46 protein-coding genes and 2 pseudogenes (2 of these 48 running past the window's edge) are annotated in these 57,414 nt (G+C 66.1%); 32 read left to right on the plus strand and 16 right to left on the minus strand.

Features of this window, described 5'->3' with window-relative positions; genetic code table 11:
* Positions 1–860 carry the final stretch of an AAA family ATPase gene (locus PXJ20_RS15600; RefSeq protein ID WP_421030921.1) on the plus strand. 1,237 nt of this gene lie to the left of the window's left edge, so 860 of the gene's 2,097 nt are visible here — the last part of the coding sequence; the start codon falls outside the window, past its left edge; the stop codon is at positions 858–860.
* Complete coding sequence (gene arfB, locus PXJ20_RS15605) at positions 857–1,264, plus strand: alternative ribosome rescue aminoacyl-tRNA hydrolase ArfB (protein WP_017776532.1); 408 nt, start codon at positions 857–859, stop codon at positions 1,262–1,264. The genes PXJ20_RS15600 and arfB overlap by 4 nt, the downstream gene beginning before the upstream one ends.
* A gap of 18 nt (positions 1,265–1,282) precedes the next feature.
* Here the strand turns inward: arfB and PXJ20_RS15610 are convergent, their stop codons facing one another.
* The 4 genes from PXJ20_RS15610 to PXJ20_RS15625 all read right to left on the minus strand — a co-directional run bounded on the left by PXJ20_RS15610 (position 1,283) and on the right by PXJ20_RS15625 (position 4,923).
* The gene (locus tag PXJ20_RS15610; protein WP_017776533.1) at positions 1,283–2,554 is read right to left on the minus strand and encodes an EAL domain-containing protein; all 1,272 of its coding nucleotides are present in this window, start codon (positions 2,552–2,554) and stop codon (positions 1,283–1,285) included.
* A 542-nt stretch (positions 2,555–3,096) separates the two neighbouring features.
* The gene (locus tag PXJ20_RS15615) at positions 3,097–3,354 is read right to left on the minus strand and encodes a hypothetical protein (protein ID WP_017776534.1); all 258 of its coding nucleotides are present in this window, start codon (positions 3,352–3,354) and stop codon (positions 3,097–3,099) included.
* 323 nt (positions 3,355–3,677) lie between these two features.
* Positions 3,678–3,929 carry a hypothetical protein gene (locus tag PXJ20_RS15620; RefSeq protein ID WP_017776535.1) on the minus strand — a complete coding sequence of 84 codons (252 nt, stop codon included), beginning with the start codon at positions 3,927–3,929 and terminating at the stop codon, positions 3,678–3,680.
* A gap of 289 nt (positions 3,930–4,218) precedes the next feature.
* A complete protein-coding gene (locus PXJ20_RS15625) occupies positions 4,219–4,923 on the minus strand; it encodes a YdcF family protein (protein ID WP_126876343.1) in 705 nt (234 codons plus the stop codon).
* A gap of 357 nt (positions 4,924–5,280) precedes the next feature.
* On the opposite strand from PXJ20_RS15625, the gene PXJ20_RS15630 reads away from it, so the two are divergent.
* The gene (locus PXJ20_RS15630; RefSeq protein WP_126876252.1) at positions 5,281–5,595 is read left to right on the plus strand and encodes a hypothetical protein; all 315 of its coding nucleotides are present in this window, start codon (positions 5,281–5,283) and stop codon (positions 5,593–5,595) included.
* A gap of 197 nt (positions 5,596–5,792) precedes the next feature.
* Here PXJ20_RS15630 and PXJ20_RS15635 read toward each other — a convergent pair whose 3' ends face one another.
* Both PXJ20_RS15635 and PXJ20_RS15640 read right to left on the minus strand, forming a co-directional pair.
* The gene (locus PXJ20_RS15635) at positions 5,793–6,065 is read right to left on the minus strand and encodes a hypothetical protein (protein ID WP_017776538.1); all 273 of its coding nucleotides are present in this window, start codon (positions 6,063–6,065) and stop codon (positions 5,793–5,795) included.
* 345 nt (positions 6,066–6,410) lie between these two features.
* Positions 6,411–6,806, minus strand: a pseudogene (locus tag PXJ20_RS15640) (transposase); the annotation flags it as partial.
* Between the two features lie 450 nt (positions 6,807–7,256).
* Here PXJ20_RS15640 and PXJ20_RS15645 point away from each other — a divergent pair.
* From PXJ20_RS15645 to truB, 9 genes are all read left to right on the plus strand, one after another.
* On the plus strand, positions 7,257–8,159 hold the full coding sequence (locus PXJ20_RS15645) for a LysR family transcriptional regulator (RefSeq protein ID WP_017776540.1): 903 nt from the start codon (positions 7,257–7,259) through the stop codon (positions 8,157–8,159).
* A 174-nt stretch (positions 8,160–8,333) separates the two neighbouring features.
* Positions 8,334–9,584, plus strand: a complete 1,251-nt coding sequence (locus tag PXJ20_RS15650) for a pyridoxal phosphate-dependent aminotransferase (protein ID WP_421029445.1) — start codon at positions 8,334–8,336, stop codon at positions 9,582–9,584.
* A 423-nt stretch (positions 9,585–10,007) separates the two neighbouring features.
* Positions 10,008–11,177: an SMC-Scp complex subunit ScpB gene (scpB, locus tag PXJ20_RS15655; protein WP_421029444.1), complete on the plus strand. Its 1,170-nt coding sequence runs from the start codon at positions 10,008–10,010 to the stop codon at positions 11,175–11,177.
* A 63-nt stretch (positions 11,178–11,240) separates the two neighbouring features.
* Positions 11,241–13,034: a 23S rRNA pseudouridine(2605) synthase RluB gene (rluB, locus tag PXJ20_RS15660; RefSeq protein ID WP_421029443.1), complete on the plus strand. Its 1,794-nt coding sequence runs from the start codon at positions 11,241–11,243 to the stop codon at positions 13,032–13,034.
* A gap of 326 nt (positions 13,035–13,360) precedes the next feature.
* Entirely contained in the window at positions 13,361–13,816 is a 456-nt protein-coding gene (gene rimP / locus PXJ20_RS15665; protein ID WP_026121806.1) for a ribosome maturation factor RimP, read from the plus strand.
* Complete coding sequence (gene nusA / locus PXJ20_RS15670) at positions 13,816–15,291, plus strand: transcription termination factor NusA (RefSeq protein WP_017776545.1); 1,476 nt, start codon at positions 13,816–13,818, stop codon at positions 15,289–15,291. The genes rimP and nusA overlap by 1 nt, the downstream gene beginning before the upstream one ends.
* 123 nt (positions 15,292–15,414) lie before the next feature.
* Positions 15,415–18,309, plus strand: coding sequence for a translation initiation factor IF-2 (gene infB / locus PXJ20_RS15675; protein ID WP_421029442.1), 2,895 nt, complete (start codon positions 15,415–15,417; stop codon positions 18,307–18,309).
* 130 nt (positions 18,310–18,439) lie between these two features.
* Positions 18,440–18,808: a 30S ribosome-binding factor RbfA gene (rbfA, locus tag PXJ20_RS15680; RefSeq protein WP_042299160.1), complete on the plus strand. Its 369-nt coding sequence runs from the start codon at positions 18,440–18,442 to the stop codon at positions 18,806–18,808.
* Between the two features lie 11 nt (positions 18,809–18,819).
* Complete coding sequence (truB, locus tag PXJ20_RS15685; protein WP_421029441.1) at positions 18,820–19,773, plus strand: tRNA pseudouridine(55) synthase TruB; 954 nt, start codon at positions 18,820–18,822, stop codon at positions 19,771–19,773.
* 104 nt (positions 19,774–19,877) lie between these two features.
* Here the strand turns inward: truB and PXJ20_RS15690 are convergent, their stop codons facing one another.
* The 4 genes from PXJ20_RS15690 to PXJ20_RS15705 all read right to left on the minus strand — a co-directional run bounded on the left by PXJ20_RS15690 (position 19,878) and on the right by PXJ20_RS15705 (position 25,066).
* Entirely contained in the window at positions 19,878–21,437 is a 1,560-nt protein-coding gene (locus PXJ20_RS15690; protein ID WP_199539871.1) for a DHA2 family efflux MFS transporter permease subunit, read from the minus strand.
* Positions 21,438–21,512: 75 nt separating this feature from the next.
* The gene (locus PXJ20_RS15695) at positions 21,513–22,748 is read right to left on the minus strand and encodes an EmrA/EmrK family multidrug efflux transporter periplasmic adaptor subunit (RefSeq protein ID WP_017776550.1); all 1,236 of its coding nucleotides are present in this window, start codon (positions 22,746–22,748) and stop codon (positions 21,513–21,515) included.
* A 57-nt stretch (positions 22,749–22,805) separates the two neighbouring features.
* On the minus strand, positions 22,806–24,455 hold the full coding sequence (locus PXJ20_RS15700) for an efflux transporter outer membrane subunit (protein WP_421029440.1): 1,650 nt from the start codon (positions 24,453–24,455) through the stop codon (positions 22,806–22,808).
* A 98-nt stretch (positions 24,456–24,553) separates the two neighbouring features.
* Positions 24,554–25,066, minus strand: a complete 513-nt coding sequence (locus tag PXJ20_RS15705) for a MarR family winged helix-turn-helix transcriptional regulator (protein ID WP_017776552.1) — start codon at positions 25,064–25,066, stop codon at positions 24,554–24,556.
* 408 nt (positions 25,067–25,474) lie between these two features.
* On the opposite strand from PXJ20_RS15705, the gene typA reads away from it, so the two are divergent.
* The 5 genes from typA (at position 25,475) to zapE (ending at position 34,730) form a co-directional block, all read left to right on the plus strand.
* The gene (typA, locus tag PXJ20_RS15710) at positions 25,475–27,301 is read left to right on the plus strand and encodes a translational GTPase TypA (RefSeq protein ID WP_017776553.1); all 1,827 of its coding nucleotides are present in this window, start codon (positions 25,475–25,477) and stop codon (positions 27,299–27,301) included.
* A gap of 388 nt (positions 27,302–27,689) precedes the next feature.
* Positions 27,690–30,545, plus strand: a complete 2,856-nt coding sequence (locus PXJ20_RS15715) for a 2-oxoglutarate dehydrogenase E1 component (protein WP_017776554.1) — start codon at positions 27,690–27,692, stop codon at positions 30,543–30,545.
* Positions 30,546–30,662: 117 nt separating this feature from the next.
* Positions 30,663–31,946: a 2-oxoglutarate dehydrogenase complex dihydrolipoyllysine-residue succinyltransferase gene (gene odhB, locus PXJ20_RS15720; protein WP_421029439.1), complete on the plus strand. Its 1,284-nt coding sequence runs from the start codon at positions 30,663–30,665 to the stop codon at positions 31,944–31,946.
* A gap of 124 nt (positions 31,947–32,070) precedes the next feature.
* Positions 32,071–33,501: a dihydrolipoyl dehydrogenase gene (gene lpdA, locus PXJ20_RS15725; protein WP_199539875.1), complete on the plus strand. Its 1,431-nt coding sequence runs from the start codon at positions 32,071–32,073 to the stop codon at positions 33,499–33,501.
* Positions 33,502–33,632: 131 nt separating this feature from the next.
* A complete protein-coding gene (zapE, locus tag PXJ20_RS15730) occupies positions 33,633–34,730 on the plus strand; it encodes a cell division protein ZapE (protein ID WP_017776557.1) in 1,098 nt (365 codons plus the stop codon).
* A gap of 101 nt (positions 34,731–34,831) precedes the next feature.
* Here the strand turns inward: zapE and PXJ20_RS15735 are convergent, their stop codons facing one another.
* The 4 genes from PXJ20_RS15735 to PXJ20_RS15750 all read right to left on the minus strand — a co-directional run bounded on the left by PXJ20_RS15735 (position 34,832) and on the right by PXJ20_RS15750 (position 40,610).
* Positions 34,832–35,317: a DUF2147 domain-containing protein gene (locus tag PXJ20_RS15735; RefSeq protein ID WP_421029438.1), complete on the minus strand. Its 486-nt coding sequence runs from the start codon at positions 35,315–35,317 to the stop codon at positions 34,832–34,834.
* A 230-nt stretch (positions 35,318–35,547) separates the two neighbouring features.
* Positions 35,548–37,263, minus strand: coding sequence for a ShlB/FhaC/HecB family hemolysin secretion/activation protein (locus PXJ20_RS15740; RefSeq protein WP_421029437.1), 1,716 nt, complete (start codon positions 37,261–37,263; stop codon positions 35,548–35,550).
* A gap of 279 nt (positions 37,264–37,542) precedes the next feature.
* Positions 37,543–38,937, minus strand: coding sequence for a collagen-like triple helix repeat-containing protein (locus tag PXJ20_RS15745; RefSeq protein ID WP_421029436.1), 1,395 nt, complete (start codon positions 38,935–38,937; stop codon positions 37,543–37,545).
* Positions 38,938–39,116: 179 nt separating this feature from the next.
* Positions 39,117–40,610, minus strand: coding sequence for a collagen-like triple helix repeat-containing protein (locus PXJ20_RS15750; protein ID WP_413212014.1), 1,494 nt, complete (start codon positions 40,608–40,610; stop codon positions 39,117–39,119).
* A gap of 806 nt (positions 40,611–41,416) precedes the next feature.
* On the opposite strand from PXJ20_RS15750, the gene PXJ20_RS15755 reads away from it, so the two are divergent.
* The 14 genes and pseudogenes from PXJ20_RS15755 (at position 41,417) to PXJ20_RS15820 (ending at position 55,735) form a co-directional block, all read left to right on the plus strand.
* Entirely contained in the window at positions 41,417–41,599 is a 183-nt protein-coding gene (locus PXJ20_RS15755; RefSeq protein ID WP_017776562.1) for a Flp family type IVb pilin, read from the plus strand.
* Positions 41,600–41,695: 96 nt separating this feature from the next.
* Positions 41,696–42,229 carry an A24 family peptidase gene (locus PXJ20_RS15760; protein WP_421029435.1) on the plus strand — a complete coding sequence of 178 codons (534 nt, stop codon included), beginning with the start codon at positions 41,696–41,698 and terminating at the stop codon, positions 42,227–42,229.
* The gene (locus PXJ20_RS15765; RefSeq protein WP_421029434.1) at positions 42,226–42,801 is read left to right on the plus strand and encodes a TadE/TadG family type IV pilus assembly protein; all 576 of its coding nucleotides are present in this window, start codon (positions 42,226–42,228) and stop codon (positions 42,799–42,801) included. Before PXJ20_RS15760 ends, PXJ20_RS15765 begins: the two co-directional genes overlap by 4 nt.
* 118 nt (positions 42,802–42,919) lie before the next feature.
* A pseudogene (cpaB, locus tag PXJ20_RS15770) lies at positions 42,920–43,558 on the plus strand (Flp pilus assembly protein CpaB); the annotation flags it as partial.
* 297 nt (positions 43,559–43,855) lie between these two features.
* Positions 43,856–45,217 carry a type II and III secretion system protein family protein gene (locus PXJ20_RS15775; protein WP_421029433.1) on the plus strand — a complete coding sequence of 454 codons (1,362 nt, stop codon included), beginning with the start codon at positions 43,856–43,858 and terminating at the stop codon, positions 45,215–45,217.
* Positions 45,218–45,325: 108 nt separating this feature from the next.
* Entirely contained in the window at positions 45,326–46,588 is a 1,263-nt protein-coding gene (locus PXJ20_RS15780; protein ID WP_017776566.1) for a fimbrial protein, read from the plus strand.
* Positions 46,589–46,591: 3 nt separating this feature from the next.
* The gene (locus PXJ20_RS15785) at positions 46,592–48,031 is read left to right on the plus strand and encodes a CpaF family protein (protein ID WP_421029432.1); all 1,440 of its coding nucleotides are present in this window, start codon (positions 46,592–46,594) and stop codon (positions 48,029–48,031) included.
* Complete coding sequence (locus PXJ20_RS15790) at positions 47,964–49,097, plus strand: type II secretion system F family protein (protein ID WP_421029431.1); 1,134 nt, start codon at positions 47,964–47,966, stop codon at positions 49,095–49,097. Before PXJ20_RS15785 ends, PXJ20_RS15790 begins: the two co-directional genes overlap by 68 nt.
* A gap of 10 nt (positions 49,098–49,107) precedes the next feature.
* Positions 49,108–50,292, plus strand: a complete 1,185-nt coding sequence (locus PXJ20_RS15795) for a type II secretion system F family protein (protein ID WP_421029430.1) — start codon at positions 49,108–49,110, stop codon at positions 50,290–50,292.
* Positions 50,293–50,372: 80 nt separating this feature from the next.
* A complete protein-coding gene (locus PXJ20_RS15800; protein ID WP_421029429.1) occupies positions 50,373–51,293 on the plus strand; it encodes a tetratricopeptide repeat protein in 921 nt (306 codons plus the stop codon).
* Between the two features lie 43 nt (positions 51,294–51,336).
* Positions 51,337–51,738: a DUF3613 domain-containing protein gene (locus PXJ20_RS15805; protein WP_421029428.1), complete on the plus strand. Its 402-nt coding sequence runs from the start codon at positions 51,337–51,339 to the stop codon at positions 51,736–51,738.
* 1 nt (position 51,739) lies between these two features.
* On the plus strand, positions 51,740–53,551 hold the full coding sequence (locus PXJ20_RS15810; RefSeq protein WP_421029427.1) for a TadG family pilus assembly protein: 1,812 nt from the start codon (positions 51,740–51,742) through the stop codon (positions 53,549–53,551).
* A gap of 9 nt (positions 53,552–53,560) precedes the next feature.
* The gene (locus PXJ20_RS15815; protein ID WP_199539889.1) at positions 53,561–54,952 is read left to right on the plus strand and encodes a sigma 54-interacting transcriptional regulator; all 1,392 of its coding nucleotides are present in this window, start codon (positions 53,561–53,563) and stop codon (positions 54,950–54,952) included.
* Positions 54,953–55,000: 48 nt separating this feature from the next.
* The gene (locus PXJ20_RS15820) at positions 55,001–55,735 is read left to right on the plus strand and encodes a DUF2968 domain-containing protein (protein ID WP_421029426.1); all 735 of its coding nucleotides are present in this window, start codon (positions 55,001–55,003) and stop codon (positions 55,733–55,735) included.
* Between the two features lie 168 nt (positions 55,736–55,903).
* On the opposite strand, the gene PXJ20_RS15825 is transcribed toward PXJ20_RS15820, so the two are convergent.
* On the minus strand, positions 55,904–56,080 hold the full coding sequence (locus PXJ20_RS15825) for a hypothetical protein (protein WP_413212004.1): 177 nt from the start codon (positions 56,078–56,080) through the stop codon (positions 55,904–55,906).
* Positions 56,081–56,474: 394 nt separating this feature from the next.
* Between PXJ20_RS15825 and PXJ20_RS15830 the strand changes: the two genes are divergently transcribed.
* Entirely contained in the window at positions 56,475–56,702 is a 228-nt protein-coding gene (locus PXJ20_RS15830) for a hypothetical protein (protein WP_168724534.1), read from the plus strand.
* A 233-nt stretch (positions 56,703–56,935) separates the two neighbouring features.
* On the opposite strand, the gene hfq is transcribed toward PXJ20_RS15830, so the two are convergent.
* Positions 56,936–57,414, minus strand: partial view of an RNA chaperone Hfq gene (gene hfq, locus PXJ20_RS15835; protein WP_421029425.1) — the 3' portion only. 10 nt of this gene lie beyond the right edge of the window; 479 of the gene's 489 nt are visible here — the last part of the coding sequence; the start codon falls outside the window, past its right edge — the gene reads right to left on this strand; it ends in the stop codon at positions 56,936–56,938.

Here is a 57,414-nt window from a genome sequence, read left to right on the forward strand (position 1 = left end):
TCTGGCTGGAACGCAACTACCGTTTCGGGCTCGACTCGGTGATCGGCCGGCTCTCGCTTGCCATTCGCCGTGGAGATGCGCAGGCCGCGCTGGATGCGCTTGCACCGGTCGCACCGGTTGCACCTGTTGCCGCAACCGGGAGCCACGCGGCGCCCGCTACTCCGGCTGTCTTTTATGAAGACGACAGCGCGGCACTTTCGGAGCGAACCGTGGCCCGCCTGGCCGGCGCCTTCGCTCCGTATGTGCACGCCCTCCGTAGCGCGCTCGCCGCTCGCGCGCCCGACCCTGTACCGCTATTCGACGCGCTGAATCAGTTCCGCGTGCTGTGCGCGACGCGCCTCGGGCCACGCGGCGTCGATGCCCTCAACACGTTGATCGCGGCCCGGGTGCGCCGCGCCGCCAACGTGGTCGTCGGGGTGGGCGCGAACTGGTACGCCGGTCGGCCTGTCATGGTGACGCGCAACGACTACGCACTCGGTCTCTTCAACGGTGACATCGGGATCGCGTTGCCGGGCGCGGACGGCGTGCTGCGCGTTCACTTTCGCACCAGCGATGGCGGCGTGCGAACGGTGTCGCCCGCTGCTTTGCCACCCCACGACACGGCGTTTGTCCTGACGGTCCACAAGTCGCAGGGCTCGGAGTTCGACCATGTGGCGTTCGTGCTTCCGGCCGGTGCCAGCCGGGTGCTGTCGCGTGAACTCGTGTACACGGCCGTCACGCGCGCGCGAGCGCGCGTCGAGGTGGTAGGCTCACGCGCGGTGTTCGCCGAAGCCGTCGCGACGCCGACGCAACGTGACTCCGGTCTTTCGGCACGAATCGCCGAAGCGTTGCGCAATGCGAACCAGGAGGCCAAAGCATGAATCCTCGATACGCGATACCGCCCAACGAAATCGAGCTGACCGCCGTCCGTGCGCAGGGCGCCGGCGGCCAGAACGTCAACAAGGTATCGAGCGCGATTCACCTGCGCTTCGACGTACGGGCGTCGTCGCTGCCCGAGGTCATCAAGATGCGCCTGCTCGCGCTGCACGACCGTCGCGTGACACGCGAAGGCGTCGTGATCATCAAGGCGCAGGAGTATCGGACTCAGGAGATGAACCGTGCGGCGGCGCTGGCGCGGCTCGATGAACTGATCGAAAGCGTGAGCGTGACGCGTAAGTCCAGGGTGGCGACGCGGCCTACGCGCGCGTCGCAGACACGTCGCCTCGACAGCAAGACGAAGCACAGTGCGGTGAAGGCAGGGCGCGGACGCGTCGGCTTCGACTGACGAAATCTGGGTGACGGACTACTGCTGCGACGTGCGCGGCGGTTCGCCCAGGAAGTCGACGCAGAGCACGTGGAGCTTGCCCGCATGCATGACCGCGACGGCTGCCGTGTAGCAATCCGCGCCTTCGGTGAGCGAGCAGTGCGGCCCCATGACCGCCACCCGGCCCGGCGCGGCGATGGCGCGACGGAAATAGTCGCGCCGCGACCAGTTGGCGTGCGTATCCGGAAAGAGCGGTGCGAGTCGCGCGGGTGGAGGCGGCAGATGCGCTGCGGCAATGGAGGGCAGCTCCTGCTCGCCGGACTCGTTCGTGACGAAGACGCGACAGGCCTCGCCCACGCGAAACGCGACATGGGCGGCCTGCTCGAGATCGCCCGTCGTCGCGAACGCGCTGCCGGCGTCCGCGACCGCGCGGGTGAAATCGTCGAAGGAAGGACGCTGCCGGCGCGCATGCCGACGTTCGTAGGCCGCGTAGCGTTTCCACATCGAGCGTAGCTGCGCGGGCGCGGCGGCGCCGGCTGCGCGGATCGATGCATTCGGCTGGCCGAACCAGAAGCCCTGCACGAAATCGATGTCGGCGCGCATCAGCACCATCAGCTCTTCCTCGGTTTCCACGCCCTCGGCGAGCACCAGCGTGCCCGCCTGATGAAGCATCGTGACGAGGTGACCGATGAACGACGCATCTCCGCTGTGCAGCGCGGCGCGCGTCACGAGCGAGCGGTCCAGCTTCACGATGTTGGGCCGGTAGCGCCAGACGCGATCGAAGTTCGAGAAGCCGGTGCCGAAGTCGTCGATGGCAATCAGGAAGTCGCGCGGTTGGGAAGCCGCCATCGCGGCGACGGCGGCTTCGTCGTCGGCACGATGTTCGAGCACTTCGATCACCACGCGTTCGTGAGGCAGGCCGAAGTACTCGCACAACTGCTCGATGAACGCGCGATGCGGCCAGCCCGTTTCAAAGGCTTGCGGCAGGGCGTTGAGAAAGAGCCAACCCGTCTCGATGCGCTGCTCGACGAAGTTCGCCACGTGCAGGCAGCGTGTAAGCGGATCGAGCTGCACCGGGTCGCTGGCGGATTTGGGCTGCGCAAAAAGCGTTTCGGGCGCAACGGACTGGCCGGTGGAGTCGGTTGCGCGCGTCAGCGCTTCATAGCCCACCACGCGCTGATGAGTGATCGACAGCACCGGCTGAAACACGCTCGACAGCGCGTAGTCACGCCACGTCGCGGTCCAGCCGGACTCGTTGCGCGCGAGATGCGGCAGCAGGGCGGTAATCGTCCGGTCTTCGACTATGGACATGGCAAAACGCCGAAGTGTGATGTCTGGAATAGCGATGGCGATTGCGTCCCGCGCGCTATGCCCTGGCGCGCCTGGGACGCGGATCGTAACCGCCGGTATGGCCAGTGTGAAACGCAATGCGCGATTGCAGTGCCGGATTGCAGTGCCTGTCTGCTGCCGTGATCCCGACTCAATGGCATAAGTCGAGGCGAGTCTAACAGTTTGGGCGTTCGGCGAATGTACGGGTAATCACAGTGCTCGTGTCGTGGTCGGTGGGACCGTCAGGAGCAACAGGCGCCGCCGCGCTGCGAGGGAGGCCGTGCGCTATGGGGCGAGGCCGTAAGGTGGCCGTCATCGAGTATCGACACATGGTAAGCCGTCATGCTGTACGGCGGACATGGCCTGGATGTGCATATGTGCGGCCATTCCCCGCTGTTGCGCGCTTGCTATGTCGACAATTCGGAGAGCGCACCCTGTCGCCCGCGTGGGCGCTTCACGGCAGCGCACTGCGGGCACGACCCGCCGGGTCGGCATCGCGTCGGACGGCTGCGCCCTCGGCGACCTCAATGCGCAGCTTGCGGCACGTCGAGGATCAGGATGATCGTCCAGTCGGCGTCGCCATCGTGATGATATTGACGCTCAGCGACGATAAACGGCTGCTGCTTGCCTTGAGGCCCGAGGAACAGTACGTCGCCCTCCATGGGCAGGCATTCGACTGGCGGCAGCGCGAGGAAAGCTTCCTTGTCGCCGCGCGGCATCAGCTTCTCGATTTTGCGCGATGCCGCTTCGGTCCATTCGATGTCCAGCTGGATATTGCTCATTGAGTCCTCCGCACCGGGTAGGCGCATGCTTGCTCGCGTGCCGGGCCTTGGCTACAGAGCCGGCCCGGGATAAGGGAAAAGTGCGCGACTTTAGCATACCGGTGCCGCGCCTCCGCGGGCAGTAGACCGTTACGCCATCGAGCCTGCGCACTACGAGAGACCGCCATCTACAGCCGCGCATCGCCGCGTGATCTCGCCGCCCGTCGCGTCGCGCCATTGCAGTAAATGCGCCGGTGAAAAGCAAAACAGGCCGGTGCCGGGTGATCCGGCATCGACCTGTCTTGTTGGGTGACGCGCGCCGCTGTGCGACCGCGTGTCCGGCATTACATGCTTGCGCCCGAAGCAGCGGCTGCCTTGCCCGCCTTCTTGTGATGACGGACCGGACCGTGATGGCGCATGGGCTTTGCCGGCGCTGCTTCGGCCGGCTGCGCCGACTGCAGTGCCTGGGCGCGTTGCTCGATGTCGGCGGCCTTGGCCGGATCGGTGCTCATCGTGATGCCCGTGTCGGACTGCGCGTAGGCGGCGCCGGTCAGTGCGGAAAGGGAAACCAGAATGGCGAGGGACACTTTCTTCATCGTTACCTCCGTAGGAGCGGTTTATGGACCCAGCTGGTGCCTGTCCAGTCCAAGAAGACGTTTGGAAAGACAATTCATTCTAACGAGCAATATCGGATCCAGATGACGACGAGTTACACAACTGACGCATAGTTACATCCCGTTACATCTTTGTGCCGGGTGTGAGAGACTGGCCTGCACGCGGCTCGTCGCCGCACGTCGTTTGCTCGACGGACGTTGTTTCCTCCGCCCGGTACGGACTATGCGTGATGGGTAATCCGCGTCGGCGCGGCCGCTCGAAACGTCCTGATCAGAACCATCCGATCCGCCGGTAAACGTGGAACTGGGCGATGCCGACAAGCTCGTGCAACGCTGTCTCGGCCGCCACGAGATTCGACAGCCTCGGCAGCCAGCCGCATTTTGCGTGCCGCACGTTTGACACGACCGGCTGGGGAGCGTAGCCGAACCGGTGAAAGTCGAGCATCGCACGCGGCATCTGGTACGCCGATGTCACGAGCATCAACGAATCGTAACGTTGCTGCTGCAGAATGGCCGCGACGTTCCGAGCGTTCTGGTAAGTGGTGAGACTCGTGTTCTCGAGAACGATGTCCTTGCGCGCTACACCGAGCGTCAACAGGTAGGGCAGGTAGGTGTCGGCCTCCGATGCCGGGTGCCGTTGCGGATTGCCGCCGCTCACGATCACGCGGCAGTTCGCCCCATCGTCATGACACCTGCGGTAGAGCTTCGACACGGTCGCGATGCGCGCCATGGCGTCGCGCTTGGGGACGAGTACGCGATCGTCGCTGAATTCCGTGCCGCTGCCGAGCATGACGATGACCGTACCCGCGCCCGCCGAAGTGAACGTCGCGTGGGTTGCCGTCGAGTCATAAGGAGTCCGATAGATTGAGGGTTGTGCCCAGTCAAGTAGAGCCTGTGTGAGCCAGCCAGCTGCGAGCAACCAGAAGACCATCGCTGCGGCAACGGCGATACCTCTGCGCGCGCTGCGCCACAACATGAAAGCGGTCACGAACAGCGCGAATAAAGTCGATAAAAGCAATTTATTTGCGGTAATGTATGGATTTTCCGGTGAACGTGCGTGTAGCCATCGCGCCATCAAGGTTGCATCGTCCGCGCGCGCAAGGAACGGTAGCACGACGTTCGTACGGGGACCGGAATAAACGCGGCCGCCGCGCAAGGTCAGCCATGTCTGATTGCTGATCGCCCATGCCGGAGCGGCCGCGATGTCCGCCGCGCGCGTGAGCGCGCACAGGCGCCGGTGCTGCGGGCCATACCGTGGTCTGCCGCGCCTGCGGGCCGGCACGGCGACGTCGGATCGGGTTGTGTCATGGCTGCACTTTGAGAAAGAAGCGAGATGACGACGTATTCCAACGAAGCGGTACTCGAAGCATTGCGGCGCGCGCAGTATCGTCAGGTCCCTTGGGCCCGGCGTCCCGAGGTGTTCGAATATCTTCGCGCCTTGGGGCTGATGGAGACGGTGCGGCAGCGTACGGTGGCACCCGCGCCGGGTTTTCATGCGCCCGTCGACATTGCGGTGCTCACGGATCGCGGCCGCGCGGAGTTTGCCCGCTTAGCTCGCGACGAACGGTCGCTGCAATGGGAAGCCAGCCGCATGAGCGACTACGTGGCCCGCCAGTCGCACGAAGCCGACCTCGAGGCACGCCATTGATTGACGTCATGAGTAATGCCGTTTAACACGGTAACACGGCCATCTTGACGGCGCCCCTACCCCCGCTGCCGCAAGGCACAAAAAAAACCCGTATCGCGAGATACGGGCTTACCGGATTACTGCTGCCACGCTGTGCTTGATGGCACTTCATAGACCTCGTCGGCGGCAAGGGGTTCCCGCTGCAGGTGTAGGCAACCTCATTTGCGTGGCAATGCGCGGCGCGCATTCGGCATGGGCGGGTCCGGCCGCTCGCGGACATTGCTCGCGATGTCGCCACGCAGATCGCCGCGCGGTGCAGGCGGCGTGAAACCGCGGCCACGCATGCCGTCTTCCCGCCAGGTCTGAATCGTTGCGGGTCGGTCGGGACGCCAGTTCCAGCCCTGTGGCCGCTGTTGCGCGTGAACTGCGACCGCCAGCCACGAAACCAGCGCGACCAGCAGGCCGCTCGTAAGCCGTGGTGCCAATTTCATGGCGCTTTCCGTCAAGCCAGTCGTGCTGGACCTGTTTGCATGCTCCTACCGTATGCTGGGAGCCGAAAGCGGGCTGTAAATAATAGTAAAGAGATGTTTCGCTGAACGCTGAAGACCTAAGCGGGCGCAGGCTCGCATTGCAGCGAGGCGAGCTGATGGCGGTACTTGAGGGTGGCGGCCTGGGAGGGAGGCGAGACTACGTCGTAACCGGCTCTACCACGTGCCACGGCAAAATGCGCGAGGCCCGGTTGCGGCAGGCGGGGACGACGGAAGACGGAAAAAGAAGATCGAAAGCACACCGGGCGCACGAGAGCGCCCGGTGTCAAAGGAAGAGGTTCGTGCTCAGGCCATCTTGACCGGTGCGCGCCAGGACTCGGGATTGGTCCAGAACGCGCCGCGCAGGCGGTCACGGCTGGGCGGCGCCGGCGGCTTGGCGGCCGTCGCGCCAATGCGTCCGCGCAGCGAAATCTGCCGGCCGCTCGAACCGAGGCGCTTCACAATTTCGGCGAGCGTGCCGTCGGCCTGCCATTCGTCGAAACGGCGGCGGCATGTCGGCGGCGACGGATAGCGACCCGGCAGCTTCGACCAGCCTTCGCCAGTCGACAGGACCCATAGCACCGCGTTGACAACTGCACGCGCTTCGACACGAGGCCTGCCGCGCCGCTCGCTCCGTGCGGGCTCCGCACAGAACAACGCCTCGACCAGCGCCCACTCGTTATCTCTCAAATCGTCGAACAGCATCATGTTTCACCTCAGCGAAGCTAACTCCGGTGCGCTGCCCCGCGCCGCGCACTCTTCACGCACCCCGTGGAGTGCCAGGAGGGACCGGGCTTGCCGCGACCGAAAGGTGCATCGTCGCGGGTGTTGCCGGCCCTGTGCGCATTCCTTTGCATGAAGCGTGCCATGTACGCAGCGTTCACCTGTAAGCCGCGCAGCATCAAGCTCACGCGGGCGCTAGCCAGGGGCGTATAAGAATCCAAAACGCACATCCCGCAAATCGGGACAATCACCAATCTTGTGCAGTCAGGCTCGTCCAGCGTGCGTTTGCGCTCTATTGCTGCATTGCCGCGAATAGTTGCGCACCATTTGCCTGTTTTTCGATACAGGCGGGTCAGACGGCCCGAGCGCCGCCGAGTCACGCGGCGGCAGTCTAGAATGCGCATCAATCCCTTTGACTTATGAGATGACACAATGAATGTGACGCTGCGGCAGCTACGGGTATTCATCGAAGTCGCACAACGGCAAAGCTTCAGCCGCGCCGGCGACGAGATCGGACTCACCCAGTCCGCCGTGAGTCGCTGTGTGCGCGAACTCGAGGCCGAAATCGGCCTGAAGCTGATCGACCGCACGACGCGCGACGTCCAGCTCACGGACGTGGGCGCCAATCTGGTGGCGAGCGTGTCGCGCCTGCTGGCTGATCTCGACGATACGTTGCGCGAAATTCGCGAGATCGGCGAGCAGCGGCGCGGGCGCGTAGTCGTCGCAGCGAGCCCGACGGTAGCGTGTCGCCTGATGCCGCGCGTCATCGCCGCATGCGGCCGACAGTTTCCGTACGTCGCGCTCGGGCTGCGCGACGACGTGCAGAGCGACGTGGTGCGCAAGGTGCGCTCGGGCGAGGTGGACTTCGGGGTGGTCATCGGACCGTTCGCAGCCGACGACATGACGAGCGAGACGGTCATGACCGATTCGTTCTGCGTGGTCATGCGCGACGACCACGCACTGGCGGGCCGTCGCGAGGTGGCGTGGAAGGATCTCGATGGCGAGCGGCTGGTGATGCTCGATCAGGCATCCGGCAGCCGTCCGATCATCGATGCCGTGATGAGCGAGCAGGGCGTGCATGTCACGGTGGTGCAGGAACTAGGGCATTCGGCGACGGTGTATGGCCTCGTCGAGGCAGGTATCGGCGTGAGCGTGCTGCCGTGGCTCGCGTTGCCGCTGCCGGCGGGTGCGTCGCTGGTGGCGCGCCCGCTCGTGCCGCGCGCCGAACGCACCGTCGCGCTCGTGCGTCGGCGCGACCGTTCGCTTTCCCCGGCCGCCGAAGCGGTATGGACGCTGATCGGACAGATGCCTAAGCGCGCCGAAGACCTGGGGTGAGTCCGCGCGAGGCAGCGTCGGCGCTGCCCCTCGTCCCGAATCCTGATGCCCGCCGCGAAACCTGAACGCTTGTGCGGACTCGCACGCGAGCTCGCCGGAAGGCGCGCTACACTGGCGGCCTTTGACCGAAACCGACGGGCGCGTCGCCCAATGAGAGCCTGAATGAGTGCGTCGATGAACGAGCTCGATCCGCCGCTGCGGACTTCCACTGCGCCGGATGCGTCCGCCCCTTCCCCTGCTTTCGCGCCGCAGTCCCTTCGTGCCCGTGACGCCGTGCGCGACCTGCGGCCCTCGCAGATCCGCGAGGTGGCGAATGCCGGGTTCGGTGTCGAGGACGTGTTGCCGTTCTGGTTCGGGGAGTCGGACCGGGTGACGCCAGCGTTCATCCGCGACGCGGCGAGCGCATCCCTTTCGGCCGGCGCGACGTTCTATACGCACAACCTGGGCATCGCGCCGCTGCGCGCGTCTACTGCGCGCTACGTCACCAGCCTGCACGGCGAGACGTCGTCGGATCACGTGGCTGTGACGAGCGCCGGCGTCAATGCGCTGATGCTCGCGGCGCAACTCGTCGCCGGTTCGGGCGACCGCGTCGTGACCGTGACGCCGCTGTGGCCGAACATCGTCGAGATTCCCAAGATTCTCGGTGCGCACGTGAAGACCGTGGCGCTGGACTATGGCCCGTCCGGCTGGACGCTCGACCTGGACCGGCTGCTCGCGGCCCTTACGCCGGATACGAAGCTGCTGATGATCAACTCGCCCAACAACCCGACTGGTTGGGTGATGAGCCGTGAGGATCAGCGCGCGGTGCTCGATCACTGCCGGCGGCACGGCATCTGGATCGTCGCGGACGAAGTCTACGAGCGTCTCTACTACGGCGAGCCGGGCGCGCTGACGGCCCCTTCGTTCCTCGACCTCGCGGGGCGCGACGAGCGCGTCATCTGCGTCAACTCGTTTTCGAAAGCGTGGCTGATGACGGGTTGGCGGCTCGGCTGGATCGTCGCGCCGCGCGCGTTGATGGACGACCTCGGCAAGCTGGTGGAGTACAACACGTCATGCGCGCCCGAATTCGTGCAGCGTGCCGGGATCGCGGCGATCGAGCAGGGCGCGGACTTCACGCTCGAACTCGTCGCCAGCCTGCGTGCCTCGCGCGATCACCTGGCGCGCCTGCTTCGCGAGCGTGCCGGTATCGAGGTGAAAGTGCCGGCTGGTGCCATGTACCTGTTCTTCCCGTTACCGGGCGGGCAGAACAGTCTCGATCTGTGCAAGGCGCTGGTGCGCGAGGCTCATCTCGGGCTCGCGCCGGGCAGTGCGTTCGGCCCGGAGGGCGAGGGGTTCGTGCGGTGGTGCTATGCGTGCGATCCGGCGCGGCTCGATATCGGCGTCGAGCGACTGGCGCGGTTTCTCGCGGAACACGGTCTACGCTGAACGCGGCGCGACGCGCGGATCAGCCGCGCGATAGCGCTGCGGGCCGTGGCGCGTGTACCGGGTCCTGCGCCTGAAATGGCCTGCCCGCATGGCCTGCATGCTGCGCGCATAGGTCCCGACTCATCCGTGCCGATGCGGCCGCGGCGCCTTTCTGAACGCGGCTGAACACCATTGCGGTGCGCCAGGGATTTCGTCTTTACGCACCAGAGGTTTTTGCGTAATATGGCGCTCAGTCACGCGATTCCTGCCTAAGGAATTTCGCTGCTCCGTCCGGCTGGGTCTGGCTACAATGCCCGCTTCATGGCCCCCCGGCGCGTGCTCCCATCAATATGACCGATCAGAAATCGGGCGAGCGCGTCTCCAGTTCCATTTCGTCTGTCTGATCCGGTTTCCTGAACCTGACATAAGGTCTGACCTGGCTGCATGAATACCCAAGAGGCGAAGATCGTCCTCGAGACTGCTTTGATTTGCGCGCAGGAGCCGCTCAAGCTCGGTGATTTGCGCAAGCTGTTTGCCGACGGCGTTTCTGCCGACGCGGTACGCACATTGCTCGAAGATCTCAGGAGTGACTGGTCGGGACGCGGCGTCGAACTGGTCGGGCTCGCTTCGGGCTGGCGCTTTCAGAGCAAGCCGGCGATGCGCACGTATCTCGATCGGCTGCATCCGGAGAAGCCGCCCAAATACTCGCGTGCCGTGCTGGAAACGCTCGCGATCATTGCTTACCGGCAGCCGGTCACGCGGGGCGATATCGAGGAAATTCGCGGCGTCACGGTCAATACGCAGGTCGTGAAGCAACTCGAAGACCGTGGCTGGATCGAGGTGATCGGGCATCGCGACGTGCCGGGCCGTCCGGCGTTGTACGCCACGACGCGCCAATTTCTCGACGACCTCGGATTGAAGTCGCTCGACGAATTGCCGCCGCTCGACGACCCGTCCGCGCAGCTCAATGTCGAGATGCTCGGCCAGAGTGCGATCGACTTTGCCGATGAGGCGGAAGCGGCGGCTCAGTCTGGCGGCGAGCACGAAGCGCAGAACGATAGCGGCGTTGAGACCGCGCACGAGACGAACGAGGAGCCGCAGGTTCTGTCCGCAGGCCACAACGGCTTCGACAACGCGGTCGCGGAGCATCAAGCGGACGACGGAAGTCGGACAGTGTCCGGAAACGAAGACGAAGCGCCGGCGGCGAGTGGGTCCGGATACGAAAGCAGCGCAAGAGACGAAAGCGTCGTGGCTGGGGGCGCGAGCCAACTGGCGCAAGCCGACGAGATTCCGTCCTTAGATGCGGCTAGCACGCCGTTGCAAGCGCCGCAGGCCGGGAACGGCGGCAGTACCGAAACACAAGAATCGATCTCCGGCAGTGCGTCTGCCGGAGATGAACCGCCTCTGGCCGGCAACGGGCTGGCGGACGGCGAGAACGTTGACGCTGCGCAGGGCGAACCCGCCATGCGCGAGGCCAACGGCGAAGACGGCGAGGCGACTGTGTCCGGACACCGTCCGGAGCAGAACGCCGACGAAGCGCCGGAAGGCGGCCGCGACGCGGAGCAGGACCGGGACATGCCGGCCAGCCCCGAAGCCGCGTCCCGTAACGCCTGACCTGAACAAACACCTGTGCCGCGCCCGCAAGGGGCGCGCGCGACCTGACATTTCGAGGTTGTTTTGACACATACCCATGACACCGATTCGACCGGGGCGTCCGAGTCCGGGCATGCCGCACAACCGGCGCAGGCCGGTGAGCCGAACGTGACGACCGGCGCTGCCGACGGCGCGCAGCCGGGCGCTCAAGGCCAGGGCGGGCAGGCAGAGGATCGTCCCCGCCGGGGACTGCGCCGCGGTCCGCGCAGTCTGATTGCTCGCCGCCGCGCGGGTTCGAAGACAAAGAACGCCGAAGGCTCGACCGAGCAGGCCGCGCCTGCGCCCGCCGTTACGGAAGCGCCGCCCGACGGCGTGGTGGTCGCGCAGGTACGCACCCCGCGCAAGGAGAAGGGGCTGAAGCCCGAAGGCGGGCGTCGCAATGCGGCGGGCGGCAAGCGCCAGAAAGGTCAAGGAGGTGAGGGCCGCAGCCAGGGTGACGCCCCGCAAGGCCGGCAGGGCCAGGCAGGCGCGAGCACGGAGGGTGCAGCCCAGGACGACCTGTTCCTTTACGTGACCTCCCCGGCCTTCGACGCCGACAACAGCGCTCCGGGCTCGGGCGTGCGCGCGCCGATGTTGCGCCGCGGCCGTCCTCAGGCGCCCAAGCGCGTGCTTTCGCCGGACGACGACGCACCCAAGCTCCATAAGGTTCTCGCCGAGGCCGGCATGGGCTCGCGCCGCGAGATGGAAGAGCTGATCGTTGCCGGTCGCGTGTCTGTGAACGGCGAGCCCGCACACATCGGTCAGCGCATCCTGCCCACCGATCAGGTTCGCATCAACGGCAAGCCCGTCAAGCGCAAGCTGCAGAGCAAGCCGCCGCGCGTGCTGCTCTATCACAAGCCCACGGGCGAGATCGTGAGTCATGCCGATCCCGAGGGGCGTCCGTCCGTGTTCGACAAGCTGCCGCCCATGAAGACGGCCAAATGGCTCGCAGTGGGCCGCCTCGACTTCAACACCGAAGGCCTGCTGATGCTGACGACGTCCGGCGACCTCGCCAACCGGTTCATGCATCCGCGCTATAGCGTGGAGCGCGAGTACGCGGTGCGGGTAGTGGGAGAGCTGACCGAAGGCTCGCGCCAGAAGCTGCTGCGCGGCGTCGAACTCGACGACGGTCCCGCGAACTTCCTGCGCATTCGCGACGGCGGCGGCGAAGGCACGAATCACTGGTATCACGTTGCGCTTGCCGAAGGCCGTAACCGCGAGGTGCGGCGCATGTTCGAGGCGGTCGGCCTGATGGTGAGCCGCCTCATCCGCACGCGGCACGGTCCGATCTCGTTGCCGCGCGGCCTGAAGCGCGGCCGCTGGGAAGAACTCGAGGACAACCAGGTGCGCAGCTTGATGTCGTCGGTCGGCCTCAAGGCGCCTGTCGAGGAGAAGGGCGGTCGCAACGGTGCACCGGAGCGCCGCCAGCCGGACCCGATGGAGACATCGATGGGCTTCATCCACAAGGAGCCCGTATTGACCGCGCACGGCAACTTCAACCAGCCGCGTCAAGGCCGTCGAGGCGGCGCGGGCGGGATGGGTGGCGGTATGGGCGGCTTCGGCAATAACGCCGGCTCGGGTTATGGCGGCCGCGGTGGCCAGGCGGGCGGCCACACGGGTGGCCGGGGCGGCGTGGGCGGTCAGGGTGGCCGCGGCGGACGCGACGTCGACGGCAACCGGGCGCCGGCTCCTGCCAAGCGTGGCTCGGGCAAGGCCAATCCCAATCCGAACGCCAATGCCAACGGCAATGGCAACCGCCGTTCGGGCAACAACAACGGTACGGGCGGGCAGCGCGGTGGCCAGCGCGGGCCGCAGCGCAACCGCTCCCGCGGTCACTGAAGCCCGAGGGCGGCGCGAAACCCGAGGTGAAAAGCCTTGAGAATCAAGGCGCACCGCCCCATATGACAAAGCATCGGGAAGCCTTGCCGGTTTGCGTTCATATCGGAAAAAGGCTACAATTGCGAAGTCGCTGGGCGCGCGGTTTCACAATGTGCGGCTCAGATGCGACCACCGGTTAGAAGAAGATGGGCGTTCAGCCCATTTTTTTTTGGTCGAAACGGTTGCGCATCTCGGGTCGGGCGGGAACGGAACGGGCACGCCCACCTGGTGCGCAGCCCGCGCGAGATGTTCGCAGGCTTGTCGCGCGAACATCTGGAGTGGGCATTGTGCAACTGACGGAACTGATAGAAACCACGGTCTCGGGCCTCGGCTACGAACTGGTCGATCTCGAACGCACCGGGCGCGGCATGTTGACCGTGTATATCGACCAGCCCCAGGGCATTGCGATCGAAGATTGCGAAAAGGTCACGCGTCAGTTGCAGCACGTCCTGACGGTCGAGAACATCGACTACGAACGGCTCGAGGTGTCGTCGCCGGGCCTCGATCGCCCGCTCAAGAAGCTGGCGGACTTCGAACGCTTCGCGGGAAGCGAAGTGGTGATCACGCTGAAAAAGCCATTGGACGGACGGAAATCGTACCGGGGCATCCTGCATGCTCCCGAGGGCGAAACGATCGGTCTGGAATTCGAAGGGAAACAAGGCGCTGCAATGCTCGATTTCACGCTCGCGGACATCGATCGCGCGCGCCTTGTGCCCAAAGTTGACTTTAGGAGCCGCAAATAATGAGTCGCGAAGTGTTGATGCTGGTGGATGCGCTGGCACGCGAGAAGAATGTCGACAAGGACGTGGTCTTTGCCGCCCTTGAAGCGGCGCTTGCATCGGCATCGAAGAAACTCTTCGACGAAAACGCGGACATCCGCGTCCATATCGACCGGGAAAGCGGCGAGCACGAAACGTATCGCCGCTGGCGTGTCGTGCCGGACGAGGCGGGCCTCCAGGAGCCGGATCAGGAAATCCTGCTGTTCGAAGCGCGCGAGCAGAAGCCCGATGCGCAGGTGGACGACTACATCGAGGAACCGGTGCCGTCCATCGAGTTCGGCCGCATCGGCGCGCAGGCCGCCAAGCAGGTGATCTTGCAGAAGGTGCGCGACGCGGAGCGCGAGCAGATTCTGAACGACTTCCTCGAGCGCGGCGAAAGCATCATGACGGGATCCGTCAAGCGTCTCGACAAGGGCAACTTCATCGTCGAATCGGGTCGTGTGGAAGCGCTGCTGCGCCGCGATCAGCTGATTCCGAAGGAGAACCTGCGCGTGGGCGACCGCGTGCGCGCGTGGATTGCGAAGGTCGACCGCACGGCGCGTGGTCCGCAGATCGAGCTTTCGCGCACCGCGCCCGAATTCCTCGTGAAGCTCTTCGAGATGGAAGTGCCGGAAATCGAACAGGGCCTGCTGGAAATCAAGGCTGCCGCACGCGATCCGGGCGTTCGCGCGAAAATCGGCGTGGTGGCGTACGACAAGCGTATCGATCCGATCGGCACCTGCGTCGGCATTCGCGGCTCGCGCGTGCAGGCCGTGCGCAATGAGCTCGGTGGCGAAAACGTCGACATCGTGCTATGGTCGGAAGATCCCGCCCAGTTCGTTATCGGCGCGCTCGCGCCGGCTGCTGTCCAGTCGATCGTCGTCGACGAGGAAAAGCATTCGATGGACGTCGTCGTCGACGAAAGCGAACTGGCTGTCGCGATTGGCCGCAGCGGCCAGAACGTGCGGCTTGCCAGCGAGCTCACCGGCTGGCAGATCAACATCATGACGCCGGACGAATCTGCGCAGAAGCAGAACCAGGAACGTACGGTCCTGCGCGATCTGTTCATGGCGCGGCTCGATGTGGACGAGGAAGTCGCCGACATCCTGATCGACGAAGGCTTTACGAGCCTCGAAGAGATCGCCTACGTGCCGCTCAACGAGATGCTCGAAATCGAGGCGTTCGACGAGGACACGGTGCACGAGTTGCGCAACCGCGCACGCGACGCGCTGCTCACGATGGCGATCGCCAACGAGGAGAAGGTGGAGAGCGCCGTGCTCGACCTGAAGAGCCTTGACGGCATGGACGCGGACCTTCTCGCGAAGCTTGCCGAGCAACAGATCCATACGCGCGACGATCTCGCGGAGCTGGCAGTCGACGAACTGGTCGAGATGACAGGAATGGAAGAGGACGCCGCCAAGGCGTTGATCATGAAAGCACGTGAACACTGGTTCCAGTGAAAGATGACCAGGACCTGAACGGGACCCGACCATGAAGCACTGAACCTGACGCGGCCGGATGTCGAAGGGCCGCACGATCCGATGTCAACCGCAAGGAATGGATCCTTGCATCAAGAGGAATGAATGGCGAGTAACAACGTAGCCCAATTTGCCGCGGAACTGAAAATGCCTGCTGGCGTGCTGCTCGAGCAGTTGCAGGCGGCAGGCGTCCAGAAAGCGAGCGAAGACGATGCCCTGTCCGAGACGGACAAAGCGCGTCTGCTCGACCACTTGCGCAAGTCCCACGGTTCCACCGACGGCGACAAGCGCAAGATCACGCTGACGCGCCGGCATACGTCGGAGATCAAGCAGTCCGACGCGACGGGTAAGGCTCGCACCATTCAGGTCGAAGTGCGCAAGAAGCGCACGTTCGTTCGCCGCGACGAGTCGGCCGAACAGGCCGAGGCATCGAATCATGCGACCGCCGACGACGAGCTCGAGCTTCAGCGCCGCGAGGAGCAGGCACGCCGTGAGGCGGAACTGCTCGAGAAGCAGGCGCAGGAGCTGAGGGAACGCCAGGAACGGCTCGAACGCGAAGAAGCGGAGCGCCGCGCACGCGAAGAAGCGGCTGAAGCCGAGCGCCGCCGTGCCGAAGAGGACGCGGCGAAGAAGCGCGCGGCGGCCGAAGCCGCGGCACGCGAGCTGGCTGCCCAGACGGTCGAGGCCGAACGTACGGCCACAACCGAGCAGGACGAAGCACGCGCAGCAGCCGAGCGCGCGGCTCAGCGTGAAGCGGCGAAGAAAGCCGAAGACGCCGCCCGCGAAGCATCCGAAAAGGCACGCGCCGAGCAGGAAGAGATCGCTCGCCGCCGCGCTGCTGCGGAAGCCGAAGCACGCGCCATCCGCGAAATGATGAACACGCCGCGCAAGGCCCAGGTGAAGGCGCCCGAACCAGCGAAGCCGGTCGAGGCACCGAAGGCCGCCGAGGCGAAGGGTACGCTGCACAAGCCCGCGCGTCCGGCCGGCGAAGTCGCTCGCCCGACAGTCAAGAAGGCCGGCGCGCCGGCACCGGCCGCAACGCCCGCTTCGCCGGCGGCGCCGGCAGGCGATCGCGCCAAGAAGCCCGGCGGCAAGGGTGGCTGGCAGGACGACGCCGCCAAGCGTCGCGGCATCAAGACGCGCGGCGACACGAGCGGCGGTGTGGATCGCGGCTGGCGCGGCGGCCCGAAGGGCCGGGGCAAGCATCAGGATGCGGGTTCAGCGTTCCAGGCGCCCACCGAGCCGATCGTGCGCGAAGTGCACGTGCCGGAAACCATCACGGTGGCCGACCTGGCTCACAAGATGTCGGTGAAAGCATCCGAGGTCATCAAGGTCATGATGAAGCTCGGCCAGATGGTCACGATCAACCAGATGCTCGACCAGGAAACGGCGATGATCGTCGTCGAAGAACTGGGCCACCGTGCGGTTGCGGCCAAGCTCGACGACCCGGAAGCGTTGCTCGTGGAAGGCGAGGCCTCCGACGCGGAAATGCTGCCGCGTCCGCCGGTCGTCACGGTGATGGGCCACGTGGACCACGGCAAGACCTCGCTGCTCGATTACATCCGCCGCGCGAAGGTGGCGGCGGGCGAAGCGGGCGGCATTACGCAGCACATCGGCGCTTACCACGTCGAAACGCCGCGCGGCGTGATCACGTTCCTCGACACGCCGGGTCACGAGGCCTTCACGGCCATGCGTGCCCGCGGCGCGAAGGCGACGGACATCGTGATTCTCGTGGTGGCGGCCGACGACGGTGTGATGCCGCAGACGAAGGAAGCCATCGCGCACGCGAAGGCAGCGGGCGTGCCGCTCGTTGTGGCGATCAACAAGATCGACAAGCCGGACGCGAATCCCGAGCGTGTGAAGCAGGAGCTCGTCGCCGAAGGCGTCGTGCCGGAAGAATACGGTGGCGATTCGCCGTTCGTGCCAGTGTCCGCGAAGACGGGTGCCGGCATCGACGACCTGCTCGAAAACGTGTTGCTGCAGGCCGAAGTGCTGGAACTCACGGCACCGGTCGATGCGCCGGCCAAGGGCCTCGTGATCGAAGCGAAGCTCGACAAGGGCAAGGGTCCGGTTGCAACGGTGCTCGTGCAGTCGGGCACGTTGAGCCGCGGCGACGTTGTGCTCGCAGGCAGCGCCTACGGCCGCGTGCGCGCGATGCTCGACGAAACCGGCAAACCGGCGAAGGAAGCCGGCCCGTCGATTCCGGTCGAAATTCAGGGTCTTTCGGAAGTGCCGGCTGCGGGCGAGGAAGTCATCGTGCTGCCGGACGAGCGCAAGGCCCGCGAAATCGCGCTGTTCCGTCAAGGCAAGTTCCGCGACGTGAAGCTGGCGAAGCAGCAGGCCGCGAAGCTCGAAAGCATGCTGGAGCAGATGGGCGAAGGCGAAGTCCAGAACCTGCCGCTCATCGTCAAGGCGGACGTCCAGGGCTCGCAGGAAGCGCTGGTGCACGCGCTGCTCAAGCTCTCCACCGACGAGGTGCGCGTGCAGATCGTGCACGGCGCAGTGGGTGGCATCACCGAAAGCGACGTCAACCTGGCCACGGCTTCGAAGGCGGTCATCATCGGCTTCAACACGCGCGCGGATGCTCAGGCGCGCAAGCTGGCCGAAACCAACGGCGTGGATATCCGCTACTACAACATCATCTACGACGCTGTGGATGAGGTGAAGGCGGCGATGTCCGGCATGTTGGCACCGGAGAAGCGCGAGATCGTTACCGGCATGGTCGAAGTCCGTCAGGTCTTCAAGGTGCCGAAGGTCGGCACGGTGGCGGGCTGTATGGTCACGGACGGCGTGGTCAAGCGTACGTCGTCGGTGCGCGTGCTGCGCAACAACGTGGTCATCCACACCGGCGAGCTCGATTCGCTCAAGCGCTTCAAGGACGACGTCAAGGAAGTGAAGCAGGGCTTCGAGTGCGGTATGTCGATCAAGAACTTCAACGACATCGTCGAAGGCGACCAGTTCGAAGTCTTCGAGATCACAGAAGTGGCGCGTACGCTGTAATACCCGGCGCTACGCATCCGGGCGGGGCGGGCGCAAGCCGGCTCCGCCCTTTGTTTTTGGGCGCCGCGCGCCGTGCCTCAGCGGCATGGCGCGCCGGCCCCTCAGCCGATGAACGGCTTACGGATTCACCATGGCGAAGAAACGCACTTCCCCCAATCGCAACGTGCAGATTGCTGACCAGATTCAGCGCGACCTTTCCGAACTCGTGAGTCGCGAGGTCAAGGACCCGCGCATCGGTCTCGTCACGATCCAGAGCGTGGAGCTCACGCCCGACTACGCGCACGCGAAGGTCTATTTCACGACGCTCACGGGCGACCCCGAGCAAACGCGGCAGGCGCTCAACCACGCGGCGGGCCACCTGCACAACCTGCTCTTCAAGCGCCTGCACATCCACACCGTGCCGACGCTGCACTTCTTCTACGACAAGACGATCGAGCAGGCCGTCGAAATGTCGCGTCTCATCGACGAGGCGAATGCCACGCGCGCGAAGGACGACTGAGCCGCGCACGCATGACTGCATCTTCCGGAACTCCGCGGCCGAAGCTGCCGCGCCGCGCGCTCGATGGCGTGTTGCTGCTCGACAAGCCCGTGGGTCTGTCCAGCAACGACGCGCTGATTCGCGCCAAACGTCTTTTCCTCGCGAAGAAGGCGGGGCACACGGGCACGCTGGATCCGCTCGCATCGGGCCTGCTGCCGCTGTGTTTCGGCGAGGCCACCAAGTTTTCGCAAGACCTGCTCGATGCGGACAAGACCTATGAGGCCACGATGCGCCTCGGCATTCGCACGGCGACGGGCGATGCCGAAGGCGAGGTGATTGCCACGCGCGAAGTCCCTTGCGACGAGGCCGCCGTGCGGCACGCGCTCGACGGCTTTCGTGGCGAGATCGTCCAGGTGCCGCCCATGTATTCGGCGCTCAAGCGCGACGGCAAGCCACTCTACGAATACGCGCGGGCAGGGCAGGTCGTGGAGCGCGAAGGCCGGCGCGTGACGATTCATGCGCTCGACCTGATCGCCTGCGCGCTGCCCGACGTCACGTTTCGCGTGACATGCAGCAAGGGCACCTACGTGCGCACGCTGGCCGAGGATATCGGCGAAGCGCTGGGTTGCGGGGCACATCTGGTCGCGCTGCGCCGCACGGGTGTCGGCGCGTTGACGCTCGAGCATGCGATCACCCTGGACGCGCTCTCCGATGCACCCGAAGCGACGCGCGACGCCTGGCTGCAGCCCGTGGACGCGCTGCTCAGCACGTTCCCGGCGGTACATCTCGATGCCGTGGCAACGAAGCGCTTTCTGCATGGCCAGCGTTTGCGCCTGGACGAACTGACGATCGACGCTGCGCTTACCGAAGCTCCCGAGACCCCGCGCGTGCGCGTATATGGCGACGACGGCCGGCTGTTGGGTGTCGCGAAGGCGCGCGACGGCGTGCTGGCGCCGGAGCGCCTCGTCGTGGCGGCGGCGTCATAGGAATCGACAAAGCGAGGCGCGCAGAGCAGGAGCAAAACAAAAGGCGTTGCTGCCCACCTACCAAAGGGCAGCAACGCCTTTTTTGTTTGCCTGCGCCGCGGCGCTCAATGCGCTGCTGAAGCCGCCGCACCCGCATCGCCGCCGCCCGCGCGTTCGGGCCGCGTGATCCAGATCAGCGCGATCAGCGCCACGAAAATGCCCGCCGACACATAAAACAGATCGTTGACGCCGAGCTGCGCCGCCTGCTGCGTCACCATGTTATTGAAGAGGCCGTGCGCCTGCGGTTCGGTGAAGCCCGCGCCCTGCATTTGCCGCATCGACTGGTCGAAGACGGGATTGAACGCGTTGGCCTGCTCGGTGAGCTGGGCGTGGTGAAGGATTGTGCGATGGTCCCACGCCGTCTGGAAGATCGATGTGCCGATGCCGCCGCACATGATCCGCACGAAGTTGGAGAGACCCGACGCCGCCGGAATGCGGTGGCCCGGCAGCCCCGACAACGTGATCGAGACGAGCGGAATGAAGAAGCCGGCCATGCCGATGCCCTGGATCAGCGTCGGCAGCGTGAGCGACCACGTGTCCACACCGGTCGTGTAGAGCGAGCGCATCCAGAAGATCAACGCGAAGATCAGGAACGACGCGGTCGCGATGTAACGCGGGTCCGTGCGCGGCAGGATCTTGCCGGTCACCGGCGAGAGCAGGATCGCGAATAGCCCCACGGGCGCCATCACGAGGCCGGCGTCCGTCGCGGTGTAGCCGATGTCCGTTTGCAGCCACAGCGGCAGCAGCACGAGGTTGCCGAAGTAGAGCCCGTAGCCCACCGAGAGCGCCACCGTGCCGCCCGTGAAATTGCGCAGGCTGAAGAGCGAGAGGTCCACCACGGGGTGATCGGCGGTCAGTTCCCACACCACGAAGAACGCGAACGCGATCACGGCGACGAGCGCAAGCACGACGATGGTCGCCGACGAAAACCAGTCGAGGTCCTTGCCCTTGTCCAGCATGACTTGCAGCGAACCCACCCACGTGACGAGGAGCGCAAGACCCACCATGTCGATGGGCGCTTTCTTCACGATCGAATCGCGGTTGCGGAAGATCGCCCACGTCGCGAGCGCCGCCACCGTGCCCACGGGAATATTCACGTAGAAGATCCACGGCCACGAGATGTTGTCGGAGATCCAGCCGCCGAGAATCGGACCAGCCACGGGCGCGATCAGCGTCGTCATGGCCCACATCGAGAGCGCCATCGGTGCTTTCGCGCGCGGGTAGCTGGCGAGCAGGAGCGTTTGCGAGAGCGGGATCATCGGACCGGCCACGGCGCCCTGGATCACGCGCGAAGCGAGCAGGAACGGCAGCGTGGGCGCGAGGCCGCACATCCACGACGAGATCACGAACAGTACGATCGACGCCATGAAAAGGCGTACCTGGCCGATGCGGTCCGTGAGCCAGCCCGTGAGCGGCACCGAAATGGCGTTCGCCACGGCGAAGGAGGTGATGACCCACGTGCCCTGGTCGGAGGAGACGCCGAGGTCGCCGGAAATAGACGGAATCGAGACGTTCGCGATCGACGTGTCGAGCACGTTCATGAACACCGCGAGCGAGACCGCGATCGTACCGATCACGAGTTGCGCGCCGGAAAGCGGCGGGTGAGCAGCTTGTGGCTGGGACATGAGAGCATGAAGGGGCGCTTGCGCGCCCCTTTCCGATGTATGCGGGTAGGAAGTTGCCGTGCGGGCGGCTTGCCCTTACATCAGCTTCGCGGTGCGCGAGGCCATCGCCTTTTGCGCCGTGCTGGCCGTCTTGCTGTTCGCGTTCGAGCCTGCGTTTTCGGCGATGATCCGTGCGATCTCGGCATCGGCATCCGCACCGTAGTGATCGAACACGTTGGTCTGGTAGACCGTGTTCTGCGCGTTGCCGAGCTGGCCGCCGCTCTCGTCCTTGACCGTCACGTCGACCTGCATCGAGAGACCGATACGCAGCGGATGCTTCGCGAGGTCGGCCGGATCGATTTCCACGCGCACCGGCAGGCGCTGAACCACCTTGATCCAGTTGCCCGTGGCGTTCTGCGCCGGCAGCAGCGAGAAGGCCGAGCCGGTGCCGGCCGAGAAACCCACCACCTTGCCGTGATACACCACCGACGAACCGTAGACGTCAGCCGTCATTTCCACGGGCTGGCCGATGCGCATGTGGTTCAGCTGCACTTCCTTGAAGTTCGCATCGACCCACACTGCGTTGAGCGGCACCACGGACATCAGCGGCGTGCCCGGCGACACGCGCTGGCCCACCTGCACCGAGCGCTTCGCGACGTAGCCGTCCACCGGCGCGGGCAGTACGTTGCGCGCATTGGCGAGATACGCGTCGCGGACCTTCGCGGCTGCGGACATCACGTTCGGATGCGTCGAGATCGTGGTGTTCGCAGTGAGCGCGCGGTTCGCGGCGAGCTGCTGCTCGGCTGCGTTCAGCGCGGCCTGGGCGCTCGCGACGGCATCGCGTGCGTGCGAGATTTCTTCCTGCGAGACAGCGCCCGTCTGCGCCACCTGCATGCGGCGGTGCAGGTCGTCCTGGGCGCGCTTCAGGTCCGATTCGCGCTGCGCCACCTGGGCTTCGTACTGGCTGTCGTCGGCGAAGAGGCCGCGCACCTGGCGCACGGTCTGCGCAAGATTGGCTTCGGCCTGTTCCAGCGCGACGCGCGCATCGGCGGGGTCGAGCACGACGAGCGGGTCGCCGGCCTTCACGGTCTGCGTGTCGTCGGCCTTCACCGCGACTACGGTACCGGTCACCTGCGGCGTGATCTGCACGACGTTGCCGTTCACGTAGGCGTCGTCGGTGCTTTCGTGAAAGCGCGCGTCGAGGAAGTAGTAAAGACCGTAGGCAACTGCCGCGATCAGAATCACGACGACGAGCAGCGCCATCAGGCGCTTGCGTTTGCCGTTGGCATTGGCGGGCTGCGGGTTGGCCGCCGGTTGTTGCGGGGTGCTCATGACAGGGCTCTCCAGTGCTTTCGTGCTGTTCGTTCGATTGTTCTTTGTGGCTGTTCTTTAATTCGAGGCGGTCGCGGTTGTGCTCGCGGTGACCTTCGCTGCTGATGTTGCTGCGGGGCTTGCTGCCAATGTTGCCGGCGTTGCCGTCGCGCCTTGCTGGCCAGCCGCGGGTGTGACGGGTGGCGCGGGCGGTGCGGGCTCGGGGCTCCACGGTGCGCCGTTCGTGTTCACCGCGACGGGCGGTACGAGCCCGGCGTCCTTCGCATCGAAGCCGCCGCCCAGCGCCGTAATGAGCGCCATCTGCATGTCGCGGCGGCGCATGTTGAGGTTCGTCACCGTCTGCTCCGCGGCGAGGCGGTTCTGGTCGGCGCTCAGCACCTGCAACTGCGGCGACAACCCGGCGCGGTAGCGCACGACCGCAAGCTGCCACGCCTTCGTCGAGGCATCCAGCGCGTGCTGCGCGTCGACGAGCTGCTGGTCGGCCGAACGGATCGACGCGACCTGCGTGGCGACGTCGTTGAGCGCGTTGATGAGCGTCTGATCGTAGTTGGCGACGTCCAGATCGAAGTCGGCGTAGCGGCCTTTCAGCTGGGCACGCAGGGCGCCCGCGTCGAAGATCGGCAGATGGATCGCCGGGCCCGCCTGGATCTGGCGGCTCGAAGCGTGCAGAAAGCGGCCCCAGCCGAACGCATCGAAGCCGAAGCCCGCGGCGAGGTTGATGTCCGGGAAGAACTCGGCCTTCGCTTCCTTCACGTCGTGCGTGGCGGCTTCCACTTGCCAGCGCGCGGCGACGATGTCGGGCCGGCGCGCGATCAGATCGGCGGGCAGGTTGTCGGGCAACGTGATGTTGGCGAGCGGATTCAGCGTGGGCTGCGCGATCTGCAGGCCGCGGTCCGGCCCCTTGCCGAGCAGGGCGCCCAACTGGTAGCGCACGGCCTGGATCTGGCCGTCGAGGTCGCTCAGGTTGGCCCGACTCGTCGCGATATTGCCGTTCGCCGTCTCGCGCTCCACGTTGGTGTCGAGCCCGGCCGTCACGCGCTGGTTCGTGATTGTGCCGATGGTCTTGCGGTTGTCAATCTCGCGTGCCGCGATGTCGCGCAACGCGTAGAGCTGGGCAAGCTGGTTGTAGGTGCGCGCGACGGAGGAGGCGAGCGTGATGCGCGCCTGCTGCATGTCGGCTTCAGCCGCCTTTTCCTGCGAGACGGCCTGTCCGAGCCGCTGGCGGTTCTTGCCCCAGACGTCGAGTTCCCACGAGGCGCTGGCGAGCGCGTTGTTCTCGCTATACCAGTTGCCGCCGTACGGAGGCGGGTAGAGCCCGTTGCCGGAAAGCAGCTCGCGCGTCCACGAATAGCTGCCCTCCACCTTGGGGTAGAGATTCGACTTCGAGCTTTCGATGTACGACTGCGCCTTCGCGAGCCGCGCCTGCGCCTGCGCGATGGTGGGGTTGCCCGCCAGCGCTTCGTCGATCAGCGCAGACAGTTGCGGGTCGCCGAACTGCCTCGCCCAGTCGAGCGTGGGCCATTGCCCGCCCTGAGCCGGGATGCTTTGCGAGGACTCGTACTGCGTGGAATCGGCGATCGCCTTGTCGCTCTTGATGCCGAAGTAGTTCGCGCAGCCGGAGAAGGCGAGCGCCGTCGCCGCGGCCGCCACGGCAAGGGCGATGCGCCGGTACGACGGCGTGGGCGCAGACAGGGATGAGGGTTTCATTGCGCGTCTCGTTGCCTGAAAGGTGTCGGTGTGTGTGTCCGTAATGCTGGACGGTGCAGCTAATTTGATCAGCTGTTCTTCTTCAACTGCTTGCCAGGTCACGCATTGTCGGCGGCGTTGCAACTGCAGGCATTGCCGAGAATGCGCCGCAACATGCTCTTCAGAAAACCGATTTCCTCCGGCGAGAGGCCGGCGGTAAGCCGGTCGATCACACCCGAGAAGATGGCCGGCATGCGTCGCGCGAGCGCGAGGCCTTCCGGCGTGAGCGCGAGCCGCACGGCACGCCGGTCTTCGGAACTGCGCACCCGCTCGAGCAGGCCGCGCTTCTCCAGCCGGTCCACGAGCCGCGTGACCGCGCTCGCGTCGATGCCGTACTCGCGTGCGAGTTCAGCCGCCAGCACGCACTTGCCGCTTGCCACCATGAAGAGCACGCTCGCCTGCTGGCTCGTGATACCCAGCTCCGCCATGGTGCGCTGATTGACCAGGTTCGACATGCTCGATTTCACCCGGGCGAGCAGATAGCCGACGCTCTCGCCGAACTGGTAGTTGAGCAGGTCCGATGAAGCGGCGGCGGCCTGCGGCGGCTGTGAAGCTGGAGTGGGATCGGCCATGATTCTCGTGCGACTGCAATGGTTGACCAGGCAGGCATTATAGGGGCGGTTAATTGACGCGGCAAGTGTTTTCTCAGCTTAGGCAGGGAATCGATGGATTGCTAGCGGATTACTCCCTGCGGGCTTGCCGTGTCGTCCGTCCGTAGCCGTTGAATTGCCCGTGGAATTGCGGCTTGCGCATCGTTCGAGGCGTTCTCCTTATGACCCTTATCAATTTGTTCACGTGAACGTGCTAGAATTTTGGGTTCCCAAGAGTGCGCTCTGTGCCGGTTCGGATTCGCCGAGCCGGTTTTGCCTCGCCCGTCGCCCCGCGGCCTTCCCGGTCCCGGCTTTTTGCGACAGCAGGCGTCGGTAGTCGGCATTGCCGCAAGGAATCGTCTGGCGCACTCCAACTGTTCCCAGGTTTCTATGTCCCGCGCCCTTCGCAATATCGCCATCATCGCCCACGTCGACCACGGCAAGACCACGCTCGTCGACCAGCTGCTCCGCCAGTCCGGCACGTTCCGCGAAAACCAGCAGATCGCCGAACGCGTGATGGACTCCAATGACATCGAGCGGGAGCGCGGCATCACGATTCTCGCCAAGAACTGCGCCGTCGAATACGAAGGCACGCACATCAACATCGTCGACACGCCGGGCCACGCGGACTTCGGCGGCGAAGTGGAGCGCGTGCTGTCGATGGTGGATTCGGTGCTGCTGCTCGTGGACGCCGTGGAAGGCCCGATGCCGCAGACGCGCTTCGTCACGAAGAAGGCACTCGCGCTGGGCCTCAAGCCCATCGTCGTGGTGAACAAGATCGACCGGCCGGGCGCGCGCATCGACTGGGTGATCAACCAGACTTTCGAACTCTTCGACAAGCTCGGCGCCACCGAAGAGCAGCTCGACTTCCCGGTGGTCTACGCATCGGGCCTGAACGGCTATGCCGGGCTCGATCCGAGCGTGCGCGAAGGCGACATGCGGCCGCTCTTCGACGCCATTCTCGAACACGTGCCGGTGCGCCCGGCCGATCCGGATGCGCCGCTGCAACTCCAGATCACGTCGCTCGACTACTCGACCTACGTGGGCCGTATCGGCGTGGGCCGTATCAGCCGCGGTCGCATCAAGCCGGGCCAGCAGGTCGCGCTGCGCTTCGGCCCGGAAGGCGAGGTACTCACGCGCAAGATCAACCAGGTGCTGTCGTTCAGCGGCCTCGAGCGCGTGCAGGTGGAGTCGGCCGAAGCCGGCGACATCGTGCTCATCAACGGTATTGAAGACATCGGCATCGGCGCCACGATCTGCGCGCTCGATACGCCCGAAGCGCTGCCCATGATCACCGTGGACGAGCCCACGCTCACCATGAACTTCCTCGTCAATTCCTCGCCGCTCGCGGGCAAGGAAGGCAAGTTCGTGACGAGCCGCCAGATTCGCGACCGCCTGATGAAGGAGCTGAACCACAACGTGGCGCTGCGCGTGAAGGACACCGGCGACGAAACTGTGTTCGAAGTCTCCGGCCGCGGCGAGCTGCACCTCACGATCCTGATCGAAAACATGCGCCGCGAAGGCTACGAGCTGGCCGTTTCGCGCCCGCGCGTGGTGCTGCACGAAGTGGACGGCGTGAAGCACGAGCCGTACGAGCTCCTCACGGTGGACGTGGAAGATTCGCATCAGGGCGGCGTGATGGAAGAGCTGGGCCGCCGCAAGGGTGAAATGCTCGACATGGCGTCGGACGGCCGCGGCCGCACGCGTCTGGAGTACCGCATTCCGGCGCGGGGCCTGATCGGCTTCCAGAGCGAATTCATGACGCTCACGCGCGGCACGGGCCTGATGAGCCACGTGTTCGACGAGTACGCCCCCGTGAAGGAAGGCTCGCTCGGCGAGCGCCGCAACGGCGTGCTGATCTCGCAGGACGACGGCGCGGCCGTCGCCTATGCGCTGTGGAAGCTCCAGGACCGCGGCCGCATGTTCGTGAAGCCTGGCGACGCGCTCTACGAGGGCATGATCATCGGCATCCATAGCCGCGACAACGATCTCGTCGTGAACCCGATCAAGGGCAAGCAGCTCACGAACGTGCGCGCCTCGGGCACGGACGAAGCGGTGCGCCTCGTGCCGCCCATCCAGATGTCGCTCGAGTACGCGGTCGAATTCATCGACGACGATGAACTCGTGGAAGTGACGCCGCAGTCCATCCGCCTGCGCAAGCGCCACCTGAAGGAGCACGAGCGCCGCCGCGCGAGCCGCGAAGCCGCGGTCGACTGAAGCGCCGCGTCGCTTTCAGCAGTTCGCTGGCAACAAACGGAAAAGCCGCCTTCGGGCGGCTTTTTTTCATGGTTCAGAAAGCGCCGGCCGATGCCGTTAATTGGACGTCGACGAGATGTCGATGGGACGTTGAGGAACATTGCTTTGCATTGCACCACGCGCTGCAAAGCAATGTTGCGAATACCGAAAAGTGCTGACGCGACAGGCGTTTGCGGCGTATCTCGCGGCTATTGGACGCATCCGATCTGTGCTATGCTCCGCGGATGCCAGTTTTAGGTCCTTCCAAGCAAGACTTGATTCGCGCAATCCGCTAAACGGTCAGGCCGTGTCGCGGAAGGTTGAGTAACCCGCTATTTCTCGAGAAACTCGAAGAAAGGTGAGCGTAAAAATGATGAAGCAATTCCAGCTGAACTCGTATCTGTTCGGCGGCAATGCTCCGTACGTCGAAGAATTGTACGAAGCATATCTCGATAATCCGGCGTCAGTGCCCGAGAACTGGCGTGAATACTTCGATGCGCTACAGAACGTTCCCGCATCGGATGGCACATCGGCAAGCGACGTCGCCCACGGTCCCATCGTCGAGTCGTTTGCGCAGCGCGCGAAGGCCAATGCCTTCATCCCGCGCGAAGGCGGCGAAAACCTCGCCACGGCCCGCAAGCAGGTCCACGTTCAGACCCTCATCAGCGCCTATCGCTTCCTCGGCTCGCAATGGGCCAATCTCGATCCCCTGAAGCGTCGCGAGCGTCCCTCCATTCCCGAGCTCGAACCCGCGTTCTACGACTTCACCGAAGCGGATCTCGATCAGACCTACAGCGCAAGCAACCTCTACTTCGGCTTCGAGCAGGCGTCGCTGCGCGAGATCGTCAAGGGTCTGCGCGACACGTACTGCGGCACGATCGGCGCCGAGTTCATGTACATCAGCGACCCGGAACAGAAGCGCTGGTGGCAGGAGCGCCTCGAATCGATCCGCGCTACGCCGAATTTCACCGCCGACAAGAAGAAGCACATCCTGCAGCGCCTGACGGCCGGCGAAGGCCTCGAGCGCTATCTGCACACCAAGTACGTCGGCCAGAAGCGCTTCTCGCTGGAAGGCGGCGAGAGCTTCATCGCCTCGATGGACGAAGTGGTGCGCCACGGGGGCGCCAAGGGCGTGCAGGAAATCGTGATCGGCATGGCCCACCGCGGCCGTCTGAACGTGCTCGTGAACACGCTCGGCAAGATGCCGGCTGACCTCTTCGCCGAATTCGAAGGCAAGCACGTCGACGACCTGCCGGCAGGCGACGTCAAGTACCACAAGGGCTTCTCGTCGGACGTCGCCACCGAAGGCGGCCCGGTCCACCTGTCGCTCGCATTCAACCCGTCGCACCTCGAAATCGTCAACCCGGTGGTGGAAGGCTCGGCCAAGGCCCGCATGGACCGCCGCGGCGACGACGCCGGCCTCCAGGTGCTGCCGGTGCAGATCCACGGCGACGCGGCTTTCGCGGGCCAGGGCGTCGTGATGGAAACGCTGAACCTCGCGCAAACGCGCGGCTACGGCACGCACGGCACGCTGCACATCGTCATCAACAACCAGATCGGCTTCACGACGTCGGACCCGCGCGATGCGCGCTCCACGCTGTATTGCACCGACGTGGTGAAGATGATCGAGGCGCCGGTGCTCCACGTGAACGGCGACGACCCGGAAGCGGTCGTGCTCGCCACGCAGATCGCCATCGACTACCGCATGCAGTTCCACAAGGATGTCGTGATCGACATCGTGTGCTTCCGCAAGCTGGGTCACAACGAGCAGGACACGCCGGCTGTCACGCAGCCGCTGATGTACAAGAAGATCGCGCAGCACCCGGGCACCCGTGCGCTGTACGCCGAGAAGCTCGTGCAGCAGGGCGTGATTGGCGCCGACGACGCGGACGCCTACGTGAAGGCCTACCGCAAGGCCATGGACGACGGCCACCACACGGTCGACCCCGTGCTCTCGAACTACAAGAGCAAGTACGCGGTGGACTGGGTGCCGTTCCTGAACCGCAAGTGGACCGACGCGGCCGACACGGCTGTGCCGCTCGCCGAACTGAAGCGCCTCGGCGAACGCATCACGACGATTCCGGAGAACTTCAAGGTTCACCCGCTCGTCGAGCGCGTGATCAACGACCGTCGCGCCATGGGCCGCGGCGAAGCAGCGCTCGACTGGGGCATGGGCGAACACCTCGCATACGCGTCGCTCGTCGCTTCCGGCTACGCCGTGCGCCTCACGGGCCAGGACTCGGGCCGCGGCACGTTCACGCACCGCCATGCCGTGCTGCATGACCAGAACCGCGAACGCTGGAACGACGGCACGTACATCCCGCTGCAGAACATCGCCGAGGGCCAGGCGAAGTTCACGGTGATCGACTCGGTGCTTTCCGAAGAAGCGGTGCTCGGCTTCGAGTACGGCTATTCGACTGCCGAGCCGAACACGCTCGTGGCATGGGAAGGCCAGTTCGGCGACTTCGCCAACGGCGCGCAGGTCGTGATCGACCAGTTCATCTCGTCGGGCGAAGTGAAGTGGGGCCGCGTGTCGGGTCTCACGATGCTGCTGCCGCACGGCTATGAAGGCCAGGGTCCGGAGCACTCGTCGGCGCGTATCGAGCGCTATCTGCAGCTGTGCGCCGAGCACAACATGCAGGTCGTGCAGCCCACCACGCCGGCGCAGATCTTCCACCTGCTGCGCCGCCAGATGATCCGCCTCTTCCGCAAGCCGCTCATCGTCTTCACGCCGAAGTCGCTGCTGCGCCACAAGGAAGCCGTGTCGGACCTGTCCGAACTCGCGAAGGGCACGTTCCAGCCCGTGATCGGCGAAACCGATGCCTCCATCGACGCGAAGAAGGTCAAGCGCGTCGTGGTCTGCTCGGGCCGCGTGTACTACGACCTCGTCGCGCATCGCCGCGAAGCGAAGGCGGGTGACGTCGCGATCGTCCGTATCGAGCAGCTCTATCCGTTCGCGCACAAGCAGTTCGAAGCGGAAATCAAGAAGTACGACAACGCGACGGAAGTGGTGTGGGTGCAGGACGAGCCGCAGAATCAGGGCCCGTGGTTCTACATCGAGCACCACCTCAAGGAAGGCATGAGGGACGGCATGAAGCTCGCGTACAGCGGCCGTCCGGCTTCGGCTTCGCCGGCTGTGGGCTACTACGCGAAGCACTACGAGCAGCAGAAGGCGCTCATCGAAGGCGCCTTCGGCCGGCTCAAGAGCGCGTCCATCGCGAAATAAAGATTGAGCGGACCGGGAAAGCGTGCAGGCGCTTTCCCGCGCTTCGTTGCGCGCTTCATCCCGCGCATTGCCCGCCCGGTCCGCCGTACACGACATACACGTATTCAGGAAAATCACATGGCTATTGTTGAAGTCAAGGTTCCCCAGCTTTCCGAGTCGGTTTCGGAAGCCACCATGCTGCAGTGGAAGAAGAAGCCGGGCGAAGCCGTTGCCCAGGACGAAATCCTCATCGAGCTCGAAACCGACAAGGTCGTGCTCGAAGTGCCGGCGCCCGCTGCCGGCGTGCTCGCGCAGATCGTCAAGAACGACGGCGACATCGTGGTGGCCGACGAAGTCATCGCGAAGATCGATACCGAAGGCAAGGCAGGCGCCGCAGCGGTGGAAGCCGAAGTGAAGCCGGCACCGGCCGCTACGGCTGCCGCTCCGGCCGCCGCGCAACCCGCGGCGGCTGCCACGGCATCGTCGAGCGCTGTTGCCTCGCCCGCTGCGGCGAAGTTGATGGCCGAGAAGAGCCTCGCCGCAGGCGACGTGGCCGGTACCGGCCGCGACGGCCGCATCACGAAGGGCGACGTGCTTGGCGCGGGCGCGCCGGCCGCCAAGGCGGCACCGGCTGCCGCACCCGCTGCGCCCGCAGCGCGTCAGGCGAAGCCCTCGCTGCCCGACGTCAAGTCGCCGGCATCGGCCGAAACGTGGCTCAACAACCGTCCGGAGCAGCGCGTGCCGATGTCGCGCCTGCGCGCGCGTATTGCGGAGCGTCTGCTCGAGTCGCAGCAAACCAACGCCATCCTGACCACGTTCAACGAGGTCAACATGGCGCCGGTCATGGACCTGCGCAACAAGTACAAGGACAAGTTCGAGAAGGAACACGGCGTGAAGCTCGGCTTCATGTCGTTCTTCGTGAAGGCGGCTGTGCACGCGCTCAAGAAGTTCCCGCTCGTGAACGCGTCGATCGACGGTAACGACATCGTCTATCACGGCTACTTCGACATCGGTATCGCCGTGGGCTCGCCGCGCGGTCTCGTGGTGCCTATCCTGCGCAACGCCGACCAGATGAGTCTTGCCGACATCGAGAAGAAGATTGCCGAGTTTGGCCAGAAGGCGAAGGACGGCAAGCTTTCCATCGAGGAAATGACGGGCGGTACGTTCTCGATCTCGAACGGCGGTGTGTTCGGCTCGATGCTCTCCACTCCGATCATCAACCCGCCGCAGTCCGCCATTCTGGGCGTGCACGCCACCAAGGAACGCGCGGTGGTGGAGAACGGCCAGATCGTGATCCGTCCGATGAACTATCTGGCGCTCTCGTACGACCACCGGATCATCGACGGCCGCGAAGCGGTGCTCTCGCTCGTCGCCATGAAGGATGCGCTGGAAGATCCGGCTCGCCTGCTGCTCGACCTGTAATCGCCTGCATTGACTGCATCGAAGCGCCCGGTGCGCCGCAAGGCGCCGCGGGCGCGTCCATGACGCACCGAACGGACGTGATGGGCGCGCCCCGCGCAAGGCGCTTCATATCGAAAGGATTCTTATGTCCAAGGAATTTGACGTCGTCGTGATCGGTGCCGGTCCCGGCGGCTATATCGCCGCGATTCGCGCCGCCCAGCTCGGCAAGACGGTTGCGTGCATCGAGAAGTGGAAGAACCCCGCCGGCGCGTTGAAGCTCGGCGGTACGTGCCTGAACGTGGGCTGCATTCCGTCGAAGGCGCTGCTTGCGTCGTCGGAAGAATTCGAGAACGCCCAGCATCACCTTGTCGACCACGGCATCAGCGTGTCGGACGTCAAGATCGACGTCACGAAGATGATGGCCCGCAAGGAAGGCATCGTCGAAAAGATGACGAAGGGCATCGAGTTCCTGTTCCGCAAGAACAAGATCACGTGGCTCAAGGGCCACGGCAAGTTCACGGGCCGCACCGACGCTGGCGTGCAGATCGAAGTGAGCGGCGAAGGCGAAACCGAAGTGGTCACGGCGAAGAACGTGATCATCGCCACGGGTTCGAAGGCGCGCCACCTGCCGAACGTGCCGGTGGACAACAAGATCGTGGCCGACAACGAAGGCGCGCTCTCGTTCGAGGCCGTGCCGAAGAAGCTCGCCGTGATCGGCGCGGGCGTGATCGGCCTCGAGCTGGGTTCGGTGTGGCGGCGTCTGGGCGCAGAAGTGACCGTGCTCGAAGCGCTGCCCGAATTCCTCGCGGCTGCCGACCAGGCGCTCGCCAAGGAAGCGGCCAAGCAGTTCAAGAAGCAGGGTCTCGACATTCATCTCAGTGTGAAGATCGGCGAAGTGAAGGCGACGGCCAAGGGCGTCACCATCGCCTACGCGGACAAGGACGGCAACGCGCAGACGCTCGAAGCCGACCGCCTGATCGTCTCGATCGGCCGCGTGCCGAACACGGACAACCTCGGTCTCGAAGCCATCGGCCTCAAGACGAACGAGCGCGGCTTCATCGACGTGGATGCGCACTGCGCGACGTCCGTGCCGAACGTGTACGCGATTGGCGACGTGGTGCGCGGCCCGATGCTCGCGCACAAGGCCGAAGACGAAGGCGTGCTGGTGGCCGAAGTGATCGACGGCCAGAAGCCGCACATCGACTACAACTGCATTCCGTGGGTGATCTACACCGAGCCGGAGATCGCGTGGGTCGGCAAGACGGAGCAGCAGCTGAAGGCCGAAGGCCGCGAGATCAAGACGGGCCAGTTCCCGTTCCTCGCCAACGGCCGCGCGCTCGGCATCAACAAGGCGGACGGTTTCGTCAAGATGATCGCCGACGCGAAGACCGACGAGCTGCTCGGCGTGCACATCATTTCGGCCAACGCGTCGGACCTGATCGCCGAAGCCGTGGTCGCGATGGAGTTCAAGGCGGCGTCCGAAGACATCGGTCGCATCTGCCATCCGCACCCGTCGCTCTCCGAAGTGATGCGCGAAGCGGCGCTCGCCGTCGACAAGCGCGCACTGAACATGTAATGACGCCGGCTGCTTCAAACCGGCTTCAAGCCGGCCGCTTGAAGTCGGCTGCATGAAGCCGGTCTCATAAAGCAGGCTACGAAGGCGGGCAGGGTGCGAATCCCTCCCGCCTTCTTTCTTACCGTTGCACGATGAACGTCACCGAGTACTACGAAAACGAACTGCGGACGCGCGGTTACCAGTCGGACGCCGCCCAGCGTGCCGCCGTGGACCGTCTGCAGCGGTGCTATGAAGAGTGGGTCGCCTACAAGGCGCGCCGCTCGAACGCTTTCAAGAAGCTCATCATCCATCCCGATCTGCCGCGCGGCGTGTACATGTGGGGCGGCGTAGGGCGGGGCAAGAGCTTTCTCATGGACAGCTTCTATGCCGTGGTGCCCGTGCAGCGCAAGACGCGTCTGCATTTTCACGAGTTCATGCGCGAAGTGCACCGCGAACTCGAAGAACTGAAGGGCCAGGCCGATCCGCTCGATGAACTCGCGCGTCGTATCGCGCGGCGCTACCGGCTCATCTGCTTCGACGAATTTCACGTCTCCGACATCGCGGACGCGATGATCCTGTACCGTCTGCTCGACCGGCTCTTCACGAACGGCGTGCAGTTCGTGATGACCTCCAACTACGCGCCCGATACGCTGTACCCCGACGGATTGCATCGCGACCGCATGCTGCCCGCCATCGAGCTCATCAAGGCGAAGCTCGACGTGATCAACGTGGATGCGGGCGTGGACTACCGGCAGCGCACGCTCGCGCAGGTGCAGGTCTACCACACACCGCTCGGTGCGGCGGCAGACCGCGCGTTGCGCCACGCTTACGGCGAACTCGCTGCGGTGCCTGACGAAAGCCCGATCCTGCACATCGAAAAGCGCGAGCTCAAGGCGCTGCGCCGCGCGGACGGCGTCGTATGGTTCGACTTCGCGACGCTATGCGGCGGCCCGCGCTCGCAGAACGACTACCTCGAACTGGCGAGCCGCTTTCATGCTGTGATTCTTTCCGACGTGCCGCAGATGACGCCGCGCATGGCCTCCGAAGCACGCCGCTTCACGTGGCTCATCGACGTGTTCTACGACCACAAGGTGAAGCTCTTGATGTCGGCCGCCGTGAGGGCCGAGGAGCTCTACATCGAAGGCCCGATGGCCAACGAATTTACGCGCACCGTGTCGCGTATCGTGGAGATGCAATCGAAGGAATATCTCGACACGCCGCGCCGGCTTGTCGATACGTCGCTCACCTGAACGCGTGAACTTGCGAGTTCACGCTGAGCGCAGTCAGGCATTACGCGAAGAAGGTTGCGGGCCTTGCACCCGCAACCTTGCGTGACGCGATCCCTTCCAGCTTATTGCTGCCGGACCCACGTCTGCGAGCGCCCGAGTAGCGACACGCCGATATAGCCGCGCACTACCAGTTTCTGCCCACCGTCCTCGAGGTGCATCTTGCACTTGTAGATCTTGCCGTTCTCGGGGTCCAGGATGTGGCCGCCGTCCCACTTGTCACCGTCCTTCTTCAGGTCGTTGAGGATCGTCATACCGAGAATCAGCTGGTTCTTGCGCGAGTCAGTGCATTCGGTGCAGCGGCGGTCGGGCGAATCGGCGGGATTGAGGCCCTTGATCACCTTGCCCGACAGCGTGCCGTCGCCGTCCTGCGTAATCTGCACGAGCGCCTTGGGCTGGCCCGTGTGATCGTCGATGGTTTGCCAGACGCCGACGGGGGTGTCGGTCTGCGCCATGGCGGTGATGGCGCCGGTGAGCAGGACACCTGCAAGCGCGGCCTGCCGGATGGTGTTGAGCGCGACGGAGCGCGCACGTTGGGTCATGCGGATCATTGTCTTCCTCCTGAGTAAGAGTCGTCGCGAATGCCCGCCATGAGAGGTGTTTGAGGGTGCTTCGGGCGGCGGGTTTCGCGCGGCGTCGTATGCATCGACAGGCGACGCCTTGCCTGTTTCCAGCGACCGGTTATCGATCGTTCGATCGCAAACCGAAAGGGCAGGATACGTGAAAGCGCGCCGCGCGTTTGCGAGTAAAACCTCTAGTCGCAGGCACTCGCGGCGCGCATTCAGTTGAGCTGATAAGAGAACGTCGCGTTGATGCGCGGGCTGCGCGAAGCGCTTTCCACGGGCGCGTCGCCCACGGCTTTCGCAACCGAAAGATCGAGGCTGTAGTACTTCGCGTCGGAGATCCGAAAGCCGAATGCAACCGAGGCAAGCCGCGACGGCTGCGGCGTGCCCGCATGCAGGTAGACGCGCGCCGTGTCGAACGACACGTACGGCGTGATCGTGCGCAGATACGTGAAGCCTGGCGTGAACGCGCGATTGATCTCGAACGAAACGGCCCAGCCCGAATCGCCCGATGCCTCGCCCGGTTCATAGCCCTGCGCGAAACGCTGCGCGCCGAACGAGATCTGCTCGGAGGTGGGCAACGTGTCGGGGCTGTACTGTCCCGTTGCGGAAATCGCAGTGCCGATCTTGAACGGCCACTCGTTGGTCTGCGAAAAGCTCGCACCGGTGCGCACGAATTGCAGCGACACGGGGTTCTGCTGCACGAGACCCGGTAGGTTCGTATCGACGGATTTCGACGCGCCCAATATGTCGAACGCCTTCGCCACGTTGATGCTCGCCTTGCGCACCTGGCCCGTCTGCACGCCCGTGTAGTCGGCCTGGAGTTGCAGCACGCGCACCTGCGAGCGCAGCCCGTACTGCGCGCCGTTAAGGGTGTTGTGATAACGGTCTTCGTCGTGCGAGGCGTAGGCGCTCACGGTGCCCACCACGCTGCGTGTATTGCTCAGCAGCAGCGGATACGCAAGCGAGCCGCCCAGCTTTTCGTTGATCACGGTGCGCTCCACATACGACGGCAGCCCCGGATTGTCGACGGGATTGCCGCGATAGTGCGAGGCATCGATCTTCGCGATGAGCCCGTCGCTGCCCACCGGCACCGCACCGTGCGCGGCGATGTAGGTCTGGTGATCGCGGCCCTTGGGCAGCAGCGCGGACACGCTCAACTGCTCGCCGAGCGAAGTGAGCCCGTTCTCCGTGGCCGTGACGAGGCCTTGCACGCCGGGATGATTGAAGTCGATGCCCGTGCTCAGATCGACAGGCTTGCGGTCCACCTTCAATTCGAGCGCCGTGGCGCCATCGGTGTTCTGTGGCGGCGGCACGTTGGCCGCCACCTTCACGCCGGGCAACAGACCCAGCACGTTGATGTAGCGTTCGAAGGTGGCACGGCGCAGCGGCCGGTCGGCGCGGATGTGCTCCGCGATTGCGCGGATCTTGCCTTCCACGTTGCCGGGCTTGCCCGTGACCTTCACCTCGGACACATAGCCTTCCACGACGGTCACGCGCACCACGCCGTTCTCGAACGTCTGCGCGGGCACGAACGCGAACGAGAGCGCATAGCCGCGTTCCTGATAGAGCTTCGTGACGCCGTTGGCTACCTCGATCAGTTCGCCGATCGTGATGTCGTGATTCACGAGCGGCGTGAAGCGCTTCGCCACATCGTCGAATGGAATCGACTTCACGCCTTCCACCTGGAAGCGTGTGGGCGTGAGATGCCGCGCGAGCAGCTCCTGCAATTGCGGCGCCTGCTGCTGAACCTGCACGGTGACGTTGGGCGCCTTCTGTGGTGCATTGATCTGCGGCAGGGCGTCGAGCGGATTGCCGCCGGCAGCGGCGGGGCGGCTCTGCGCGTGGGCGACACTGGTGGCAAGCGCCGTCAGCGCGATCGTCCAGGTCGCGTACCGGTTGCAGGGGTTACAGCGGTTGTATCCGTTATTCATCGGATTGTCCTCGTAGGCCATTGTTGTTGTGCGCGCGTTGTGTGCAACGCTGCTGTTCGATGTGTGCTGCTTGCTGCGTGATCTGTGAAGCGCTAAAGCATTGCGGCGTGCGATGTTGCCGGGCAGCGCGATCGCCAGGACCCTCGCTCGCCTTGATCGCGTGCCGTGCTGGTCCTCGCTCTAGTCGCTCTAGTCGCTCTGGTTGGTCTGGTCGGTCCGCGCGGCGACATAGGCGTCGACGGACGCCGCATTCACGCGGCGCCGTCACGCACGTTCAGCTCATTGCTTGTGCAGAATGCCGCCGAGCGCCGAGAGGCCGCCCGTCGTGGAGCCCGTGCCCGCACTCGAGCCCGCCGCTGTCCCGAGCGTGCCCGTCACCTGACTCACGATTGCCGTGAGCGGCGCGAGCAACTGAGCGCTGCCGCCCGTGCCGCCTGCGCTACCCACGCCACCCAGGGGGCCCGTAACCGCGGAAAGCGGGTTCGATGCGCCGCTCGTCCCGCTGCCGAGCGCCGACGTGAGCCCCGCGAGCGGACTGGCTGCGCCGCCGCCCGTGAGCGACGAGGTCAACGTGGAAAGCGGATTCGATCCCGCCACGGAACCGAGCGGCGCGAGCGGCGTGCCGGTGAGCAGCGACGTCGCCGAGCCGAGCGGGTTCGTGCCGAGCCCGAGGCTTGCGAGCAGGTTCGAGAGGGGCGTGAGCGGGTTGTAGCCGCCGGCGGGCGGACCATTTGCGACCCCCACGTTGGAGCTGCCCACGAGGCTCGTGATGAGGCCCGGAATGGGCGCCGCACCGTTCGGTCCGTTCGGGTTCACGAGACCGCCCGCATTGGTCACCGTGTTGCCGAGCGAGCCCACGAGGCTGCCCACGTCCGCGCCGAGCGGATTCTGGGTCGTGCCGCCCACCGTCGAGCCCGCTTGCTTCAACGCGCCGCCCACCTGCGCGAGCGCGCCCGAGAGCGGGGCACCGAGGCCCGTCGTCACGCCAGCCGTCTGCGTCACATCGCTTACCGTCTGCAAGAGCGGCGTGATCGCCGTGCTCACGGGCTGCGTGATCTGCTGGACCGGCGCCGAGCCCAGGGCATTGCCGAGCGTCGCGCCTCCCGCGTTGACCGCGTTCGCCGTGTTGGCGAGCAGGCCCGCGACGGGCGTCGTGACCGGCGAGAGCGGGGCGAGGTTGCCCGTGCCCACGCCACCCACGGCCGTGGAAAGTCCCTGCACGACGCCGCTCGTTGCGCTGACAACCGAGCCGAGTCCCGCGACCGTGGTGCCCACCGGATTGGCCGTCGACCCCGTCTGGCCGATGCCGTTGCTCACCGCATCGGAGAGCGCGCCCACCACGCCGCCCGTGCTCGATACCGCATTGCCCAGACCCTGCGTGACCTGTGGGCTTACGCCCGGAATCGTCGTGGAAGCGATCGTGCTGCCCAGGTCGCCCGCCGTCTTCGCGACGGTGGTCAGCGCGCCGGATGTGCCGGTTGACGCCGCCGTCGTCTGACCGCCGCTGCCGGACCCGCTGGTGCCGCCGCTCGAAGCCGCGGCCGGCGGCGCGTTGACGCTGCTGCCGCCGCAGGCCGCCACGAGGCAGGCCACGGCAAGCGTGATGGCAGGCACGCGCAGCGATGCGATGACCGCCCGTGCGTGGCCCGACGTGAAGGTTGAGTGGTGGGTCATGGTTGCTCCTCAGTCTCTCTCAGTTTCTTTGGGATGCGGGTGGTCTGCCTCGCGTGATGCCCGTGCTCTCACGCGTCTTCTCTTGCCGTCATTCATCGATGTCGTTTCGCGTCGTCGTTTCGCGTCGTCGCTTCGCGTCGTCGTTTCACGTCGTCGCTTCACATCGTCATTTCGCGTCGTCATTTCTTCGCGATGCCGCCGAGCAGTCCGCCCACGAGCGACGTCACGCCCGAAAGCGGGTTCGACGCGCTGTTGGTGCCGCCGCTCGACGAGCTCAGCGAAATGCCCGGCGTGCCGGACGTGGTCGACGTGGCCGCCGGTGCCGCGCCCGACGTAGCGCTCGTTGCCGCACCGGCAAGCGTCGAAACGATGCCGGTGACCGGGGCGAGCGGATTGCCGCTGCCTGTGCCGCCCGCCGCGCCCGTCAATGCGCCGGTGAGCGTGCTGAGCAGTCCCGTGACGGGAGCGAGCGGGTTGCCGCTGCCCGTGCCGCCGGCCGCGCCGCTCAGCGTCCCGGTGACCGTGCTCACGAGGCCGGTCACAGGTGCGAGCGGACCGCCCGTGCCACCGGCCGCGCCGCTGAGCGCGCCCGTTACCGACGAGAGCACGCCCGTGAGCGGCGCGAGTGGTCCGCTGCCGGTGCCGCCCGTCAATCCACCTGTGGCGCCGCTGAGCCCACCCAGGCCGCCAAGTGCCGTGGTGAGCGGCGCAAGCGGATTGCCACCCGTGCCGCCGGTCACGAGACCGCCCACCGACGCCACGGTCTTGCCGGTGTCGGAGACGACGTTGCCGAGGCTCGCTGCCACCGGATTGCCGCCCGCCGACGACGCGACGAGCGCGCCGCCTTTCTCCAGTCCGCCGCCGAGCGTGCCGAGCAGACCGGCCACGGGCGCCCCGAGGCCCGTCGTCGTGCCAACGGTCTGCGTGGTCGCGGCCACCATCGACGTGATTGGCGTGATGGCGGTGCTGACCTGTTGCGTGATCTGCTGCACGGGGCCTGTGGAGAGGGCGTTGGTGAGCGTGGCGCCGCCGTTCGTCACGGCGCCGCCGAGCGTGTCGATTGCGCCGCCGAGCGGCGACGTCACGGCGCCGAGCGGGGCCAGCGGTCCGCTGCCGAGGCTCGTGACGAGATTACCGGCGCTCGTTACCGCGCCGCCCACGTTGCTCACGGCGCCGCCGACGCTCGCGAGCGTGGTGCCCACGGAATTGCCGCCCGTGCCGAGCTGGCCGAGTCCCTGCGTGACGCCGTTGCCGAGCGTGGAAACCGCCGCGCCCACGTTCTGCACGATGCCGCCCGCAGCCTGGGTGGTCTGCGTGCTTACGCCGGGCAGCGTTTGCGAGCCGATCACGCTGCCGATGCTCGACACCGTCGACCCCACGTCGCTCACGACGTTGCCGGCATTGCCCACCACCTGGCCCGCTGCATTGGCGGTGGGCGTGGTGCCGTTGTTATTGTTGTTGTTATTGTTGTTATCGCCGCCCCCCGGCTTTTGCGTTCCCCCCGAGCCCGTGCCTCCCGTAGAAATCGCTCCGTTGCTGCCGCTCCCCGCGCCACCCCCGGTGCCCGAACTCAACGTTCCCGAGCCGCCGCAAGCAGCCAGAGAAAGAACGACGACTACAGTGGCCGCAATCGTCGTTGTACGCAGTCCGGTCTCTATTGTTTGAATCTGCATTTCGCCCTCGCATGAGCATGTTGTTGGAAGTCTTGCGCGAAGACTCTCTGCAACAGCTATGCCATTTCAGTCGCGAACGCGGCGCCTGATTCGCCACGCAAGACGCAGAGCGAGAACCCGCGCGGCTTTGCGGCTATTGGCGTGATGTCGTGTATCGATCCGATGGGGGTGAAGAAGCGGCGAATTAATGCGTTTTCAATGGCCGCGTAACGTAACGAGCCCGATCCCCCGTTACGCGTGCATGCGTAACGGGGGTTACACGACGCTTGAAACGTGCGTTCAACGGTGAATTAGTGAAACGCGTCTAACGTATGGTTAGCCCTACCTGTTTCGCATCTGGTCTGCCGCTACGCTTCTCTGGCGCTTGAACCGCCGCCTCGACGGTGGGCCGGAAAAAAGAAGTCGCAGGGAAGGGCGAGGCAACAGGCAGACAATAACCAGACCACGGCCAGACCACGGCCAGACAAGACCGCAGCAAAGCGGCACGAAAGCCTTACCCCAAACATTAGGGAAAGGTCGCTGGGAAAAACCGAAAAAAGTCGGAAAAAATTCGGTGGGAAATTGCTTCTTGCCGATTGATCGGTTATAACGCCTGGGAATACGGAGTTTGACGAGGGAGGTGCATTATCGGACCGGATATCCTATCCTCTGTGCGCGGCTGATTTCAGCTGCTAATGTAGCGACGCGCTCCTAGAAGAAGAATCGGCAAACCCGGCTGCAAAGAACAGCCGGGAATGGCCGTCATATGCGCGCGCGTACGAATTTCAATTCGCATACAAAGATCAAACGCAGTTTCGAGGGCTAAAATGAAAAAGTTCGCCGGGCGTTTCCTGAGAGATAACAGGGGTGTAACCGCACTTGAATACGGGCTGATTGCGGGGTTGATTGCATTGCTGATTGTGGGCGGGGTCACGACGATCGGCACCAAGCTTCAAACGGTTTTCACCGATATCGCAAACGCGATTACTACGCCGACAACCGGCTCCTGACGCGTAGCCGTCAAAAGATCCTGATTGAACGCAGCAGCGCAATTCGCGCGGGCCGTCTATTGGCGCGCGTGAAGGGTGCTGTCTGCCGGATCCGACATGAACCCGCTCGTCAGCAGCCTCGTGTTCGCCGCGTGGGCCGCGGTCGTCGCCGTGTGCGACTGCCGCAGCCGGCGTGTGCCGAATGCCCTCGTCGCAGCCGGCCTGATCGCCGCGCTAACGTTCGCGCTCGTCCACGGTAGTCCCTTCGGCATGACGCCTGCGCGCGCGCTGGCAGGCGCCGCGGTGGGGCTCGTGGCGCTGATGCCGTTCTTTGCGCTCGGCGTGATGGGCGCCGCCGACGTCAAGGTCTTCGCCGTGCTGGGCGCCTGGTGCGGGGTCGATGCGCTGCTGGGTCTGTGGGTGGCGGCGAGTCTCGCGGCCGGCGTGCATGCCGTCGTGCTGCTTTTTACGACGCGAGTCGCGATGCGCGGAAGCACGGCTTCATCGGGGCCACACGCGGGGCAGCAAGCATCGTCGGACTTTGTTCCGCGCACGCCGCGCGGAACGCCTTACGCCGCGTGTCTCACGGTGCCTGCCATCGCATGGCTTGCGCTGCGCGCGTTGCACCTGTCGGCGGGAGCGGCCGGATGAACGCGCTGCGGCGTACGGGCTCTATCAAACTGCGCTCGACGCGGACCGCCCACTTGCCTGTTCGTTCCACCGAGGCGAGTTCAGACAGCAGCACGCCGCGTCGCGCGCCCCTCGGCTCGCGCACACACACGCGTCTGCGCGAGCGAGGCAGCACCGCCGTCGAATTCGCGCTGCTGTTTCCCGTGTTCTTCGCCATCGCGTATGCGGTTGTCTCGTACAGCCTCGTGTTCGTCGCGCAGCAGAGCCTCACGCTTGCCTCCGAGGAAGGCGCGCGCGCCGCGTTGCGCTACCAGAAGGCCACCGATATGACCGCGGCGCTCGCGGCCCGCACGAGCGCCGCTTGTCTTGCCGCCACCAACGCCGCGAGCTGGCTCGGCAGCAGCGCCTTGACCTGTTCCCCGCAGGCGCAGAACTGCAGCTACGACAGCACCATGACCTGCGTCCAGGTTCAGCTCTCGTACGACTACAAGAACCATCCGCTCGTCCCCAGCCTGCCGCTCGTCGATTTCAAGATACCGGACGCCATCGTCACGCAGTCCACCGTGCAGCTCAATCCGGAGAACATCCTGTGAGGAACGCCATGCCTGCCATGAACGACCGCTCCCAGAGGAGGCGCGCATGGCCAACCTGACCCGCATCACCGCAGGCGTGCTGCTCGTGCTCGCGCTGCTGCTCGCCGGGTTCGCCTGGATGCTGGCGCGTCGTCCCGCTACGCCGCCGCAGGCCACAGCTGTGACCCATGCGACGTTCCCGGTCGTGGTCGCCACGCAGACGCTCGTCGCCGGCAAGCCGGTTTCTGCCGAGGCGCTGCGCGTGCAGATGCTGCCCATTCATCCGGGCGGCGCGTTCAGCGACCCCACGCTCGTCGCCGGCCGCGTGCCCACCGCGGACATCGCCCCGGATGCTCCGGTGCTCGAAACGCAGCTCTCTTCGGGCATGGCCGACAGCATCGCGCCCGGCCAGCGCGCGGTGGCCGTGCGCGTGGACGAATCGAACGCGGTGGGCAACCGGGTGCGCGCCGGCAACGTGGTGGACGTGTTCTTCACGTTGAAGCGCGACGGCGGCATGGGTGCGGGCGGCGAGATCGGCCGTACCCAGGCGCGCCTCCTGATGTCGAAGGTTCGCGTGCTCGCGTTCGGCAATCCGGCGCAGAACGCGGGGGTCAGTAACACCAGCTTCGGCGCGGACCCGAATGGCGTTGCACGCACCGCGGTGCTCGCGGTGCCCGTGGCCGACGTCGACAAGCTCGCGCTCGCAGAAAGCGCGGGCCGGCTCGTGCTCGCGCTGCGTAATCCGAAGGACGACGAGGTGGCGGACTCGTCCGCGTTCGCGCCTTATGCGGGCGTGGTGAAGACGGTGTCGCGCGAGCCGTTGCAAGCGCGGCGTGTCGCGCTCGACCGCGGCGCGCCAGCGCCGCCGATCGCGCGCCGCGCCGCGCGGGCGCGGCAGCAGCATCGAAGTCGTTCGGGGAGGGCACGCCGAAACGGTGGCGTGGTAGCAGCGGCATCAGGCAGGGGAGGCAGACAGAAGCCCCGTGGGACGCCTTCGCAGATGAAAAGGGCGTCAGTTGAGCAACAGGGAGCGGATGCGGACGCGCACGCGCATGTCCACGACATCCACGACAACATGACAAAACGCATCGTTAAAGTTGCAATGGCACTCTGCCTCGCGGGCATGGCGCTCGCCACGCAGGCGAACGACGCGCGCGCGGCGCCGGCCTCGGGCCTCGCCGCCGCGGGCACGCAGCACCCGACCCTCGATCTCACCGTGGGCGCGCAACAGACGCTCGCAGCCGGTCACGCGCTCACGCGCGTGGCGGTGGGCGATCCATCGGTGGCCGACGTGCTGATCGTGAAGGGTGCGGGCGGCGGCGTGCTGCTCGTCGGCAAGGCTGCGGGCACGACGAGCGTGATGCTCTGGGAGCGCAACCGCGAGGCGCCCGTCACCTACACCGTGAACGTCACGACGAACGCGGCGCGCGCGCTGCTTTCGGACGACACGCCGAGCGTCAAGGTGCTGGGCGGCACGGCGATCATCGGCGGCTCGACACCCACGCTCGAGAAGCACCAGCGCGCCGTGGTGGCGGCCAACGGCTCCATCGGCAAAGACGGCACGGTGTTCGACACGTCGACCATCGCCACGCGCGCCGTCGTGCAGGTGGACGTGCGCGTGGTCGAATTCAGCCGCCAGGTGTTGAAGCAGGTGGGCTTCAACTTCTTCCGCCAGAACAACGGCTTCTCGTTCGGCACGTTTTCTCCGACGTCTTCAACGGCTGTTTCCAACAACCAGCTCTCTGTATTGCAGACGCCGATTTCGTCCGCGTTCAACCTCGTGTTCCAGTCGGCCTCGCACGGCATCTTCTCGGACCTGAGCCTCATGGAGAGCAACAACCTCGCGCGCATTCTCGCCGAGCCCACGCTCGTCGCGCTCTCGGGCCAGAGCGCGAACTTCCTCGCGGGCGGCGAGATTCCGGTGCCGGTGCCGCAGGCGCTCGGCACCACGTCGATCGAATACAAGCCCTATGGCGTGGGCCTCACGCTCACGCCGACCGTGCTTTCGCCGCAGCGCATCGCGCTCAAGGTCGCGCCCGAAGCGAGCCAACTCGATTTCGTGCACGCCGTCACGATCAACGGCATCGCGGTGCCGGCCATCACGACGCGGCGCGCCGACACCACCGTGGAACTGGGCGACGGCGAGAGCTTCGTGATTGGCGGGCTGATCGACCGCGAGACCGCGTCGAACGTGGACAAGGTGCCGGTGCTCGGCGACCTGCCCGTGATCGGCGCGTTCTTCAAGCAGCTCAACTATCAGCAGAACGACAAGGAACTGGTGATCATCGTGACGCCGCATCTCGTTTCGCCGCTCGCAAAAGGCGCGGCCTTGCCCGCGACGCCGGGCGAGCAGGCCGAACAGCGCGATGGTCCCGTGTGGCGCTCGTTCATTGGCGGTGCGTTGTCGCGCGATGCCGCGCCGGGGTTCTCGCGATGAACGCTCCGGCACCACGACGGCTCACGACTCAATGGTCATGGTCGACACCATGGCCCCAGCAACCGATCACGCCGCGCACGACAACCCGGTCGCAGGGAGAAGTCCAACATGAACGCGAGAACGCAGGCTTTGACTGAGCGCGCCGTCGCCGACTATTTCGTGTTCGCGTCGCTGGCCGGCGCGCACGTGGAATGGCTGGCCGACACGCTCGTGGCAGTAGGCGCCGTGGACGCGGTCACGCTCGACCCGACGCTGCTCACGCAGCGCATCGCGGCGCTCAACCCGTCGCTCGTGTTCGTCGATTTTTCGGGCGGCCACGTGGCCGCGGCCAGTGCCGCCGTGGCCGCCGCGCGCGCCGCGTATCCCGGCTTGCAGATCGTCGCGGTGGGCTCGCTTGCCGAACCCGAAAGCGCGCTCGCCGCGCTGCGCGCCGGCGTGCGCGATTTCGTCGATCTGGCCGCGCCGGCCGACGACGCGCGTCGAATCGCGCGCCAGGTGCTCGACAACCTCGTGGAGCCCGTGAGTCGCCACGGCCGGCTCGCGGTGCTGCTTGGCGCGCGCATCGGCATGGGCGTGAGCACGCTCGCCGCGAACCTCGCCGTCACGCTGGCACGACGCGACGCGGCGCTCGGCCGCCAGGCGGCGCTGCTCGATCTCGGCCTGCCCGCGGGCGACGGCACCTTGCTGCTCAATACGCGCAGCGAATTCCATTTCGTCGAGGCCGTGCGCAACGTGCGCCGCTTCGATCAGACCTTCGTGCACACGGCGCTGTCGCGCCACACGAGCGGCCTTGCGCTCACCACGCTGCCGCCGAACCTCGCGGAGATGCGCGAGGTCTCGTACGCGTCGTCGCTCGCGTTGCTCGCGCGGCTGCGCGCGTTTTTCGACCAGCAGATCGTGGATCTGGGCGGCTTCACCAACAGCGAGTTCATCGCGCAGGTCGTGCAGGCCGCCGACGAAACCTGGCTCGTATGCGACCAGGGCGTGGCGTCGATCGTCTCGGCGGTGGGCGTGCTCGATGCGTTGCGCGCCGAGGACGTGGATACGAGCGGTGTGCGGCTCGTCGTGAACCGCTTCGAGCCGCAACTCGATCTCACCGCCGCGCAGATCGCAGAGCGTCTCGACGTGGAGCTGCTTGCCGTGTTGCCCGAGCGGCGCGTGGCGCTTGGGCAGGCGGCGAACCGCGGCCAGCTGCTGGCCGACGCGGCGCCGCGCGACCCGTACGTGCGCGCGCTTGAACCGCTGATCGAACGGCTGGGCGGGCCTGCGGCGAGCGCGGGGCTGCCGGCCCGCGCCACGCGCGCATACCCGGCACTCGCGGCGCTTGCGGCGCTGCGGCGTCTTCTTCCAACCCCAACGAAGCGGTCATAGACGATGGCAAAAGACATCGAGTTCGCCGACGACACGCCGATGTTCGCGCAGAGCCAGCAGTTCCAGGACATCAAGAACGCGGCGCACGAACATCTGCTCACGCGCATCGAAGAGCTGGGCGCGGAGTTCGGCCGCTGGTCGCGCAATGCGATCGGCCAGTTCGTGGATCTGGAGATGGACAGCTTCGTGAGGCTGCGCCGCATTCCGATCAACGAGGCCGAGGTGCGCCAGATTGCCGAAGCGCTCACCAAGGAGCTGGCGGGCTTCGGGCCGATCGAAGACCTGCTCAACGACCCGGCCGTGGAAGACATTCTCGTGAACGGCTACAGCGACGTGTACGTGTCGCGCCACGGCATGCTCACGAAGATTCCGGTGCGCTTCGCCGACAACGCGCATCTCTTGCGCATCGTGCGGCGCATTCTCGCGCCCATCGGGCGGCGTCTGGACGAATCGAACCCGATGGTGGATGCGCGCCTGCCCGACGGCGGGCGCATCAACGTGGTGATCGAACCGCTTTCCATCGACGGCCCCGTCGTCTCCATCCGCAAGTTCCGCAAAGACCCGCTGCGCCCCGACGACCTGCTCGGCAACGGCACCTACAACGCCGAGATCGGCGCGTTGCTCGAAGCCGCGGTGGCCGCGCGCTGCAACGTGCTCGTGTCGGGCGGCACGAGTTCGGGCAAGACGTCGCTGCTCAACGCGCTCGCGTTCCACATTCCCGAGCCGGAGCGTGTGGTGACGATTGAAGACACGGCCGAGCTGTCGCTCAACCATCCGCACGTGGTGCGGCTGGAGAGCCGGCCCGGCGGCTTCGACGGCACGGGCGTGGTCTCGATTCGCGACCTGCTGCGCAACACGCTGCGCATGCGGCCGGACCGCATCATCGTGGGCGAGGTGCGCGGCGGCGAAGTGCTGGAGATGCTCCAGGCCATGAACACGGGCCACGACGGATCGATGGGCACCGTGCACGCTAGTTCGCCGCGCGAGTGCCTGTACCGCCTCGAAATGCTGGCGGGTTTCGCGGGCTTCCAGGGCACCGAGTCGAGCCTGCGCCGCCAGATCGCGAATGCCATCGACTTCATCGTGCAGATCGGGCGTCTCTCCAATGGACGCCGCCGCATTCTCTCCGTGACGGAGGTCACCGGGCTCGCGGACAACATCATCGCGACGCAGGAGCTTTATCGCTACGAGCCGCTCACGACACCCGAGGGCGAAGAGGTGGACCAATGGACGTCGCTCGGCATCCATCCGCATTCGCCGAAGCTCGCGCGCTTTCGCCAGACGCTGGGTGCGGGTGGTGGGTACGGTGGCAACTATGGTGGCCACTACGGCGGTGAGCCTGGCGGCTTCGGTAGCGACTTCGGCGGCGGGGCGGGTGGCGGCTTTGGCGGAGGGTTCGGCGGGGGGTTCGGCGGGGGACGCGGCGGAGGCTCGCGTGGCTAGCGCCGTCGCGCTATTGATCGCGGCCTTCGCGTTGCTCTGCGCGGCGGCGGCGCTGTTGCTCTGGCGCAGCGGCGCGCAGCGCAGCGACCGCGCGGCGGCCGCGCGTTTCGTGGAGAGCCGTGTGGCGTCGGCGGCGCAGGGGGTGCACGCCGCACAGGCTGGGCTCGCTGCACAGGCGGCTCCCTACTCGGCCCATGCCGCCCATGCAAGCCAGGCGGCCCGCCCGGCGCCGAGATCTACGGCGGCAGCCCAGACGCTCATGAGCGCAACCCCTGGCCGCGGCGCGCCGCTCGTCGCGCACGTCCAGTACTGGAAGGCGCGTGTCGTCACCATGATCGACAACACGTTGCGCCGCGCCGGCATCGGCAATGCGCGCATGCCGTTGCTCTGCGTGTCGCTCGGCACGCTGGCGCTCGCGATATGGGCGTTTGCGCGCGGCGGCGTGTGGGGCGTGCTGGCCACGCTCGCATTCGTTTCGGCCGGGCTCGGGTTCGTCGTGTCGCGGCGGGCGTACCGGCGGCGCGAAAAAATCGTGCGGCAGCTGCCGTCGTTTCTGGATGGCATCGTGCGGCTCATCGTGCTCGGCAACAGCGTGCCGGCCGCGTTCCAGGCTGCGCTGCAAACCACCGAGGCACCGCTGCGCGAGTGCCTCGACCACGTCTCGCGCCTCTTGCGCAGCGGCGTGGAGATAGACCGCGCGCTCTATCACGTGGCGGGTGTGTACGGCACGCGCGAACTGGAACTGGTGGGCGCCGTGCTGCGCCTCTCGGTCAAATACGGCGGACGCGCGGACGTCATGCTCGATCGCATGGCGACCTTCATGCGCGACCTCGAACAGGCGGGCCGCGAGCTTGCCGCGATGTCGGCGGAGACGCGGCTTTCGGCCTGCGTGCTGGCGTTGCTGCCGCTGGCCATCGGCGGCTTTCTCGTGCTCACGAACCCGAAGTACTTCGGCACGATGTGGTACGACGAGGCGGGGCGGCGGCTCGTGTTCGTCGCGTTCGGGCTGCAGGCCTTCGGCGCGTGGATGCTGTACCGGCTCACGCGCCTGCGGAGCGGCACATGAGGAGCGGCACATGAACGCCGGGTCGCTGTTCACCGCCGCGCTGGTGCTGGGCGCGCTTGGCTGCGCGCTGCTCGCGGCGCATGCGCTGGTGCGGCTCGCGGGCACGAGGCGCAGCGCGCGCACGCTCGCAATGGCGCTCGAGGCGCGGGCCGCGGCTGCGGCGATGGCGATGGCGTCTTCTTCCGTTGCTGCCCAGGCGGCGGCGCGTATGGGCGTAGCTGGCACGGTGGGCGTCGCGGCGAGTTCGGCTACAGGTGCCAGTCCGGGCGCAGCGGCGCGCGCAAGCGCCGCTGCAGCCGCGGGCGTGAACGGCATGGCGGGCATGACAGGTTCTGCCGCGCAGGCCGCAAGTCGAACGGCGGGCGGCGCCGGCAAACGCCCACAGCCGCGCGGCCTCGCCGCATGGGTGGACCGCATGGCCGACGCGGGCGTGCGCTGGCTCGATACGCCGTTCGGCCGCCAGGCCGTGGCCGACGAAGAGCGGCGTCTGCTCGAACAATGCGGCTTCGTGGACGCCCGCTCGCGCGGGCTTTTCCTGATGGCGCGCCTGGCGTCGGCGATTGCAGTTGCGACGTTCGCCGTCTGGTTCATGCACGGCGGCGTGGCCGCGTTCGACTGGATGGGCAGCGGCGTGATGCGACTCTTCGTGCCGGCGGCGGGACTCGTGCTCGGCTTCATGGTGCCGAAGGTCTACGTGCAGCGGCGTGCAGCCGGGCGCCGGCGCGCCGTGGTGGACGAGTTGCCCATGCTGGTCGATCTGTTGCGCCTGCTGCAGGGCGTGGGCCTTTCACTCGACCAGAGCCTCCAGGTGCTCGTCAACGAATTTCGCGGCGTGCTGCCGGTGCTCGCGGGCGAACTCGAAATCGCGCAGCGTCAGTTCACGGCGGGCCGCACGCGCGAGCAGTCGCTGCAGCGGCTCGCATCGAGCTACGACAACGAGGACCTGCGCGCCGTCGTGCGGCTTCTGATCCAGGTGGACCGGCACGGCGGCGCCGTGCAGGAACCGCTTCGGCAGTTCGGCGACCGCCTGCGCGAAGTGCGGCGCGCGATGCTGCGCGAGCGCATCGGCCGGCTCACCGTGAAGATGACCGCGGTGATGATCCTCACGCTGCTGCCCGCGCTGCTGATCGTCACCGCGGGGCCGGGTGTGCTCTCCGTCACGCACTCGCTGGCGTCAGTGCACCCGCACCGGTAGCACTGCGCACGAGGGCACGGGGATCGCACATGGAAATGAACGGGAAGGAACAAGGGGAACCGCGCCATGAAGGAAGCGTCATGAACCACGTCAGCGAGACGCTGCGCCGTACGCTCGCGCTGGCCGCCGTTGCATTGCTGGGCGCCTGCGCGTTCAAGGAGCAGGGCTACGGCGTGGGCGCGCAGGCCGAGCGTGAGGCGAAGCTGCAGCAGGCGAGCCAGGCCGCGTCCGATAAGCCCGATACGCCCGGCATGTACCTGGGCCTCATCGACCGGATGCAGGCGCAGGGGCTCTATTACGCGTCGCTCGCGCACATCGACGCCTACGAGAAGCAGTACGGCGCGTCGCCCGAGTCGATCCTGCTGCGCGCCGATGCGTTGCGCGCCACGGGTCAGCCGGCGGCAAGCGCAGACGCCTACCGGCAACTGCTCGCCACGCCGCTTGCGGCGCGCGGGCATCGCGGGCTGGGTTTGCTGGCGGGCGGGGCGGGCGACTTCACGCGTGCGGCCACGGAGCTTCAGGAGGCGGTGCGCCTTGCGCCCACGGATGCGTCCACGCTTTCCGATCTCGGCTATGCGCTGCTGCGCAGCGGCGACGTAACGGGCGCGCGCGTGCCGTTGATGAAGGCCGCGGAACTCGATCAGCACAATCCGAAGATCGTGAGCAACGTGGTGCTGTTTCTCGTCGCGGATGGACAGAACGCCGAAGCGCAGGCCGTGATGAAGCAGCAGAACATCGCGCCCGAGGTGCGCGCGGCGATCCGCAGCGACGCCGCGAAGGTCGCGCAGGCGAGCCGGCTGCGCCAGCGCGCCGCGGCACGTGCGCATCTGTCGGAGACGGGCAGTGCGGGCAGTGCAGGCCGTGTGGACACGGGCAGTATCGAACGACCGGCTGTTGGCGAGACCATGCCGATGGCGAGCATGCAGATGGGTCAGTCGGGCCAGTCGGGCCAGTCGGGCATCGACGTATCGCCGCGGCTCTTGCAGCGCTTCTCGCAATAGCGAAGGCATGCGGCGGGGAAAGAACGAAGGCAGGGAGGAAAACATGAAGACCACTGATCGGCGCGCGCATGGGGCGGCTGGTGTGCCGCGCGCCTGGGCGTCGGCGCTTTTTGCGTCTGCGTTCGCTTTTGCGTTCGCGCCGTGGCTCGTCGTCGGTACGGCTCACGCCCAGGAGAGCCCCCCTGTTGCCGAGGCGCAGGCGCCGGCCGCCATCAAGGCCAGCGAAATTGGCCACGCCGCCGCGGCCTGGCTTGCACTCCAGCGCAGCAACGCCGCGGCCGCGCCCGCGCAACCCACGCTCGGCGCCGAAGCGACGCTGGCTTACCAGCGCTATCTCGAATCGTTCAAGTCGAAGATACCGGAACGCTTCGACTCGTCGATGGGCCAGGGCGGCAACGGCGCAGGCGTGCTCGTGGGGTACGGCGGCACGCCGCCGTCGAACTGACATGCTCACTGGCTGCATTCGTCGTCGTGTCCCTTCCGGCGTCCGTCGTCGGGCCGCTCTGCGCGCGCCTCGCCGCGGGCCGCGGAAACAACGCGGCTCGGTCGCGATCCTCGGCCTTGCGTGGATGCTCGTGGCGGTAGCGGCGCTCGGCGCCATCGACGTGGGCAACGTCTACTTCGCCCGACGCACGTTGCAGCGCGTCGCGGACATGGCCGCCATCGCGGGCGCGCAGACGGTGTCGGGCGCAACGGGATGCGCGGGCGCCACGGCTTCGGCGCAAGCGAACGCCACCCAGGTGAATGGCCTGCCGTCCACGGGCACCGTCACGGTGACCTGCGGGCGCTGGGATCCGTCGTCGAACACGTTGCAGCCGTACTTCGGCACCACGGGCGCACCGCTCAACGCCGTGCAGGTGACGGTGGCGCGCCAGGTGCCGTACTTCTTCGTCGGGCCTGCGCGCGAGGTGCAGGCCACGGCCATCGCGCAATCCACCAACATCGGCACGTTCTCGCTCACCACCACGCTCGCGACGCTCCAGGGCGGCCTGCTGAACAGCTTGCTGGGCGCCTTGCTCGGCACGAGCCTCAATCTCGACGTTGCCTCGTACCAGGCGCTCGCCTCCGCGCAGATCAAGCTGGGCGATCTCGCAGCCGCCGTGGGCGCCGCTTCGGTGAGCGAGCTGCTCGCCACGCAGATCCAGGTGCGTGATCTCGCCCGCGCCATGGTGACTGCGCTCGCGGCCAGCAACGTGGCGAGCGCGAGTGCCACGAGCGCGCTCGGCTCGCTCGCTGCGTCGATTCCTTCGGGACCTTCGATCAACATCGGCAGCAGCGCGGGCGCGGGCAATCCGCTGCTGGCCGTGGGACTCGCGGATGCGCAGTCCGCCGCGTCGGCCACCGTCAATCCGCTCGACATGCTGCTCGTGGCCGCCGAGATCGCCAACGGCCAATCCACCATCAATCTGGGCGCGGCGCTCAATCTCGGGCCGCTCGCCAACGTCACGGCGCAGGCCCGCATCCTGGAGCCGCCCGTGATCGCGGTGGGCGAGGCGGGACAGGACGCCGCCGGCAACTGGCGCACCACGGCGCATTCGGCCCAGGTGCGGCTTTATCTTGACGTGAGCCTGCTCAACATCGATCTCGGGCTCGTCAATCTGACGGCACTGAACCTGCCCGTGTACCTCGAAACCGGCGGCACCGGTAACGCGCGGCTGGAAAGCACGCGCTGCACGGCGTCGCGGGCCACGAGCCAGAGCACGATCGGCGTGCAGCCCGGCGTGCTGGGCGTGTGCGTGGGCGGCAACGCCGCCGCGAACTTCACGAACTACAGCCAGCCGTCCAGCTGCACGCAGCCTGCCGCCGTGACGACGCTGACGGTAGGCATCCCGCCCGCGGCTCTGAGCGTGACCGTCAACGTCGGCGACCCGACCAACAAGACGGGGCTGCAGCTTCAGCTTGCCCCATCGACCACGGGTTACACCTCGCTCAACTTCAACGGCGTGGCCGGCGACAGCGACGACTACCAGTCCGTCAATTCGAACGCACTGGGCAGCGCGGCGGGCGGCCTGCTGACGCAGCTGGCCACGCAACTGCCGAATTCGATCTACGCAACGCTCAACGGCGTGAATGTCACGTCCGTGGTCGGCGTCGTGCTCGCGCCGCTGCTCGACCTGCTTGTCAAGGCGCTCGCGCCTGTTCTGGATTCGCTCGACGTGCTGCTCGTGCCGCTGCTGCAACTGCTCGGCGTGCAGCTCGGCGTCGCCACCGTGCACGACAGCGGTCTGTCGTGCGGCGAGGCTCAACTGGTTTATTGACACCCACCCATGAGAACCCCCACCAAAATCGAGGAACTCGACGTCTACGTCTGGGAAGGCAAGGCGGACATCGTCGACCGGGTTGCCCGCTGCATGGCCAGCTTCGACGTCGAAGTGATCCGCGCCGACGACATCGCCATCTCGCCGGAGCGCTCGGCGCTGCGTCCGTCGCTCGCCATCATCAGCGTGAGCGTGATCGACTCGGGCGCGCTCGTGCTGCGCGACTGGCAGGCGGCGCACGGCATGCCCGTGGTGTGGGTCGGCCAGGCGCCGCGCGACCACGATCCCGCCATGTACCCGGCCGAGTATTCGCACATCCTGCCGCTCGATTTCACCTGCGCCGAACTGCGCGGCATGATCTCGAAGCTCGCGCTGCAACTGCGCGCGCATTCGGCGCAAACGGCGGCATCGGACGCGCTCGTGGCCAGCTCCGAATGCATGCAGGCGCTGCTGCACGAAGTGGACACCTTCGCGGATTGCGAAACGAGCGTGCTCGTGCACGGCGAAACCGGCGTGGGCAAGGAGCGCATCGCGCAGTTGTTGCACGAGAAGCACACGCGCTACGGCAAGGGGCCGTTCATCGCCGTGAACTGCGGGGCCATTCCCGACGGTCTCTTCGAGTCGCTGTTCTTCGGCCACGCAAAAGGCTCGTTCACGGGCGCGGTGGTGGCACACAAGGGCTATTTCGAACAGGCCGACGGCGGCACGCTTTTTCTCGACGAGATCGGCGACCTGCCGCTCTACCAGCAGGTGAAGCTGCTGCGCGTGCTCGAGGATGGCGCGGTGACGCGCATCGGCTCTCCGGCGGCGGTCAAGGTGGACTTCCGGCTGGTCGCGGCGACCAACAAGAACCTGCCGCAACTCGTGAAAGACGGCACCTTCCGCGCCGATCTTTACTACCGGCTCGCCGTGATCGAACTCAAGGTGCCCTCGCTGGAGGAGCGCGGCGCGGTGGACAAGATCGCGCTCTTCAAGGCGTTCATCGCGACGGTGGTGGGCGCCGAGCGGCTCGCGGCGCTGCCCGACCTGCCTTACTGGCTCGCGGACGCCATCGCGGACATGTACTTCCCCGGCAACGTGCGGGAGCTGCGCAACCTGGCCGAACGGATCGGCGTGACGGTGCGCCAGGTCGGCTCATGGGACGCGGCGCGCTTGCAGCGGCTGCTCGCGCTCGTGCGTAGCACCCAGCCCGTGCCCGCCGAAAGCGTCGCCGAGGTGCTGGTGGACCGCAGCAAGTGGGACATGGCCGAACGCAACCGGGTGCTCGCGGCCCTTGACGCGAACGGCTGGCGCCGCCAGGACACGGCGCAGCACCTCGGCATCAGCCGCAAGGTGTTGTGGGAAAAGATGCGGAAGTACCAAATTTTCGAGGAGGAGCCCGAAAGCCGGGAAACTGAGTAATAATGACCCCCGAATTGTTAAAACTAAAACTGTTCGAGCAGGGGTTACATGGACCAGAAGTCAAAACTTCGACAGATCGCGCTCGTCGCGATGTTGACAATCGGGGGAGTGCAAGCCGGCTGCGCGCAAACCGCACCGGCTGAGAGCGGGGCAACGGGGAGTGCGGGGACGGCGGGGGCAGTAGAGTCCCAGCCGGCGGTACCGGCGCCCTTGCCGGCGGTCGCGCCGGCCGCTGCGTCTTCCACTGCGGCTGCCAGCGCAAACGATTCCGCGACGGACGGCGGCAATGTGGCGGAACTGCAACGCATGATCCACGGCCCTGACCTGGCCGAACTGCGCACCACCTACAACGGCAGCTACGGCGCGAGCCTCTTGTTCTACGCCAAAGAGATGACGTACTACGTCGCGCTGTTCCAGCAGAAGACGTTCTGGCGCGTCATCAAGACCACCGACGAAACCCGTGCCGAAGCCATCTACCGCGATTTCGCGCGGCAGACGGTACAGCTGTCGGACGTCGAGATTCGCCGCACGCGGCTCGAAGCGCAGAAGGCGTTCACCGAGCGCCTGATTGCCTTGCAGCAGGTGCGCGCAAACCGCCTCGAGGCCGACCTTTCGGTGGCGCGCCAGCAGCAGGCTGCTGTGGCGACCCAGCAGAAGGAAACCCGCCAGCAGGCGAGTGCGCTGCAGAACCAGAAGGCTGCGGCGCAGGACCAGCTGCGTGCGACCCAGCACCAGGTGCGCGAGCTCCAGCGTCAGCTGGAAAGCGGCTTGCCGACGCACTGATTCGCGGCGTTTGCGACGAGCATGACGGCTGCGGCGGTGCGCCGCAGCCAGACTCCGTATATATGCCGGCTTCCGGCGCGCCGTTCGGTGCGCCTTTGTGCCTGCTTCAGGCGCGTGTGGGCGAGCGTGCTCGCGGTGTCGTTGCGCGATTCGCGCCGTGCCGCTTGCCTACGTCTTGCTCTTCCCCTTGTCCTCCGGTTCCGTGGGATCGACCGCAATCGGGTCGCTGGCAGGGAAGGTTTCTTCGAGCGCCTCGTCGAGCCGCTCGTCCGCCGGCTCGACGGGATGTGCCGCATCGGGTTGCGGCCTGCCAGGCTGCGGCGTGGAGGGAGCGGGCTTCGTCATGGCGTTCTCCGGGGCATCGGCTGATCCTGAGAAGGATAGTTCAACCGTGCGCGGGTGCGAGGCGCTCCGCCAGGCTCGTCACGCTAAAGCCCGGCATCTATCGACGCAGCCTCGGCGCGCCCTGCATTGAACCGTCCGATGAAAGCCAAACGCAAATGTCACGCTGCACGTTTATCGTGGGCAGCGAGCGGCACTTGCGATCTCTTATCGCAATTTGTCCGGACGCAAAAGTGGCCGCCAGTTCTTACGTTAAGGTTACGACTGTACTAGCCTTGTAGAGGCTGCCACAGGTCGCCACATTTCTACAATTTCCCGCTACGACATTCGTCTTCGGAGTGTCGCGGATGCGGCACGCATCGTGCTCTTTCTCCGCACACAAACAAGGTGCACGTACATGGAAACAGCCCGAAGGGAAAGGATGCGGCGCATCCACGCCTCGCATCTGGTCGAGGCCGAGCTGGAACATCTGGAATGGGCCACGCGCCAGCCTATGCGCCGGCCGCTGAGCGCCGGCTACTGGCGCCGCCGGGTGCTGGCCGTCAAGACCGACTTCGAACTCACGCAGCAACAGGACAGACGGCTCGAAATGCTGCTCGCGCGGCTCGACAACGTGCCCGCTTAGCGCCGCGGGCGCCGCGCCGTGCCCGGCGCGCGTCGGGTCGTGGCGTACAAGACAATCCGCGCCGCCGGCCGCATTGGGCCCGCTGTAGAACCATCATCGTTTGGAGAGCGCAGGGCGTCGCGCCCATGTGCGCAAAGGGCGCCGCATTCGGGCGCCCTTGGGCGATGTACGTCGTGCCGCGCAACACGACACGACAGCTCACAACGAAGCGTCGGGTGCTCAGCCGGTCTTGATTACTCGTGGCCGCCGGAGTGGCCGCCACCGTCCCCGTGGCCGCCGTTGCCCGTATCGCCATGACCGCCGTTGCCGGCGTTGCCGTAGAGCCGCCGGCGGCGCGTCACGACCACCGGTCCTTCGGACGACGACGTGCGCTCGCCGCCGGGCGAGGGCGTGCCGCCCGTGCCTTGCGCGTCGCGTGGTTCGCGCGATTCACGCGGGCCATGCATGCCGTGCGGGCCACGGGTGCTGCCATGCTCGCCGTGCGACGGGCGGCCCGTGCGCGGCCCGGGGCGCGTGCCCGTATCGAGCTGGATGGTGGAAATGGCGCGCTTGTAAATGCCTTGCAGGCCGACGGGCGTGCGCAGCATCACCAGGTACTGATCGAACGACTCGATGCAACCCGTCAGGCGAATGCCGTTGACGAGGTAAATCTCCACGCGCTTGCGTTCCTTGCGCGCGGCGTTCATGAAGTCGTTTTGCGGATGCGATTCTG

Origin of the sequence: Paraburkholderia sp. A1RI_3L, assembly GCF_048957895.1 — a bacterium.
GTDB classification, from domain to species: domain Bacteria; phylum Pseudomonadota; class Gammaproteobacteria; order Burkholderiales; family Burkholderiaceae; genus Paraburkholderia; species Paraburkholderia kururiensis.

What these genes read in the sequence shown, in the direction of transcription:
- zapE (WP_017776557.1), top strand. Translation starts at nt 33,633, where the DNA reads ATGAACGTCACCGAGTACTACGAAAACGAACTGCGGACGCGCGGTTAC.
- PXJ20_RS15825 (WP_413212004.1), bottom strand. Translation starts at nt 56,080, where the DNA reads ATGACGAAGCCCGCTCCCTCCACGCCGCAGCCTGGCAGGCCGCAACCC.
- PXJ20_RS15815 (WP_199539889.1), top strand. Translation starts at nt 53,561, where the DNA reads ATGAGAACCCCCACCAAAATCGAGGAACTCGACGTCTACGTCTGGGAA.
- PXJ20_RS15760 (WP_421029435.1), top strand. Translation starts at nt 41,696, where the DNA reads ATGAACCCGCTCGTCAGCAGCCTCGTGTTCGCCGCGTGGGCCGCGGTC.
- PXJ20_RS15800 (WP_421029429.1), top strand. Translation starts at nt 50,373, where the DNA reads ATGAACCACGTCAGCGAGACGCTGCGCCGTACGCTCGCGCTGGCCGCC.
- PXJ20_RS15700 (WP_421029440.1), bottom strand. Translation starts at nt 24,455, where the DNA reads ATGAAACCCTCATCCCTGTCTGCGCCCACGCCGTCGTACCGGCGCATC.
- arfB (WP_017776532.1), top strand. Translation starts at nt 857, where the DNA reads ATGAATCCTCGATACGCGATACCGCCCAACGAAATCGAGCTGACCGCC.
- PXJ20_RS15740 (WP_421029437.1), bottom strand. Translation starts at nt 37,263, where the DNA reads ATGAATAACGGATACAACCGCTGTAACCCCTGCAACCGGTACGCGACC.
- PXJ20_RS15820 (WP_421029426.1), top strand. Translation starts at nt 55,001, where the DNA reads ATGGACCAGAAGTCAAAACTTCGACAGATCGCGCTCGTCGCGATGTTG.
- PXJ20_RS15705 (WP_017776552.1), bottom strand. Translation starts at nt 25,066, where the DNA reads ATGGCCGATCCCACTCCAGCTTCACAGCCGCCGCAGGCCGCCGCCGCT.
- PXJ20_RS15650 (WP_421029445.1), top strand. Translation starts at nt 8,334, where the DNA reads ATGAACGAGCTCGATCCGCCGCTGCGGACTTCCACTGCGCCGGATGCG.
- typA (WP_017776553.1), top strand. Translation starts at nt 25,475, where the DNA reads ATGTCCCGCGCCCTTCGCAATATCGCCATCATCGCCCACGTCGACCAC.
- PXJ20_RS15830 (WP_168724534.1), top strand. Translation starts at nt 56,475, where the DNA reads ATGGAAACAGCCCGAAGGGAAAGGATGCGGCGCATCCACGCCTCGCAT.
- lpdA (WP_199539875.1), top strand. Translation starts at nt 32,071, where the DNA reads ATGTCCAAGGAATTTGACGTCGTCGTGATCGGTGCCGGTCCCGGCGGC.
- rbfA (WP_042299160.1), top strand. Translation starts at nt 18,440, where the DNA reads ATGGCGAAGAAACGCACTTCCCCCAATCGCAACGTGCAGATTGCTGAC.
- PXJ20_RS15765 (WP_421029434.1), top strand. Translation starts at nt 42,226, where the DNA reads ATGAACGCGCTGCGGCGTACGGGCTCTATCAAACTGCGCTCGACGCGG.
- nusA (WP_017776545.1), top strand. Translation starts at nt 13,816, where the DNA reads ATGAGTCGCGAAGTGTTGATGCTGGTGGATGCGCTGGCACGCGAGAAG.
- PXJ20_RS15775 (WP_421029433.1), top strand. Translation starts at nt 43,856, where the DNA reads ATGACAAAACGCATCGTTAAAGTTGCAATGGCACTCTGCCTCGCGGGC.
- PXJ20_RS15610 (WP_017776533.1), bottom strand. Translation starts at nt 2,554, where the DNA reads ATGTCCATAGTCGAAGACCGGACGATTACCGCCCTGCTGCCGCATCTC.
- PXJ20_RS15735 (WP_421029438.1), bottom strand. Translation starts at nt 35,317, where the DNA reads ATGATCCGCATGACCCAACGTGCGCGCTCCGTCGCGCTCAACACCATC.
- PXJ20_RS15635 (WP_017776538.1), bottom strand. Translation starts at nt 6,065, where the DNA reads ATGAAATTGGCACCACGGCTTACGAGCGGCCTGCTGGTCGCGCTGGTT.
- PXJ20_RS15615 (WP_017776534.1), bottom strand. Translation starts at nt 3,354, where the DNA reads ATGAGCAATATCCAGCTGGACATCGAATGGACCGAAGCGGCATCGCGC.
- PXJ20_RS15630 (WP_126876252.1), top strand. Translation starts at nt 5,281, where the DNA reads ATGACGACGTATTCCAACGAAGCGGTACTCGAAGCATTGCGGCGCGCG.
- PXJ20_RS15715 (WP_017776554.1), top strand. Translation starts at nt 27,690, where the DNA reads ATGATGAAGCAATTCCAGCTGAACTCGTATCTGTTCGGCGGCAATGCT.
- PXJ20_RS15645 (WP_017776540.1), top strand. Translation starts at nt 7,257, where the DNA reads ATGAATGTGACGCTGCGGCAGCTACGGGTATTCATCGAAGTCGCACAA.
- PXJ20_RS15695 (WP_017776550.1), bottom strand. Translation starts at nt 22,748, where the DNA reads ATGAGCACCCCGCAACAACCGGCGGCCAACCCGCAGCCCGCCAATGCC.
- PXJ20_RS15625 (WP_126876343.1), bottom strand. Translation starts at nt 4,923, where the DNA reads ATGTTGTGGCGCAGCGCGCGCAGAGGTATCGCCGTTGCCGCAGCGATG.
- scpB (WP_421029444.1), top strand. Translation starts at nt 10,008, where the DNA reads ATGAATACCCAAGAGGCGAAGATCGTCCTCGAGACTGCTTTGATTTGC.
- truB (WP_421029441.1), top strand. Translation starts at nt 18,820, where the DNA reads ATGACTGCATCTTCCGGAACTCCGCGGCCGAAGCTGCCGCGCCGCGCG.
- PXJ20_RS15795 (WP_421029430.1), top strand. Translation starts at nt 49,108, where the DNA reads ATGAACGCCGGGTCGCTGTTCACCGCCGCGCTGGTGCTGGGCGCGCTT.
- PXJ20_RS15745 (WP_421029436.1), bottom strand. Translation starts at nt 38,937, where the DNA reads ATGACCCACCACTCAACCTTCACGTCGGGCCACGCACGGGCGGTCATC.
- infB (WP_421029442.1), top strand. Translation starts at nt 15,415, where the DNA reads ATGGCGAGTAACAACGTAGCCCAATTTGCCGCGGAACTGAAAATGCCT.
- PXJ20_RS15620 (WP_017776535.1), bottom strand. Translation starts at nt 3,929, where the DNA reads ATGAAGAAAGTGTCCCTCGCCATTCTGGTTTCCCTTTCCGCACTGACC.
- PXJ20_RS15750 (WP_413212014.1), bottom strand. Translation starts at nt 40,610, where the DNA reads ATGCAGATTCAAACAATAGAGACCGGACTGCGTACAACGACGATTGCG.
- PXJ20_RS15780 (WP_017776566.1), top strand. Translation starts at nt 45,326, where the DNA reads ATGAACGCGAGAACGCAGGCTTTGACTGAGCGCGCCGTCGCCGACTAT.
- PXJ20_RS15690 (WP_199539871.1), bottom strand. Translation starts at nt 21,437, where the DNA reads ATGTCCCAGCCACAAGCTGCTCACCCGCCGCTTTCCGGCGCGCAACTC.
- PXJ20_RS15785 (WP_421029432.1), top strand. Translation starts at nt 46,592, where the DNA reads ATGGCAAAAGACATCGAGTTCGCCGACGACACGCCGATGTTCGCGCAG.
- PXJ20_RS15805 (WP_421029428.1), top strand. Translation starts at nt 51,337, where the DNA reads ATGAAGACCACTGATCGGCGCGCGCATGGGGCGGCTGGTGTGCCGCGC.
- PXJ20_RS15755 (WP_017776562.1), top strand. Translation starts at nt 41,417, where the DNA reads ATGAAAAAGTTCGCCGGGCGTTTCCTGAGAGATAACAGGGGTGTAACC.
- PXJ20_RS15810 (WP_421029427.1), top strand. Translation starts at nt 51,740, where the DNA reads ATGCTCACTGGCTGCATTCGTCGTCGTGTCCCTTCCGGCGTCCGTCGT.
- odhB (WP_421029439.1), top strand. Translation starts at nt 30,663, where the DNA reads ATGGCTATTGTTGAAGTCAAGGTTCCCCAGCTTTCCGAGTCGGTTTCG.